Annotated in this window: 68 protein-coding genes and 1 tRNA gene (1 of these 69 only partly in view); 16 read left to right on the forward strand and 53 right to left on the reverse strand. The window is 62.5% G+C overall.

Annotated elements, in window-relative coordinates:
• Positions 1-343 (reverse strand): IS110 family transposase (locus tag HMPREF9452_RS11965; RefSeq protein WP_009141303.1); only part of this gene is annotated, 343 nt, incomplete at its 3' end.
• 213 nt (positions 344-556) lie between these two features.
• Between HMPREF9452_RS11965 and HMPREF9452_RS06350 the strand changes: the two genes are divergently transcribed.
• Complete coding sequence (locus HMPREF9452_RS06350) at positions 557-1,090, forward strand: biotin transporter BioY (protein WP_009141304.1); 534 nt, start codon at positions 557-559, stop codon at positions 1,088-1,090.
• 92 nt (positions 1,091-1,182) lie between these two features.
• Here HMPREF9452_RS06350 and HMPREF9452_RS06355 read toward each other — a convergent pair whose 3' ends face one another.
• From HMPREF9452_RS06355 to HMPREF9452_RS06375, 5 genes are all read right to left on the reverse strand, one after another.
• The gene (locus tag HMPREF9452_RS06355) at positions 1,183-1,974 is read right to left on the reverse strand and encodes a hypothetical protein (RefSeq protein ID WP_009141305.1); all 792 of its coding nucleotides are present in this window, start codon (positions 1,972-1,974) and stop codon (positions 1,183-1,185) included.
• The gene (locus tag HMPREF9452_RS06360) at positions 1,967-2,449 is read right to left on the reverse strand and encodes an FKBP-type peptidyl-prolyl cis-trans isomerase (protein ID WP_009141306.1); all 483 of its coding nucleotides are present in this window, start codon (positions 2,447-2,449) and stop codon (positions 1,967-1,969) included. The genes HMPREF9452_RS06355 and HMPREF9452_RS06360 overlap by 8 nt, the downstream gene beginning before the upstream one ends.
• Before the next feature lie 141 nt (positions 2,450-2,590).
• Complete coding sequence (locus HMPREF9452_RS06365) at positions 2,591-3,742, reverse strand: hypothetical protein (protein WP_009141307.1); 1,152 nt, start codon at positions 3,740-3,742, stop codon at positions 2,591-2,593.
• On the reverse strand, positions 3,742-4,821 hold the full coding sequence (locus HMPREF9452_RS06370; RefSeq protein WP_009141308.1) for a SirB1 family protein: 1,080 nt from the start codon (positions 4,819-4,821) through the stop codon (positions 3,742-3,744). The genes HMPREF9452_RS06365 and HMPREF9452_RS06370 overlap by 1 nt, the downstream gene beginning before the upstream one ends.
• Positions 4,822-4,912: 91 nt before the next feature.
• On the reverse strand, positions 4,913-5,341 hold the full coding sequence (locus HMPREF9452_RS06375; protein WP_009141309.1) for a NusG domain II-containing protein: 429 nt from the start codon (positions 5,339-5,341) through the stop codon (positions 4,913-4,915).
• A 217-nt stretch (positions 5,342-5,558) separates the two neighbouring features.
• Between HMPREF9452_RS06375 and HMPREF9452_RS06380 the strand changes: the two genes are divergently transcribed.
• From HMPREF9452_RS06380 to HMPREF9452_RS11820, 7 genes are all read left to right on the forward strand, one after another.
• On the forward strand, positions 5,559-6,773 hold the full coding sequence (locus HMPREF9452_RS06380; protein WP_009141310.1) for an iron-containing alcohol dehydrogenase: 1,215 nt from the start codon (positions 5,559-5,561) through the stop codon (positions 6,771-6,773).
• 148 nt (positions 6,774-6,921) lie between these two features.
• Positions 6,922-8,664, forward strand: a complete 1,743-nt coding sequence (locus HMPREF9452_RS06385; protein ID WP_147568245.1) for a DUF6020 family protein — start codon at positions 6,922-6,924, stop codon at positions 8,662-8,664.
• Positions 8,665-8,901: 237 nt separating this feature from the next.
• On the forward strand, positions 8,902-9,978 hold the full coding sequence (argC, locus tag HMPREF9452_RS06390; protein WP_009141312.1) for an N-acetyl-gamma-glutamyl-phosphate reductase: 1,077 nt from the start codon (positions 8,902-8,904) through the stop codon (positions 9,976-9,978).
• 108 nt (positions 9,979-10,086) lie between these two features.
• A complete protein-coding gene (gene argJ / locus HMPREF9452_RS06395; RefSeq protein WP_009141313.1) occupies positions 10,087-11,358 on the forward strand; it encodes a bifunctional glutamate N-acetyltransferase/amino-acid acetyltransferase ArgJ in 1,272 nt (423 codons plus the stop codon).
• A 67-nt stretch (positions 11,359-11,425) separates the two neighbouring features.
• Positions 11,426-12,385, forward strand: coding sequence for an acetylglutamate kinase (gene argB / locus HMPREF9452_RS06400; RefSeq protein ID WP_009141314.1), 960 nt, complete (start codon positions 11,426-11,428; stop codon positions 12,383-12,385).
• 12 nt (positions 12,386-12,397) lie between these two features.
• A complete protein-coding gene (locus HMPREF9452_RS06405; protein ID WP_009141315.1) occupies positions 12,398-13,681 on the forward strand; it encodes an aminotransferase class III-fold pyridoxal phosphate-dependent enzyme in 1,284 nt (427 codons plus the stop codon).
• A 923-nt stretch (positions 13,682-14,604) separates the two neighbouring features.
• A complete protein-coding gene (locus HMPREF9452_RS11820; RefSeq protein ID WP_009141316.1) occupies positions 14,605-14,772 on the forward strand; it encodes a hypothetical protein in 168 nt (55 codons plus the stop codon).
• 310 nt (positions 14,773-15,082) lie between these two features.
• On the opposite strand, the gene HMPREF9452_RS11325 is transcribed toward HMPREF9452_RS11820, so the two are convergent.
• The 46 genes from HMPREF9452_RS11325 to HMPREF9452_RS06645 form a co-directional block, all read right to left on the reverse strand.
• Complete coding sequence (locus HMPREF9452_RS11325; RefSeq protein ID WP_009141317.1) at positions 15,083-16,144, reverse strand: S-layer homology domain-containing protein; 1,062 nt, start codon at positions 16,142-16,144, stop codon at positions 15,083-15,085.
• 8 nt (positions 16,145-16,152) lie between these two features.
• Positions 16,153-16,410, reverse strand: coding sequence for a phage holin (locus HMPREF9452_RS06425; RefSeq protein WP_009141318.1), 258 nt, complete (start codon positions 16,408-16,410; stop codon positions 16,153-16,155).
• A gap of 11 nt (positions 16,411-16,421) precedes the next feature.
• Positions 16,422-16,742, reverse strand: coding sequence for a hypothetical protein (locus HMPREF9452_RS06430; protein ID WP_009141319.1), 321 nt, complete (start codon positions 16,740-16,742; stop codon positions 16,422-16,424).
• A gap of 12 nt (positions 16,743-16,754) precedes the next feature.
• Positions 16,755-16,892, reverse strand: a complete 138-nt coding sequence (locus HMPREF9452_RS11970) for a CD1375 family protein (RefSeq protein ID WP_009141320.1) — start codon at positions 16,890-16,892, stop codon at positions 16,755-16,757.
• Positions 16,893-16,896: 4 nt separating this feature from the next.
• Entirely contained in the window at positions 16,897-17,364 is a 468-nt protein-coding gene (locus HMPREF9452_RS06435; protein WP_009141321.1) for a hypothetical protein, read from the reverse strand.
• A gap of 12 nt (positions 17,365-17,376) precedes the next feature.
• Complete coding sequence (locus HMPREF9452_RS11330; protein ID WP_187116503.1) at positions 17,377-18,015, reverse strand: phage baseplate protein; 639 nt, start codon at positions 18,013-18,015, stop codon at positions 17,377-17,379.
• Positions 18,016-18,031: 16 nt separating this feature from the next.
• Positions 18,032-18,721, reverse strand: coding sequence for a hypothetical protein (locus HMPREF9452_RS11335; protein WP_009141323.1), 690 nt, complete (start codon positions 18,719-18,721; stop codon positions 18,032-18,034).
• A 13-nt stretch (positions 18,722-18,734) separates the two neighbouring features.
• The gene (locus tag HMPREF9452_RS11340) at positions 18,735-19,976 is read right to left on the reverse strand and encodes a collagen-like protein (protein WP_009141324.1); all 1,242 of its coding nucleotides are present in this window, start codon (positions 19,974-19,976) and stop codon (positions 18,735-18,737) included.
• A 2-nt stretch (positions 19,977-19,978) separates the two neighbouring features.
• Positions 19,979-20,233: a hypothetical protein gene (locus HMPREF9452_RS06455; protein WP_009141325.1), complete on the reverse strand. Its 255-nt coding sequence runs from the start codon at positions 20,231-20,233 to the stop codon at positions 19,979-19,981.
• On the reverse strand, positions 20,233-21,411 hold the full coding sequence (locus tag HMPREF9452_RS06460; protein WP_009141326.1) for a hypothetical protein: 1,179 nt from the start codon (positions 21,409-21,411) through the stop codon (positions 20,233-20,235). The genes HMPREF9452_RS06455 and HMPREF9452_RS06460 overlap by 1 nt, the downstream gene beginning before the upstream one ends.
• A 1-nt stretch (position 21,412) precedes the next feature.
• Entirely contained in the window at positions 21,413-22,519 is a 1,107-nt protein-coding gene (locus HMPREF9452_RS06465; protein ID WP_009141327.1) for a hypothetical protein, read from the reverse strand.
• Entirely contained in the window at positions 22,519-23,970 is a 1,452-nt protein-coding gene (locus HMPREF9452_RS06470; protein ID WP_009141328.1) for a hypothetical protein, read from the reverse strand. Before HMPREF9452_RS06470 ends, HMPREF9452_RS06465 begins: the two co-directional genes overlap by 1 nt.
• On the reverse strand, positions 23,971-26,403 hold the full coding sequence (locus HMPREF9452_RS11345; RefSeq protein WP_009141329.1) for a tape measure protein: 2,433 nt from the start codon (positions 26,401-26,403) through the stop codon (positions 23,971-23,973).
• The gene (locus HMPREF9452_RS06485) at positions 26,403-26,789 is read right to left on the reverse strand and encodes a DUF5361 domain-containing protein (protein ID WP_009141330.1); all 387 of its coding nucleotides are present in this window, start codon (positions 26,787-26,789) and stop codon (positions 26,403-26,405) included. The genes HMPREF9452_RS11345 and HMPREF9452_RS06485 overlap by 1 nt, the downstream gene beginning before the upstream one ends.
• Positions 26,790-26,791: 2 nt before the next feature.
• Positions 26,792-27,049 carry a hypothetical protein gene (locus HMPREF9452_RS06490; protein WP_009141331.1) on the reverse strand — a complete coding sequence of 86 codons (258 nt, stop codon included), beginning with the start codon at positions 27,047-27,049 and terminating at the stop codon, positions 26,792-26,794.
• Positions 27,049-27,630 (reverse strand): phage tail tube protein, encoded by a 582-nt coding sequence (locus tag HMPREF9452_RS11350; protein WP_009141332.1) that lies wholly within the window; start codon positions 27,628-27,630, stop codon positions 27,049-27,051. The genes HMPREF9452_RS06490 and HMPREF9452_RS11350 overlap by 1 nt, the downstream gene beginning before the upstream one ends.
• Positions 27,631-27,640: 10 nt before the next feature.
• Complete coding sequence (locus HMPREF9452_RS06500) at positions 27,641-27,985, reverse strand: hypothetical protein (RefSeq protein WP_009141333.1); 345 nt, start codon at positions 27,983-27,985, stop codon at positions 27,641-27,643.
• An 8-nt stretch (positions 27,986-27,993) separates the two neighbouring features.
• Positions 27,994-28,260 (reverse strand): hypothetical protein, encoded by a 267-nt coding sequence (locus tag HMPREF9452_RS06505; protein WP_009141334.1) that lies wholly within the window; start codon positions 28,258-28,260, stop codon positions 27,994-27,996.
• Complete coding sequence (locus HMPREF9452_RS06510) at positions 28,250-28,585, reverse strand: hypothetical protein (RefSeq protein WP_198003585.1); 336 nt, start codon at positions 28,583-28,585, stop codon at positions 28,250-28,252. The genes HMPREF9452_RS06505 and HMPREF9452_RS06510 overlap by 11 nt, the downstream gene beginning before the upstream one ends.
• Complete coding sequence (locus HMPREF9452_RS11355) at positions 28,582-28,995, reverse strand: Gp19/Gp15/Gp42 family protein (RefSeq protein ID WP_009141336.1); 414 nt, start codon at positions 28,993-28,995, stop codon at positions 28,582-28,584. Before HMPREF9452_RS11355 ends, HMPREF9452_RS06510 begins: the two co-directional genes overlap by 4 nt.
• The gene (locus tag HMPREF9452_RS06520; protein ID WP_040362489.1) at positions 28,996-29,295 is read right to left on the reverse strand and encodes a hypothetical protein; all 300 of its coding nucleotides are present in this window, start codon (positions 29,293-29,295) and stop codon (positions 28,996-28,998) included.
• A 4-nt stretch (positions 29,296-29,299) separates the two neighbouring features.
• The gene (locus HMPREF9452_RS11360) at positions 29,300-30,196 is read right to left on the reverse strand and encodes a phage major capsid protein (RefSeq protein ID WP_009141338.1); all 897 of its coding nucleotides are present in this window, start codon (positions 30,194-30,196) and stop codon (positions 29,300-29,302) included.
• Between the two features lie 23 nt (positions 30,197-30,219).
• Entirely contained in the window at positions 30,220-30,720 is a 501-nt protein-coding gene (locus tag HMPREF9452_RS11365; protein WP_050797638.1) for a hypothetical protein, read from the reverse strand.
• A gap of 247 nt (positions 30,721-30,967) precedes the next feature.
• On the reverse strand, positions 30,968-31,186 hold the full coding sequence (locus tag HMPREF9452_RS06535; protein ID WP_009141340.1) for a hypothetical protein: 219 nt from the start codon (positions 31,184-31,186) through the stop codon (positions 30,968-30,970).
• Between the two features lie 35 nt (positions 31,187-31,221).
• Positions 31,222-31,452 carry a hypothetical protein gene (locus HMPREF9452_RS06540; RefSeq protein ID WP_009141341.1) on the reverse strand — a complete coding sequence of 77 codons (231 nt, stop codon included), beginning with the start codon at positions 31,450-31,452 and terminating at the stop codon, positions 31,222-31,224.
• 114 nt (positions 31,453-31,566) lie between these two features.
• Entirely contained in the window at positions 31,567-31,941 is a 375-nt protein-coding gene (locus tag HMPREF9452_RS06545) for a DUF2513 domain-containing protein (RefSeq protein ID WP_009141342.1), read from the reverse strand.
• A 1-nt stretch (position 31,942) separates the two neighbouring features.
• Entirely contained in the window at positions 31,943-32,173 is a 231-nt protein-coding gene (locus HMPREF9452_RS06550; RefSeq protein ID WP_009141343.1) for a hypothetical protein, read from the reverse strand.
• Positions 32,163-33,353 carry a VG15 protein gene (locus HMPREF9452_RS06555; protein ID WP_009141344.1) on the reverse strand — a complete coding sequence of 397 codons (1,191 nt, stop codon included), beginning with the start codon at positions 33,351-33,353 and terminating at the stop codon, positions 32,163-32,165. The genes HMPREF9452_RS06550 and HMPREF9452_RS06555 overlap by 11 nt, the downstream gene beginning before the upstream one ends.
• A 3-nt stretch (positions 33,354-33,356) precedes the next feature.
• The gene (locus HMPREF9452_RS06560) at positions 33,357-34,802 is read right to left on the reverse strand and encodes a phage portal protein (protein WP_009141345.1); all 1,446 of its coding nucleotides are present in this window, start codon (positions 34,800-34,802) and stop codon (positions 33,357-33,359) included.
• The gene (locus tag HMPREF9452_RS06565) at positions 34,799-36,307 is read right to left on the reverse strand and encodes a terminase family protein (RefSeq protein WP_009141346.1); all 1,509 of its coding nucleotides are present in this window, start codon (positions 36,305-36,307) and stop codon (positions 34,799-34,801) included. Before HMPREF9452_RS06565 ends, HMPREF9452_RS06560 begins: the two co-directional genes overlap by 4 nt.
• Positions 36,255-36,674, reverse strand: a complete 420-nt coding sequence (locus HMPREF9452_RS06570) for a winged helix-turn-helix domain-containing protein (RefSeq protein WP_009141347.1) — start codon at positions 36,672-36,674, stop codon at positions 36,255-36,257. The genes HMPREF9452_RS06565 and HMPREF9452_RS06570 overlap by 53 nt, the downstream gene beginning before the upstream one ends.
• A 95-nt stretch (positions 36,675-36,769) precedes the next feature.
• On the reverse strand, positions 36,770-37,066 hold the full coding sequence (locus tag HMPREF9452_RS06575) for an HNH endonuclease (protein WP_009141348.1): 297 nt from the start codon (positions 37,064-37,066) through the stop codon (positions 36,770-36,772).
• Positions 37,067-37,274: 208 nt separating this feature from the next.
• On the reverse strand, positions 37,275-37,745 hold the full coding sequence (locus tag HMPREF9452_RS06580) for a hypothetical protein (RefSeq protein ID WP_009141349.1): 471 nt from the start codon (positions 37,743-37,745) through the stop codon (positions 37,275-37,277).
• A 116-nt stretch (positions 37,746-37,861) separates the two neighbouring features.
• Positions 37,862-38,371, reverse strand: a complete 510-nt coding sequence (locus HMPREF9452_RS06585; protein WP_232205033.1) for an NYN domain-containing protein — start codon at positions 38,369-38,371, stop codon at positions 37,862-37,864.
• A 458-nt stretch (positions 38,372-38,829) separates the two neighbouring features.
• Positions 38,830-38,982 carry a hypothetical protein gene (locus tag HMPREF9452_RS11825; RefSeq protein WP_009141351.1) on the reverse strand — a complete coding sequence of 51 codons (153 nt, stop codon included), beginning with the start codon at positions 38,980-38,982 and terminating at the stop codon, positions 38,830-38,832.
• Entirely contained in the window at positions 38,983-39,273 is a 291-nt protein-coding gene (locus HMPREF9452_RS06590; protein ID WP_009141352.1) for a hypothetical protein, read from the reverse strand. It abuts the gene before it with no gap.
• Positions 39,270-39,563, reverse strand: a complete 294-nt coding sequence (locus HMPREF9452_RS06595; RefSeq protein WP_009141353.1) for a hypothetical protein — start codon at positions 39,561-39,563, stop codon at positions 39,270-39,272. The genes HMPREF9452_RS06590 and HMPREF9452_RS06595 overlap by 4 nt, the downstream gene beginning before the upstream one ends.
• Positions 39,560-39,823, reverse strand: coding sequence for a hypothetical protein (locus tag HMPREF9452_RS06600; protein ID WP_009141354.1), 264 nt, complete (start codon positions 39,821-39,823; stop codon positions 39,560-39,562). The genes HMPREF9452_RS06595 and HMPREF9452_RS06600 overlap by 4 nt, the downstream gene beginning before the upstream one ends.
• Before the next feature lie 31 nt (positions 39,824-39,854).
• On the reverse strand, positions 39,855-40,379 hold the full coding sequence (locus tag HMPREF9452_RS06605) for a hypothetical protein (protein WP_009141355.1): 525 nt from the start codon (positions 40,377-40,379) through the stop codon (positions 39,855-39,857).
• Positions 40,376-41,338: a DUF4373 domain-containing protein gene (locus HMPREF9452_RS06610; RefSeq protein ID WP_009141356.1), complete on the reverse strand. Its 963-nt coding sequence runs from the start codon at positions 41,336-41,338 to the stop codon at positions 40,376-40,378. Before HMPREF9452_RS06610 ends, HMPREF9452_RS06605 begins: the two co-directional genes overlap by 4 nt.
• A gap of 2 nt (positions 41,339-41,340) precedes the next feature.
• Entirely contained in the window at positions 41,341-42,516 is a 1,176-nt protein-coding gene (locus tag HMPREF9452_RS06615) for a tyrosine-type recombinase/integrase (protein WP_009141357.1), read from the reverse strand.
• A gap of 3 nt (positions 42,517-42,519) precedes the next feature.
• Positions 42,520-43,755 (reverse strand): ParB/RepB/Spo0J family partition protein, encoded by a 1,236-nt coding sequence (locus tag HMPREF9452_RS06620; RefSeq protein WP_009141358.1) that lies wholly within the window; start codon positions 43,753-43,755, stop codon positions 42,520-42,522.
• A gap of 4 nt (positions 43,756-43,759) precedes the next feature.
• Positions 43,760-44,011 carry a hypothetical protein gene (locus tag HMPREF9452_RS06625; RefSeq protein ID WP_009141359.1) on the reverse strand — a complete coding sequence of 84 codons (252 nt, stop codon included), beginning with the start codon at positions 44,009-44,011 and terminating at the stop codon, positions 43,760-43,762.
• Between the two features lie 305 nt (positions 44,012-44,316).
• Complete coding sequence (locus HMPREF9452_RS11370) at positions 44,317-44,667, reverse strand: hypothetical protein (protein ID WP_009141360.1); 351 nt, start codon at positions 44,665-44,667, stop codon at positions 44,317-44,319.
• 335 nt (positions 44,668-45,002) lie between these two features.
• On the reverse strand, positions 45,003-45,128 hold the full coding sequence (locus HMPREF9452_RS12275; protein WP_259298180.1) for a hypothetical protein: 126 nt from the start codon (positions 45,126-45,128) through the stop codon (positions 45,003-45,005).
• Positions 45,129-45,222: 94 nt separating this feature from the next.
• Positions 45,223-45,447: a helix-turn-helix domain-containing protein gene (locus HMPREF9452_RS06645; RefSeq protein ID WP_009141363.1), complete on the reverse strand. Its 225-nt coding sequence runs from the start codon at positions 45,445-45,447 to the stop codon at positions 45,223-45,225.
• Positions 45,448-45,710: 263 nt separating this feature from the next.
• Here HMPREF9452_RS06645 and HMPREF9452_RS06650 point away from each other — a divergent pair, with 263 nt between their 5' ends.
• The 4 genes from HMPREF9452_RS06650 (at position 45,711) to HMPREF9452_RS06665 (ending at position 48,317) form a co-directional block, all read left to right on the forward strand.
• Complete coding sequence (locus HMPREF9452_RS06650; RefSeq protein WP_187116504.1) at positions 45,711-46,085, forward strand: helix-turn-helix domain-containing protein; 375 nt, start codon at positions 45,711-45,713, stop codon at positions 46,083-46,085.
• 215 nt (positions 46,086-46,300) lie between these two features.
• Positions 46,301-46,489 carry a type II toxin-antitoxin system HicA family toxin gene (locus tag HMPREF9452_RS06655; RefSeq protein ID WP_009141365.1) on the forward strand — a complete coding sequence of 63 codons (189 nt, stop codon included), beginning with the start codon at positions 46,301-46,303 and terminating at the stop codon, positions 46,487-46,489.
• 30 nt (positions 46,490-46,519) lie between these two features.
• Positions 46,520-46,972 carry a type II toxin-antitoxin system HicB family antitoxin gene (locus tag HMPREF9452_RS06660; RefSeq protein WP_009141366.1) on the forward strand — a complete coding sequence of 151 codons (453 nt, stop codon included), beginning with the start codon at positions 46,520-46,522 and terminating at the stop codon, positions 46,970-46,972.
• Between the two features lie 202 nt (positions 46,973-47,174).
• Positions 47,175-48,317: a site-specific integrase gene (locus tag HMPREF9452_RS06665; protein WP_009141367.1), complete on the forward strand. Its 1,143-nt coding sequence runs from the start codon at positions 47,175-47,177 to the stop codon at positions 48,315-48,317.
• 79 nt (positions 48,318-48,396) lie between these two features.
• Here the strand turns inward: HMPREF9452_RS06665 and HMPREF9452_RS06670 are convergent.
• Positions 48,397-48,472 (reverse strand) — tRNA-Val (locus HMPREF9452_RS06670).
• A gap of 163 nt (positions 48,473-48,635) precedes the next feature.
• On the opposite strand from HMPREF9452_RS06670, the gene HMPREF9452_RS06675 reads away from it, so the two are divergent.
• The 4 genes from HMPREF9452_RS06675 to rph all read left to right on the forward strand — a co-directional run.
• Complete coding sequence (locus HMPREF9452_RS06675) at positions 48,636-50,207, forward strand: Mur ligase family protein (RefSeq protein WP_009141368.1); 1,572 nt, start codon at positions 48,636-48,638, stop codon at positions 50,205-50,207.
• Between the two features lie 191 nt (positions 50,208-50,398).
• Positions 50,399-51,304: an HAD family hydrolase gene (locus HMPREF9452_RS06680; protein ID WP_009141369.1), complete on the forward strand. Its 906-nt coding sequence runs from the start codon at positions 50,399-50,401 to the stop codon at positions 51,302-51,304.
• A gap of 86 nt (positions 51,305-51,390) precedes the next feature.
• Positions 51,391-52,329 (forward strand): glutamate racemase, encoded by a 939-nt coding sequence (murI, locus tag HMPREF9452_RS06685; protein ID WP_009141370.1) that lies wholly within the window; start codon positions 51,391-51,393, stop codon positions 52,327-52,329.
• A gap of 85 nt (positions 52,330-52,414) precedes the next feature.
• On the forward strand, positions 52,415-53,093 hold the 5' portion of the coding sequence (rph, locus tag HMPREF9452_RS06690) for a ribonuclease PH (RefSeq protein WP_009141371.1). The gene runs 59 nt beyond the window's last position; the window shows 679 of its 738 coding nt (coding positions 1-679); the start codon lies at positions 52,415-52,417; the stop codon falls past the right edge of the window.

A 53,093-nucleotide genomic window follows, 5' to 3' on the forward strand; every position in this document is an offset into this window, starting at 1 on the left:
ACACCTCGACGACGTTGCGGCAGGCGAGGAGCCTGGCGAGCCACTCGGCGTCGCGCCGGTCGTTCTTGCGCCCGCGGTCGGCGGCCGGCCGGTGCATCTTGGAACGGCGCCTACGGGCGCAGTCGACGCCGAGCGCCCTCAGGGCGCGGCAGAGGTGGAAGCCGGTCGGGCCGCTCTCGTACACCGCCTTGGGCGACTCGAACCCCAGTGCCCACTCGGCGACCGACGCGGGGTCGTATCCGAACCTTGCGCGGGACACCTCGCCGGTCATGGGGTCGAAGGCGCATGCGGAGATGCTCCTCGCGTGGACGTCGAGACCGATGGCTGTGACATAATTGGACATGGCGGGCCCCTCTCCGTCGCATGTGGCGCGCGGCCACGGTTGGCGCTACGACCATTGTCGCCCGACCCACGATAGAGCTGCAAGGGGAGGGGCTCCCAATGTTCAACTCATATCGTCTCGTAATTAGAGGCGGCTTTTCAGGACGTATTGCAGCATGCTTGCCATGCAGGTGGACTAGAGACTTTATAAGAATTGAAGGGGGCATTCTCCACAATGAACGTTCGTCAGATTGCGCGCGCCGGCGTATTCGTCGCGCTTCTTACCGTTGCTTCCTGGGTGAGTATTCCGCTAGGTCCCGTCCCCTTTACCTTGCAGACAATGGCGTTGGCGCTGTTGCCGGCGGTGCTCGACGGTGCTACCGCGTGCGCGGCGGTGGGGGTGTACCTGTTGCTTGGAACGCTGGGCTTGCCGGTGTTTGCCGGTTTTGGCAGCGGCATCGCTTCTATTGTTGGCCCTACGGGCGGCTTTCTGTGGGGCTTTTTGCTGGGCACCGCGGTAGCGGGCGCGCTTGCCAAGGCGCTTGCGGGCAAGGTCTCGCGTTTTGCCGGGGTTCTTATCGCTGATGTCGCGATGCTGCTTGTTGCCTATGCATGCGGTACGGTGCAATTGATGATTGTCGCCCAGCTGGACGTGGCGCCGGCGCTGACGCTTGCGGTGATCCCCTTTATTGTTCCCGACGCCATCAAGCTTGCCGTGGGGGCACGCATTGGTTGCGTGGTCGAAAAGTCTCGAGCGATGGCTGCTTAGATTTTGCATAAGAGCGATATGCAAAGCGCCCCGTTGGATTGTTGAAGTCCAGCGGGGCGCGGTTGGTTGGATGATGAGGACCGCGGCAATGCCTACGAATGGCTGGTTGCGGCTTGATAGCGCATCTCGCAGCGCTCTGCCGGGGCGATACGAACGCGGGGCGAATAAATCACGTGCGTGCGGCAAAACGAGGTGCACAGGTCGCATCCGGCGCAGGCGTCCGCATCGACGGTATAAGCGGGCGGAGCAAAGACAAGGGCGGGACACCCGGTAATCTGCTTGCAGCGGTGGCAGCCCACGCAGGCGATGCGGTCGATATCCACCGGCTCGGGAGCGCGGTCGCCTTGCAGCTGGACGCAGGGCGAGCAGAAGGCGACGGCGTGGACGCCGGGGCGCGCGAGCATGTCGCGCAAGATATCGGTGCAGGCCAGCGTGTCGAGCGGATCGACGGCGACCACGTCATCGATGCGAAGGTCTTCGACTATATGCTGGCACAACCCCTCGATGGCCTCTGCGCCAAGGAAGGCGCGGCTGGAAACCATAACAGCGAGGATCGTGACGGCGCCCTCCGCGGCAAGCCCGGCGAAGCGTCGGGGCGCATCGTCCGCGGCAACCTCGGTATCCAGGGCGAAATGGATGCAAGCCTCGACGGCGGGTTGGTCTACGGCGCCGCCACTGGGAACCTCTTGCTTGTAGCGGGGCAGCAAGGCGTCTTCGCCGCCGGTGCAGGTGGTTGCCGCCGGGTGCATGTATCCCGTCGCGGCGCAACCGGCGTTACCGCAGATCACCTTGTTCTTGCCTCGACCAAGGGCTTCCTTGCAGGCGATGTAGGCGGCGCGATGCGGGCAGCCCGCGCACGATACGCCGCGTTCGACCTTATGCATGGGAGGCACCCTCGTCCTGGGATGCGGCGTCGTCGGGGTTATACGGCTCGCGGCTCAAGAGCTCAAGCTCAAAGTTGAGGCTGCAGCCTGCCATGGGGTGATTGAAGTCAAACACGGTCATGCCGTCGTCCTCAACCTTGACCACGCGGGCTAGCTGCTGGTGGCCTGTCTCGTTCATTAGGTAGATCATCTCGCCCACAACAAGGTCGTCGTAGTTGGGGATCTCGATGGTGGGCATTTGGTATAGCAGCTCCATGCGACGCTCGCCATATGCGTCGCGCGGTTCAAGGTGGACCTTTTTGGTCTCGCCCGGCTTCATGGAGAGCACGGCCATCTCAAACCCGGGAACAACCTCATGGTTGCCCTCTATATAGGTAAGCGGCGTGCGACCGCGCGTGGTGTCGAACACCTCGCCATCGTCGAAGCTGCCGGTGTAGTGGACGCAAACCTTGTGCTTAAGAGAGAAGTCTGACAATGCAAGACCCTTTCAATTGCGAATAACGGTGCTGGGGGCGCGTGCACGCCCACCCTAGTACTGTAGCCGCTTGCGCCCCGCGTGCGCAACCATATGTGAGAGGCGTCCGCTTGCGTGGGGCGCGTGGGACCGGAAAGGCGCTTAGAAGCCGTAGCGGCGCGCGAAGGTCTCGGATTCCTCTTGGATGCCGTCGATAGACATGGCCCAACCGGTGAAGTCCGGCGTGTCCGCAATGATGCCATCAGCCTCCCAAACGGCTTGGTGCGTGAGGTTCCATGCTTCTTTAACGGGCGGGCGCACCGGCAGGTACGGTGCGAGGTACGTGGGGTTTAGTAAGAAGAACGCACCGCCTTCGCAGCGGAAGGCAAAATCCTTGAGCGCACGGCGGGCATTTTTGCGGCGGCCCAGCTTGTAGAGCAGCAAAGCGCGCCCTAGCAGGTACCAGGGCGAGTCTTGCAAGGCGGCGGCAGGGTTTGACTGCGCGGCGGCAAAGAACCCTTCCTCGTCCTCAAGGCGGGCGAGTGCGAGCATAAGGGTGCCCACGGCAAAGTTGGGGTAGCCCTGCGTGCGCATAATTATGCGGGCATAGCGGGCGGCAGCCTTGTAGCGTGCGGTCACCATGCAGCCCTGCGCAAGGCATTCAACGGTGTGCAGCCATCCAACCACCTCGGGGTCGGTGCCGGTGAGGTAGGCTGCGGCAAGCGCGCGGTCGTCTGCATTGGCTGCGGATTCGGCTGCGTGGTTGGGCGCGCCCGAGAAACCGGGCGCAGAGTTTGCAGCTAGCAGCAGGTTGTTGCCAACGGTGGAGAGTAGGGGGTCGTTCTGCGCGGCATCAAGGGCGGCGTCGCTCCAAAACATGGGGGCTGTGGATAAGAACCCTCGTCCGCTTTCTTCAAGGGTGCCGCGTGCCTCTAGCTCGAGGCGCATAAGGTCGTTGATGCAGTCATCCAAGGGCACGTTGGCGAGCAGGATGTCGACCAAGCGCGCATCGATGCAGGTGGGATCCGTTTTGGCGATTTTGAAAAGGTTCAGGCGCGTTTGCTCAAACAACCGGGAGCGCTGGCTCTCATACTCCTCGTCCGACAACTCTTCCATGCGCGAGAGGCCGGAATGCAGGTTGGCATGGACGCGAGCGTAAGACAGGCATGCCTGCGCATGGACCTCTGTGGCATAGGTCTCGGGGTGCAGGGCAATTTCATCGCGCACCAGCTCAATTGCCGCGGGCGTTAGGTCTGGATGCTCGCGGGCGTAGGTGCGGGCCAGAAATGCGGGAACATACAGGGAGGGCTCCATTAGTTCTCACCCCCGGTGGCGCCGCCAAAATGGGGCGCAAGCTGAGCGTCCTGTTGGTCAAGCGCGTCTTGAACGGCATCGTTTTGCGAGATCCATGTAGAGAACGAGGAAGCCTCCGGTGCCCCCATGCCCTCTTGGAGCAGCGGCGTGGCCTCGCTGATGGCCAGCACCAGTTCGTCCTCGCTGCCGGGCATCACGTTGACGCGGCCAAACACGCCCTCCGGGAACTCCGCTTGGTAGAACAGGGCGTGCGCTGCATGGGGGCTTCGCTTGAGCAGTAGCCGCAGCAGGCGCGAGGCGCCGTCATAGTCAAGCTCGCGGTACGCGACGCTCATCTGCGCTAAAAGAGACCAGGGGTCCAGGTCCTTCTCAGCGGGGTGGGAGCGACGGTTGCGGGGAGAGGGCAGCGCGTAGCTTACCGCGTGGCGGCGGCGGTAGTCGGCGAGCTCTTTGCGGGTTGCCTCGAGTTTTGCCAGGGCGAACATGCCGGTGTGCCGGACATCGCCGGGGTCGTCCGGGGCGTAGGAGAGGCTCTCTTCCGCCGCGCGCAAAGCAAGACGGTATTGCCCGCAGATAAGCGCCTGGGATGAGATGGCCGCCAGCCAGCGCAGGTACGGGTTGCGCCCTATGCCCGCGGCGAACTCGCGGCTGTAGGGGTCTTGGGCGGAGGCGACCATAAGGGCGCAATCATGCTCGACCTCTTCACGCGCGTCGAGCAGGTAGCTCACGTACTCGTCGTTTGATTGCGCAACCAGGGCGCTCAGCATGCGCCGGGCGTCCCAGTTGGAAGGGTCGAGCTCCGCCGCCTCGCGCAACATGCCCTCGGCCTCGTCGCTCATGCGATCGATTTCCGCCTCGTCCGTTACGAAGGGAATGCGGTAATCGACCATCTCGGCGGCGCGCGTAGTTAGATGAAACGAGCGGTCCTCGTCCGTTTTAATGAGGCGTGCGGGGTCTTGGCTGTATACGTCCATGTCGCGTTCGATGAACGCGGGGTTCTCAAGGGGAAAGACGCGCTTGCGGCGCATGTCTTGGAGTATGAGGCGCAGGCAGTCTTCCTGTATGGGATCGAATGACACGGGCGCCTCCTTTCTAATAGCTGGTAATTGCAACAGTGTAACGTTGTTTACCGGCGTGCAAGGTGCGTGAAGGCCCTAAAAACCCGCGCATCTACACCAGTTTGGAGGCCATGTCCTCGTCCTGCACAATTTCGACTACCAAACCATGCGGCAGGCAGACAATCTGCTCGCCCGCCCGGCTAATGGGATCGTGGTTGACGCAGACTTGGTTGGAGCAGTTGGACGAGATCACGTCGACTTCACCGTTTTTTATACGGATGGTGTTCTTGCCGTCCTCGGCGCTGCTCTTTATGGCGTCGGCGGTGGTGTCGACCGTGTATTCGGCGTTGGACGAGAGCGGGTCGGCGCGGTAGAAACCGCTTTTGGTTTGGCAGACCACCATGGCGCCGGAGCCTCTTTGGGACTGCTGGCCGTCCCGTCCTCCAAGGGTGCGCGCGCCGAACGCGAGAGCGCATATTATGACCGTTACGGCGAGAATAGCAAGCAGAATTCGGTCACCGGTTTTAAGGGTTTTGCCCATGGGAAAGACCTCGCAGGTACGTGGTGTGAGCGCGCGATTGTTCGCGAAAGATGAAGCATGTTCACCTAATTATATGGAATGAAAAAATAGCAGGACGGTAAAATAACGTTGAGCCGTGCAGATCGCATGCACGACCCCCGGGAAGCAACGGGGCCGTTTGGGTGCCCCGTTATTTTGGGCAGATCCACGCCTGGATCTGTAGAGTGGAGGCAATCCTATGGGACGTTTTACCAATCCTCGCGACCTGTATTTTGGTGAGGGCGCTCGTCATGAGGTGAAGAACCTCAAGGGCTCCCGCGCCATGATCGTCACCGGTGGCGGCTCCATGCGCCGCGGCGGCTTCCTGCAGGACGTCGAGGCGGACCTCAAGGAGGCCGGCTTCGAGGTAGAGATCTTCGAGGGCGTCGAGTCCGATCCTTCCGTTGACACCGTCATGAAGGGTGCCAAGGCCATGGAGGACTTCCAGCCCGACTGGATCATCGGCATCGGCGGCGGCTCGCCCATCGACGCCGCTAAGGCCATGTGGCTGTTCTACGAGTATCCCGAGGAGACCTTCGAGCAGGCCGTCGTGCCCTTCTCCTTCCCGGAGCTCCGCACCAAGGCCAAGTTCTGCGCCATCGCCTCTACGTCCGGCACCGCTACCGAGGTCACCGCATTCTCCGTCATCACCGACTACGAGAAGGGCATCAAGTACCCGCTGGCAGACTTCAACATCACCCCTGATGTCGCCATCGTCGACCCCGAGCTCACCTACACCATGCCCGCCAAGCTGTGCGCCCACACCGGCATGGATGCCCTGACCCACGCCATCGAGGCGTACGTCTCCACCGCCGGCTCCATGTACACCGACGGCAACGCCCTGCATGCCATCCGCGAGATCGTCGAGTGGCTGCCCAAGTCCTATCAGGGCGACCATGAGGCGCGCGCCCATATGCACGACGCCCAGTGCATCGCCGGCATCGCCTTCTCGTCCGGCCTGCTGGGCATCGTCCACTCCATGGCCCACAAGACCGGCGCCGCATTTACCGGCGACCACATCATCCACGGCTGCGCCAACGCCATGTATTTGGGCAAGGTCATCCAGTTCAACGCCAAGGACGAGCGCGCCAAGAGCCGTTACGCCTTCATCGCCAAGGACATCCTGCATCTTGAGGGCGAGACCGAGGACGAGCTGGTTGCCGCTCTGGTCCAGAAGATCCGCGACCTCAACGACGCTCTGGACATCCCGCAGGGCATCAAGAACTACGGCAAGGGCGGCGTGAAGGCCGACGAGTCCATCATCGACTACGAGGAGTTCGAGGCCAAGAAGCACGACGTCGCCGCGAACGCCATCCTGGACGCCTGCACCGGCTCCAACCCGCGCCAGCCCTCTCAGGAGGAGATGGAGCAGCTGCTGGAGTGCGTCTACAACGACACCCCGGTTGAGTTCTAATTCATCTTGCAGATGATTGCGAGGGGCCAGGTGGCAAGAAGCTGCCTGGCCCTTCTTTTTGCGTTCAACCGCATATGCGTCGCGTTCATGGGGCTGGTGCCTTATTATGGCTTGCTAGGTCATGCGGACGATGATGCGGGGGATGCAGGTGGCAAGAAAAGATGTTATGGGTGTTGTCCTCGCGGTCGCCCACGTGCTTTTGCTTCTTGCAATCTCCTGGCCCGTTGCGGTTTTGCTTGTGTATGGCACTTCTATGTTCGATACCGGGTGGGTGCGAGCCCAGCCCGCAGAGCTCTTTACCAATGCCGGCGCGTTGACGTTTGCCATAGCGGCAATCATCCTTCTTTGCGAATGGGCGCTGCGCCGTCTCTGTCGCCATCGCGATCGCTTTCCGCGCCTGCTCGATATCCTGGCGCCCCAGCTTAGCGTTAAAAGCGTGATTGCCCATGCCCTGGTGCTCTTTGCGCTGTGGAGTTTTTGGCTTGTGGCGTTTTGCCCGGGTTCTATGCTCTACGACACGTATTACCAGATATGCCAGTCCTATCCAGAGGATAGCTCGGTGTATTTTGGCGTGTGGAATGTGCCCGGGGTAGAGCTTGACGCACACTTCTCCGATCATCATCCCATTCTCGATACGCTGATCTACGGCTTCGCCGCGCAGACAAGCGAGGCGCAGACGGGATCATGGAATACCGGCCTGTTCACGCTCGCCACGGTGCAGTCGCTTGTAACGGCGATCTGCTTTTCGTACGCCTTGGCAACGGCGCGCGATATGGGCGCGCCGCGGACGCTTTGCGCCGTGGTCTTTATCTTGGTGGGCTTGGTTCCCGTGTTTGGGCACTATGCGTCGCTCAACATGAAGGACTCCATCTTCTCGCCCATCTATCTTCTATGGTTCACCCTTATCGCGCGTTTGGTTAATAGCAAGGGGGCGCTTGCGCGCTCGCCGGGGTTCTTCATCGTCTTGCTGGTCTTCGGAGTTCTGTGCGCGCTGACTAAGAAGACGGGCGTGTACGTGGTCGTGCCAACCTTGGCAGCTTTGGCCCTTATCTATTGGCGCGCGTGGTGGAGGCTTGGCATGCAGGCCCTTGCCGTGGGCGGCGTGATGTGGGTTGTGCTGCCCCAGGCGGTGTTTCCCGCGCTCGACGTGGCGCCGGGCGGCAAGCAGGAGATGCTGGGCCCTATATTTCAGCAGACCGCGCGCTACGTGGTCGAGCATGGGGACGAGATCGACGAGGACCAGCGCGAGGCCATCGATGACGTGCTTCGCTATGACACGCTCGCGGAGCGCTACGAGCCCGCATGGGCGGACCCCGTGAAGTACAAGTATGTATACAACGCGACCCAAAAGGCATGGGATGCGTATTTTGCCGTGTGGGCCCAGCAGGGGATGGATGACCCGCAGGTCTATTTTGAAGCCCTGGTTGCACCCATTGCAGGGTTTGTATCGCCCAAGGGTGCGGCGCAGCTCAAAGACGCGCTGTGGGATAAGCAGCGCGGCGGAACAGAGCTGCTGACCCGTCCCGCCAACCTAAGGGGCATGCGCCAGGCGGCAACGGAGGTGTTCGAGGCGGCGACTGAGACTCCCGTCATCAACGTGCTCATGATGAGCGCGCTCTACGCGATTTGGATTCCCGCATTGTGTCTTTGGGTATGCGTGAGAAGGTCGCCTCGCTGGATCCCGTTGTTTATCCCCGTGGCCCTCACCGTGGGGGCGGTGCTGATGTCGCCCATGTACGATACGCGCTACGCGCTGCCCATGATTTACACCGCCCCCGTTCTTCTATGTTTCTGTGCGGCCGGCGTCGCATCAAAGGCAAAGGTAGGGCATGAGGGCGTGGACGATGAAGCCGTGGACGATAGCGTCGTGAGTGCCGGTGTGCCCTGCTAGCGGGTTTAACCCGGGAGGGACCCCAAGCCTTTCCTCGTCCAAATGTGAATCTGTATTAACAGTCATTAAATTTGCGTCCAATCAGGTATTAGAGTGCTAATCTCTCGAACTACTAAATATTCAAGCGCGTTGCATGCGATTTAGTGCATACAAGGCGTGTCCGATGGCTGCCAAAAGGATGGGGCTGCGGGCGCGCCGGGCGATAGGGAGACGTTAGCGTCGGGAGGGCGAAAGACGATGGGTATTCAAGTTGGCGTTATGGGGGCTGCCGGTTACGCGGGGGCAGAGCTGGTGCGATTGGTGCTTGGCCACCCCGATATGGAGCTTGCTGCCGTGACGTCCAACGCGGACGCCGGCGTTGCGCTCGCCGATGTATACCCCGCCTTTGCCGGCGCCACGGATCTGGCGTTTACCACGCATGATGACCCGATCCTGCTTGATTTGGATGCCGTGTTCTTGGCGGTCCCGCATACAGCTGCCATGGCGGTGGTGCCTAAGCTGCTTGAGCACGGCGTCTCCGTATTCGACCTGTCCGCGGACTATCGCCTTAAGGACGCCGGTGTGTACCAGGCGTGGTACGACATCGAGCACACATCGCCCGAATTGCTTGAAACGCGCGCCTTTGGCCTACCCGAGCTGTTTGCGGGCGATCTTGCAAGCGCTGCCGCGACACATGCTGCGGGCGACCCCGTGCTGGTTGCATGCGCGGGCTGCTATCCCACCGCTACGTCGCTGGCCGCGCTGCCGGCTATCAAGCAGGGCTGGGTTGCCGATGCCGGCGCCATTGTGGTCGATGCCATTTCCGGTGTGACCGGCGCCGGCAAGGGCGCCAACCAGCGCACGCACTTCTGCAGCGCGGACGAGAACCTGGAGGCCTACGGCGTGGGCAAGCATCGTCATACGCCTGAGATCGAACAGATTCTGGACGCGAAGGACCGCGTGGTGTTTACCCCGCATCTGGCTCCGCTTAAGCGCGGCCTGCTTTCCACCGTCACGCTGCCGCTCGCTGCGGACTTTGCGGGCGATGACGGGTTGAATGCGGATGAGGTTGTGGCCGCGTATCGCGAGTTTTACAAGGATTCACCTATGGTGCGCGTGCTCGATGCGGGGCAGATGCCCAAGACCTCGAGCGTGGTTGGAACCTGCGGATGCCATATCGGCCTTGCGCTCAACCGGCGTGCGGGCGTGCTTGTAGCGGTCGCCGCCATCGACAACCTGTGCAAGGGCGCCGCCGGCCAAGCGGTACAGTGCGCGAATATTGTGTACGGCTGGGACCAGCGACGAGGACTCCCCATGGTCGCGATGCCCGTTTAGCCAGCGGGCGAGCTTGCGCCGCGATGTGTCGCGGCCAACGGCTACACTGAGAACAACGAACCACCGCCCGTCTTCGCGTGGGCGGTTCTTGTGGGGAGACAGCTGATTATGAATATCGACCACTTTGAAACATGCATTCGCACCGTGCCGGCGGGAGGCGTTACCAGTCCCAAGGGCTTTAAGGCCGCGGGCATCCATGCGGGCTTTCGCAAGAACCCGCAGCGCCTCGATATGGCCTGCGTGACGGCTGACGAGCTCGCCTCGTGCGCGGGCGTCTTCACCACCAACCGCTTCTGCGCGGCGCCCGTGCAGGTGAGCCGCCAGAACCTGGGCGGTGCGGAAAAGGGCTACGGTCTGGTAAAGGGCATTGTCATCAACTCCGGCAACGCCAACGCCGCTACGGGCGAGCAGGGTCGCGCGGTCGCTGCCGAGACGTGCGAGATAGCCTCGCAGATCTTGGGCTGCGAGAGCGAACAGGTGCTGGTTGCCTCTACCGGCGTGATTGGCCAGACGCTGGGCATCGAGTTGTTCGAGACGGGGCTGCCCGCGGCGATCGATGCGCTCTGCGTTTCCGGCGGTGCGGACGCAGCGCGCGCAATCATGACCACGGACACGCATTCCAAGGAATATGCGATTTCCTATACCAGCCAGACGCTGCAGTATGCCGACTGCACCTTTACCGTAGGCGGTATGTGCAAGGGCTCCGGCATGATCATGCCCAACATGGCGACCATGATCGCCGTGATCACCACCGACGCCCCGGTGGAGCCGCGAGTGCTGCATTCGATCTTGAAGCAGACGGTGGACGTGACCTTCAACAAGGTGACCGTCGACTCGGATTCCTCGACCAACGATACCTGCATCATGCTCGCCTCCGGTGCCGCCGGCGCGGACGCCGCCCCCATCGAGGAAGGCAGCGATGCCTACAACGAGTTGCTCTATGCCGTGCACGAGGTGTGCGAGACGCTCGCCCGCACCATCGCGTCCGACGGCGAGGGCGCGTCGCGACTGGTGACCGTCAACGTGACCGGCGCCGCAACGGACGAGGATGCCGACACGGCGGCGCGCGCCGTGGCCAACTCGCCGCTGGTCAAGACCGCCATCGCCGGCCATGACTGCAACTGGGGCCGCATCGCCATGGCATTGGGTAAGTGCGGCGTCGTCTTTAACCAAGAGGATGTCTCAATCGATATCATGGGCATGCCCGTATGCCGCGGAGGCCTTACCGTTGCGTTTGATGAGGACGAGGCGCTGCGACGCTTCGAGGCGCCCGAGATCGTGATTTCGTGCGATTTGGGCGCGGGCGAGCATACCACCACGGTATGGACCTGCGACCTCACCCATGACTACGTCACCATCAACGGAGACTACCGCACGTAGGCCTGGGCCTGCGGGTCCGTCAGGGACCCCGGTTCGCACGATGGGCGACGCTCGTAAGGGGAGAGCTATGAAGTACGCAAGGGATTCTCGTCCCGGAATATCGCATGAAAAGACTGCGCAGCTGCTGTTTGAGGCGCTGCCGTGGATTAAAAACCTAACCGGCAAGACCATTGTTATCAAGTACGGCGGGGCGGCCATGGTCGATTCCAAGCTGCGCGATGACGTGATGAGCGACATCGTCCTGCTCAAGATCATCGGCGTGAACCCGGTGATCGTGCACGGCGGCGGCGCGGACATCAACGCGGCGCTTAAGCACTACGACATTCCCGTCGAGTTCAAGGACGGTCAGCGCGTCACCTCGCCGGAGGCCATGGAGATTGTGCGCGAGGTGTTGGTGGGCAAGGTGAACCAGGAACTGGTCGCCGCCATCAACCAGCACGGCAACCTGGCGGTGGGCGTGTCCGGTGCGGACGCGGGCACCATTATCGCCGAGCAGCTCGACCCGGATTTGGGCCGCGTGGGAAACATCGTACGCGTAAACTCCGGCTACCTTGAGAGCATCATGGCCAACGATTACATCCCCGTGGTCGCAACGGTTGCCGCGGGCGAGGACGGCGGGTTCTTCAACATCAACGCCGACGTCGCCGCCGGCCATATCGCCGCGGCGGTTCACGCGCACAAGGCGATCTTCCTTACCGATGTCGACGGCCTGTACGAGGACTTCTCTGACAAGGACTCGCTCATCTCCAACCTCACTTTGGCGGAAACCCAGGATATGCTGGACAAAGGCGAAATCGACCGCGGTATGATTCCAAAGCTGCAAAGCTGCATCCACGCGCTGCGCGGCGGCGTGTTCCGCGCCCATATCATCAACGGCACCACGCCGCACTCGCTGCTGTTGGAGCTTTTGACCGACGCCGGCGTGGGCACCGTGATGCACTCGACCGAGGCGGCATATGAGAACGACACCCATCCCCATCCGCTTGGCGTCTTCGCCTCGCGCTTGGTGGAGAATCTGGACGAATAAGGAGGCGGCGATATGTCGCTAGGTTTGCAAAAAGCTCTGGAATCCAGCTATGTAATGAATACGTTCGCGCGCATGCCCGTGGAGTTTGTCGAAGGGCATGGCATGACGTTGGTGGGCGATGACGGAACGGAGTATCAGGACTTCCTCGCCGGTATCGGCGTGTGCTCCCTGGGCCACTGCCATCCCGTGCTGGTCGAGGCTATCCAGCGTCAGGCGGAGCGCCTGCTGCACGTCTCCAACTACTACTACATCGAGCGGCGCGGCGAGCTGGCTGCGATTCTGTCCAAGTTGGCATCCGGCGATATGGACGGCGCCTTGATGATCGCTGACGCGGTGCGCGCCGGCGACGAGGCCGCCGCGGTCGCCTTGGGTTCGCCTACTGAGAGCGACCAGATATGGAAGACGTTCTTCGCCAATTCCGGCGCGGAGGCGAACGAGGGCGCAATGAAGCTCGCCCGCCTCTACGCCAAGCGCTCCGGCAACGGCGGCAACACCATAGTGGCCCTGCGCGGCAGCTTCCACGGCCGCACGCTGGAGACTATCGCCGCCACCATGCAAGACCGCCTGCAAGATGCCTTTAAGCCGCTGCCGCAAGATTTTCTTGCCTGCACGCCTAACGACGTGGACGAGCTCACCGCGCTCTTCGAGGAGCACGGCAGCGAGATCTGCGCCGTTATGGTCGAGCCCATCCAGGGTGAGAGCGGTGTTCATCCGTTGACGCCCGAGTTCTTCAAGGCGGCTCATGACCTTGCCCACGCCCACGGCGCGCTGCTTATCGCGGACGAGGTCCAAACGGGCGTCTTCCGTTCCGGCAAGCCCTTTGCGTTCCAGACCTACGGCATCGAGCCGGATATCATGAGTCTTGCCAAGGGCATCGCCGGCGGCGTCCCCATGGGCGCGGTGATGGCGAAGGCATCCGTTGCCGACGCCTTCAACCCCGGTGACCACGGCACCACGTTTGGTGGCAGCGCCCTGGCCGTGGCGGCATCTTGCGCCGTGCTGTGCGAGCTTGTCCGCGGCGAGTACGATAAGCATGCCCGGGAGGTCGGCGATTACATGGCCGCGCGCCTGGCTGGTCTGCCCCATGTGATCGACGTACGCGGATGCGGGCTCATGCTTGGCTGCGATTTGGACGATGCCGCCGGCGACGCGCATGACGTGGTCAGCGCTGCTCTGGCAAGTGGTTTCGTCATCAATGCGACGGGTGCCCACACCCTGCGCTTCCTGCCACCGCTAATTTGCGAACGCCAGGACGTCGACGCGCTTATCGATGCGCTCTCCGCGATTCTCGCGTAGCGTATCTTGACGTAGCGTTTGCGGCAAGCGCCGTTCGCGACAAAGCAGCGTTTACGAGTAACGTTTAGATCGCATATCGCGCGGCGTCTTACGGGACGCCGCGCGTTTTTTGCAGTCCCCGCACGATCACGAGGGCTGTCCGCGCGGGGCATGCGCTCCATCGTCATGCTGTGACAAAAAACGCCTTAGTGCGAGAAGGGAGGGGTGTCAAATAAAGGCTTAGTGCGGAGGTTTGGTCAAATAGTGCGTTAGTGCGGATTGGAGGCGGTCCGAATCGATGATTTTATACATCGAGCGATGTCGACCAATCTCTCTAACTCGTAATATAAGAATGCGTTATTCATAAGGTGCCCCGTCTATCTCTCGACCGGACCGCGCTAAGCGACTATTTGTCCCAACCTCCGCACTAAGCGATTATTTGGCACATCCTGCATCTCGCGGCAACGCGCTATTTGGTCCCGACGCCCCCGCAAGTCAGGAAGCCCCCGCAAGTCGGGTCGCCCCTTAACACCGCGCCTCTCGACAGCAGCCATTTCAAATAAAAACGGCGCCTTCATGGCGCCGCTGACAAATCGATGGTGGGCGATGAGGGATTCGAAAACTCGCTGCATGGATAAAAAGGGCTTCCTATCTGGCGTTATACATTTCACTCAGTTTGAAAATGCGCCATTGTGCGCCGTTTTGCACTGCTCTCGTTCTATTCGGTTCCACAAACAAGTTTGCTATCTCAATCGCGAGCCCGGCGATTAGTTGGTAGCGCTATATTGTTTCTCTATATACTTATTAGCTGGCTCAATTTGTATTATTGACATTCTATGTAATGGCGTTATAGTAGGCGGTGTGAAGAGGTGCGGAGCCGGTTTATCCGATCGCACTCGGGATTTGCCGCCTTACTGGCGGCTTTTCTCGTTTAAGGGGTGCAAATGGACAAACCCTTTAAGACCATCGAACAGCAGATGGCAATCCTTCGATCTAGAAATATGGATGTCGATCCGGCGTACGCGGGCGTACTTAAGCGCGAGGGCTACTACTCCGTTGTGAACGGATACAAAGCCCTATTTCTGGAATTTCCGGAATATATGCGCGCATGATGAACGGCTCTACTGTGCCAGGGTGTCTCCGGGGCGCGACGTGACATTCGCGAGCATGCTTGGCGACCTCGAGCTGGTACTGTCGAAGGACGAGCATGCCCGCATGCAAGGCGAGATAATACATCTCCTTCATGAAATGATGAATGACCTCGGAGGCGAAACGGCGATGATCGTTCTCGACGGTATGGGCGTCACTGACCTTAGCCGCACGTTCTTTTCTTTCGCATAAGAAGGAGTTCGACCTTGTTTTAGTTTCATTTGGTAAAAATGCCCCGTCTCCGCCGGGGCGGCGGAGACGGGGCTGAAAGTGCTAGTTCAGTAGGCTTGCCACCATCGCGGCGGCCTCGGCGCGCGTGCACGCCTTGTTTGGCATGAGCTTGCCGGCGCCGCCCACGACGCCCTGCTCGACCGCCCACGCCATGGACTCCTGAGCCCATGCGGGGACCTCGCTCCAGTCTGGGTAACCCGCGGGCTCGCCCTTCGGCGCGGGGTTGCCCCGCCAGTTGTGGAGCATCGCGACGACCTCCGCGCGCGTGGCGGCGTCGTCCGGGCGGAACTTGTCGGCCTTGGTGACGACGCCCTCGTCCGCCGCCCAGCACAGAGCCTCGTAGTACCAGGGGTTCGGGGCGACGTCCTCGTACGGCTCGAGGTAGTCGGACAGGTCTGCTCGCGCCGCGTTGGCGACCATGGCAACGGCCTGGGCGCGGGTGAGCGCGTCGTCCGGGCCGAAGCGGTCGGCGCCGTAGCCCTTGAGGTAGCCCTCCCGCACGCATTCCTCGACCGCGCCGATGTACCAGGCGTCGGGATCGAGGTCGCCGAAGCGCGCGAGCACCTCTGGCAGGGGCGTCTCTGGGGCCTCGGGCTCCGCCGCCGCCCCGGTCATCACGTCGTACCAGTGTTGGGCACGCGCCTCGAACTCCCCGCGCTGCGACCCGTACAGCTGCCCCGGGCAGCTCGTGGCCATGAAGTGCTTGTGGGGCTGCATGTTGACGCCCCATTGGGGTCGGCCGAGCCCGTACTCCCTGCAGATCGCCGCCGCGAGGTGCGCGCCGGAGTCCAGGCACGCCTCGGTAACGGTGCCGTCGGCCAGGTTGGCGTGCTCGATGTTGATCGAGCGGCAGTTCGCGTCGAAATCGCCGAGCGCCCACCCGGTGTCGCGGTCCCATACGAGCTGTCCGACCTCGCCTCGTGACGCGACCGCGTAGTGGGCGGACGCCTCGCGGCTCTGCCACGTCGCGTAGCAGGTGTCCGTGTCGCCGTTGCTCGCCATGTAGTGGATCCCGACGAACTCGACCCTGCGGCCGCTGCGGCCGCTCGTGAAGTGCTTGGTCAGGATCTTGGTGACGTCCGGCTCAAGCTTCTCGAAGTCCATGTTTCCTCCTATCTCCGCGCCAGGCTGCTGATCTCGCTCACGCCGATGGTCACGCCGATGGCAACGCCGACGATTTGCAGCGTTGCCGCTATCTCGTTCGCGCCGCCCCATCCCCAGACGCCGGCGAGCGCGGTGTAGATCACGCTTGCCAGCGGCATGAGCACCAGCGCCGTCCACTTGAGCACCTGATAGACAGGCTCTGGAAGCCAGTAGCGCGGATAATCGCTTACCTCGACATCATCGGGGATGTCTACAAGGTCGTTCATCCTATACCTCCTTAAACGCCTACGTTACCGAGCACGTAGCCCAAGACGGCGGCGATGACGCCGCTTATCACTATCCAGACGGCCTTGTCCCATTTCTCGGCGCTGTCCTTTGCCGGCTGGATGCTTATCAGGTCTATCTTGCCGTCCATGCGGTCGATTTTCGAGCCAAGGCTGGATAGCTGCTCGTCTCGGTGCTTGTCGCGTTCCTCGGTGCGGACGAGCTTCTCCTGCAGGTTGTCGATCTCGGTGCCGTGCGTGGTGACTCGCGTCTCAAGCGTCTCCACGCGGCGCTCGATCATCTTGACTTGCACCTCAGGTGGCTGAGAATCCATAAATCACCAGCCTTAGACGGTCTCCATGGACTTGAACCCGCCCTCGCCGTCGGCTGCTAGAAGCTGCTCGACCTGGGATTTCCAAAGGCCGGGGACCTTCTCAATCGTCCAAGAACCCGCCTTGATGAGGTTGTAGTACAGTTTCGCCATTTTCCTACTCCTTAACAGTCTCTAGAGCAGCCAGCCGCTGCTCCAATTCGGCTACCTTAACTCCGAGTTCGCCAGCTGCAAGAGCCGTCTCGTCACCAGCCGCCTTGATGCCGTCCGCCGTGGCCCCGAGTTCCGCCACGGCGATGGCGGTGGAAGCGCCGCCGGCTACGGCCTGCGCTGCCTGCTCGAGGGCCGCGCGAGCGGACTCCTCCGCGCCCCTGATGGCCTGCGCCGTGGAATCGGGCAGCTCCCGCGCGAAGCTCGCCTTGACGCCGCCGTCCTTGTCCGCGATGATTCCCACGAGCGCGTAACCATCGAAGACGGCAACCTGCGTTGTGCCGTCATCGTAGGTGGTCACAAGCTTCTTGCCGTCAAGGGCGATAGCGCCGTTGAAATCCGTCTCAAGCCCGAACTCCACAGAGTCCTTGCCCGTGACGTCATACCAATTGCAGGTGATGCCGTTCAGCTTCATGTTCTCTTCTCCTTACGCCGTACGCTGCCACGCGTTGACGGTGATGTACTTCGGCATGTTCTTGTCCGTGCCGCTCTGTCCCGCGCTGTCGATGGTCAGGTTGTGGTAGTGGCCGCCCGCGCTCGACATGGTGTGGCTGTGGCTGCCGGACGCGTTGACCGTCACGCTGTGGGTGTGGACGCCAGAACCTGCGGTGTTCGTGACCTTCGATGACGGCGCAGGAGCTGACGCGCCGCCTGAGCCGTACTTGAAGGTTCCGTTGGTCGTGACGAACGAATAGCCGCTCTGGGAAGTGCCGTGCGTGTGGCTGCCCGCGCTCGACGTCGAGCCGCTGTGGCTGTGGCCGCCGCCGCTGATGCTGTGCGTGTGGCTGCCGTCCGTGTCGCTCTCGCCGCTGTGGGTGTGGGACACCACCACGGCGTCGTTGCTGCCGCCTGTGGTGCCCGCCGCGTAGGAGGAGTCGGAGCACATGAGGAAGCGGCCCTCGAGCTTAGTCCACGTGCCGCCGAAAAGCGCCTGCGGGCTTGTCGCGGACATGCTGAGGTAGATAGCGCCGACAGGGTAGGCATCGAGCGGGGATGCCGCCTGAGATTGCGAGGAAACGTAATCCTTGATCTTGCCCCACAGGTGGGCGAGTCCTACGTCATCCAAGTACTTCGCCATAGGCCTACACCGTCACGTTGTCGATCTCGCCGTTCGTGAGCGCCACCATGTCGGTCTTCTTCATATAGCCGCTCAGGTCTACCGCTCCGCCCATGGGTTCCCATTTGGTGCCGTCCCAAGCGTACTCGTTGGCGTCTGCGGTCACGTGCCACATATCGCCCGTCTTGTTGCCCTCGACCGGCAGCTCGGCCTTGGTGGCCTTGACGCCCTTGTAGGTCAGCGCGGACGATACAGCTTCGGTGATCTTGCCCTGCAACTCGGCTTTAGCGGCGTTGACCTTGCTGTCAACGCTGTCCGCGGTCGCGTAGCCCTTGGCGGTGATTGCGGACTCCACCTGAGTGGAGGTCTGGTAGCCGAGCGTCTTCACCGCAGCGACGGCAGCGGTCTTGGCGGCGTCCGCCTTGGCCTGCGCGCCGCCGGGCGTCTCAAGCCCGAGCGACGCCGCCGTCTGGTTACCGGTCGCGACCTCGTGCCCCTCGATGGACGGCTTGCCCGTAAGCGCAGAATAATCTCCACTGAAGCTGGAAGAACCAGCGTTGTTGATCTTCTCCACCAGCGCGTCCGTCAGGTTGTTGTCCGAAAGCACCTTGTAGGTGTCCTCCGAACCCGTCTTTAGCTCCTTCCGGACGAACTTCTCTTTTATCTTCGCCCAGAAGTGGATAAGCCCGTCCTTGTCTAGGAAGTTGGTTGCCATTCTCGGCCCCTTTCTATTTACAGATATCTTCAATCTCAGCGTTGGTTATCTTGTCCACGTTGGACGTGCCGGGTTCGCCACGGTCTCCCTTATCGCCCTTGGGGCCTTGCGGGCCGGTTTCGCCAGCGGGGCCAGCGGGGCCAGCGGGGCCGGTCGCGCCCGTGGCTCCCGTCTCGCCGCGCTCTCCTTTGGGGCCTTGGATGCCTTGGGGGCCTTGCTCGCCTTGAGCGCCCGTGTCTCCCTTGGGGCCTTGCGGGCCGGTTTCGCCAGCGGGGCCAGCGGGGCCAGCGGGGCCGGTCGCGCCGTTGAAGTCCCCGCGTTCCGCCGCAGCCTTGATATTGTCGGCGATTTTCTGCGCGGCGGTGCCCTTTTGCTCAGCAGTTGCCGCCGCGCTGGTTGCTGTTGATGCCGCGCTATTCGCCGCGCTGGTCGCTTTGTTGGCGTTGCCGATCGCGGTAGACGTGTCCTGTTGTCGCTTGTTTTCCGCTTCAACTCGCGCGGCTTCAGCTCTCAAACGCGCCGTTTCGGCATTTTGACGCTCGTTTTCGTGCGAAACGCGCAAATTCTCGGCTTGAATTCGCAAATTCTCGGACGAATCTCGCCCGTTCTCGGCTTCCACGCGCTGCGTCTCCGCGCCAGCTCGCGCTTGCTCGGCTGCGTCTGCCTTCGCAATGGCTGCGTCCGTGTCATCCTTGGCTTTCTCAGCCGCCTTGCTCGCGGCACCCGCCGCACTGTTCGCCGACTTGACAGCCGCCGCGCTGTCTTTCTCGCGCTCTGTTTCGGCTGCGGCACGCGCCGTCTCAGCCGCAACGCGCAGGGCTTCGGCTGCTTCGCGTCCGTTTTCCGCTTCGACACGCGCGGCTTCAGCCGCGAGAAGCTGACCCCACAAGTCGGGATTGTCATCGCTCGGGTCAATGCTGCCTGTCTCGCCTGACTTGACAACCACCAACGGCATTCGTTCTTGTTTTGTCACGATGCGGACGGCACCGCCAACGTAGCCGATTAGGCACACGCTGAGCGCTCCCGCTTGCTCCATGAGCGCGGACGGGATGCGGACGGTAAGCGTCTCGTCTACCATGTAGCGCATAGGCTTGGGATTGCTCGCGTTGCACAGTATGAGCGCTAGCGTATCGCAGCTTGTAAACTCGCTGTCAGCGTCAACGCGGATGGTGTCGGAATTAAGTCCGTGCTGCACTACCTCGCGCTCGTCCCACGTTATCGCGCGGTCGCGCACCGTTGCCGTGTGTATCAGCATGTTTAATCACCTCCATCCATATAAGCCGCCTGCTCCGCTTCAAGCTCCCTCACGCGCTCCCTGAGCCGCGCCCGTCTCTCGCGGATGGTCGCGTATTCCTCGGCGGTCAGCTCGCCGTCGATGAATTTGAGCGCGTAGTAGTCCGTTGCCGCCAACTCGGCCATGGCCTCGTTCAGCTTGTCGCATACGGTCGGCTCCGGCGCGTCAACGTACGTGTAATAGGGCCTGCCGTCTTCGTCAAATTCAGATTCATCCATCACAAGCGCCTTTCAACAGCCATTATCTCGATTCGCACCGATGGGATGGTGCCGCCGACCTTGTACGGGCGCGTGACCACGATGGGGCCGATTCCGTCAGTGTCGCGGTTGTAGGACGTGGAGAAGCACCATTCGCCGAAGCCCGATGCTCCCATGATCACGATTGGCAGGTTGCTGTACGTGATGTTGTCGAACGTCGATGGCCACCTGACCGTCCAAGACCAGTCCGAAAGCGTCCACTCGCCCATGCCGCCGAAGTATTTCGGTGTCGCGACGTTGGCGAGCGGAATCGAGCAGTACGCCACCGTCGGCGCGTTCCTGGCATTTGACGGCTTGAAAGACCACCAATAGGCCGTTCCGGTCGTCGGTTGCGCGCTGTTGCCCCTCGTGATGCTTACGTACGCCCTCTCCTGCGTCATCGAAAACGACTTGATCAACTCGTTGACGGTCGTGTCGTCCGTGTAGCTAGTTGCGAGGACCCAGTCGCTCGCGTAGAACGCGCCCGCCCTGCTCTCGGCGGTCTTGCAGACTTTAAGAGCGCCGGGGTTGGAGACGTTGACCCAAAGGTCGCCGCGGTCATAGGGGCCTGTGGGCTGAGACGTGAACACGCGCCGCTTGCTGTCTGCCGTGTCCTCGGCCCTGCTCGCCGCGTTGAGCGCGTCCTGTATCCGGCTGTCGGTTATCTGCTGCCACGCGCTGCCGGTCCAGCGGTAGACGTAGCCGTTGCTGGTGTTGTAAAAAAGGTCGCCAGCGTGGGCTTGCTTCTCGTCCGCGCTCCATTGGCTCGCGGGGATGTTGCCGGTTGTCGGCGTGTAAGAGTAGAAATGCGTCTCCACCTTGCCATCGATTTGCGTACCCAAATCGCCCAGCGCGCCCGCGAAGTCGATCAGCTCCTGCTCCTGCTTGCTGATTTGCTCGGACAGCGCGTCAAGCGCGTAGACGACGTAGACGCCGCCCTGCTTGATGATACTGACCGTATCGCCGACCTTGACGGGCGTCGAGGTGCGCAGGTAGACCGTCTCGCCGGTGTCGGCGAGACGAACGGAGATGGAGCCATCGGCGTTGACCTGCGTGACGGTGCCGATTCTCACGGATGTTGCATCATCGCCGCTCACGGCGCTGCCCATGCCCGCGAAGCTGAAGAGCTTCTTAGCAAGGTCTAATTCGGTGCTAATCATTTTACAGGCACCTCAATTTCGTCTTGCACATGCAACCGCGCCCAAGCTCCATCTGTATCTCCTCCACTATCGCGTAAACGCTGTAGAGCGGAACCATCTGCGGGTCGGTCGAGTTGATGTACTGCACAAGATTGCCCTCGCGCAATCCCGGCACGGATACGTGCTCTATTACTAGAATCGGCTCGCTGCTCGACACCTCGTTTAGCTTGCGCTGAGCCATCGCGGTGAGAGATGCGTGGTCGCACGGGTCGCTCACCTTGAGGTCATACGCCTTGCGCCTGCCAAGCCGCTCGTAGCTGTATGGATGCGTTGCTGGTAGGTCAACGTAAACGGAATCGCTGAGCGGGTACGGGTCGTAGTTATCCTTGGACGGGTCGTCTTGCTTGCTTTGCCGCGCGAAATGCGCGACAACGCGGTTGTAGGTATCGTCCGCGCCGTAATCGAGCTGGTAGCCCGACTTGTAGACGCAGTTCTCGCCGTCCTCGAACACGTAGGCGAGCGGTCTGTTGATGGGGTCTATGTACCTGCCCCACGTTATGTAGCCGTCCTCGTCCACGCCGTACTCGCAACCAGTCCACATGGCCAGATCGTCAAGCACCTTGCTGCGCTTGGTGCCGACCTCCCACCAGACGGGGACCGTGTGCGTCCTGTTGGCGTCAACGCCTTGCAGCACCCGCAGCTTGCCGCCGTCCGTCTCCAACAAATCGCGTATCTCGCCGATGATGTTGGTGCCAGCCGGCCTTGCAAAGTCCCTCGCGCACACGTCCGCTGTCGCTCTGAGCAATGACGAATAGAGCGACACGTCGCGCGTGGAGTGGTGGTACTGGGCTTGCGCGCTCTCGCCGTCCACGAAAAGCGTTGCCAGCGTCTCGCCGTGCTGGTATCCGCCGGGCAACGTGATCGTGTGCTTAATCCTGATCATGCGGTCGGTCGATGCGTTGTGCAGCCCCAGGCTCGCCGTCACGCGGTTGTCCGCAGACGTGGCGAAGGTGATCGTGCCGCCCTCCACCACGTCCACGGTCTCGCCGGTCTCGACAAGGCTCACGGGGTCTACAAGATAAAAGCCGTAATCGTCCCGCCTGCCAGATGCAGCCCAGTTCATGCCCATCAGCCGCCCACCTCGCTACCGCTTATATCGACCGTATACAGCTCCGGCGTTTTGGATGTGATGTCAACGCTGGGCACTATCTTGTAGCGATGACCCAGCGGGTCGCGCAGCGTCATATCTCCTTGCTCGCACATCGCGAGCAGCACGTCGTACTCGTCTGGCTCGATGACAGCCGAAAGCGACAGCTTGGCAGTCCTGCCCTTGCCGTAATAGGCTGACTGCCTAGACTTGCCAGCGATCTTGACCACGTCCGCGACAGGCTCGGCTGATATGGATACGCCGCGATCGCTTCCGCTCAAGAACTTGGTTAGCGCAACGCTCGCGCTTTCGGTGCTCACGATGATCGCGTCATTTCGCCCGCTCGAATAAGCGGACACGCGATTGGAGACGCCTGAGACAGCGCCGGCAGCCGTGTAGCCTATGGCTTCGAAGTAGAGCGTCTTACCGAACGGTGCGCTGCGGAAAACCGCCGTGCCGCCGTTGGATACGGTGATGGTGTCGTTGCTGTACTCGCTATCGACCATCTTCACAACGGCGTACTCGAAGGAAACTTCCTTGTCATTGGTGTCGCTTACCTTGATGCTGATTTCCTCGCCCTGCCCCGTGACGGTCAGCTTTGGCGTGGAGCACTTGCGCTCGTCCTTCACGGTGACCGTGCCGGACATGCTCGCGAACTCCATCGCTATAGGGCGGTAGACCGCGTTGAGAGCGATGTTGAGGTAGATGCTCTTGCCTATGACGTGCTGCGTCAGGTAGCTATCGTCAATCTCGATTCGACCGTTGGCGGTCACCGTGCCGGTCGGGGCCTGGTTGAAGAGCGGCTGACCGTCCACGGTGCAAGCGCCTCCGCTGACGCTGTTCAGCGTCTGGCAGTAGTAGCGGTCATCCGTGCGCGTCCAGTTGGTCGTGTAGGTGATGGCCAGCTTGCCGTCCGCCGTGTACTCCGCGCCCGTCAGGTTGTACACGGGACAGTAGCCTATGGAGCAATCGAGCGTTGCCAAGTCGCTATGCGTGTTGCCCTCGTAAACCATTCCCGCGCGGTATTTCGATTGGCACGTGACGCGTAGGTCGATGCTGTCGTACCTGCGCCTGCTAAAAAGCCAAGAGCCGCCGGCGAAGTCGGTCAGGAAAGAGTCGATGTCTAAGCTGTGGTTCCACCAAGTGCGCGAACCGCTGTAGGGTTTGTTCTCGTTGCACTGAGACGCCATGAAAGTGCCCTTGTAGTCATGCCATGCGCCGGCACCGGCGGGGGCACCCTTGATGGTGCCCCTCGCGCTGACCGTGATGGTCCACGATTCGTTCCAGTCGTTTCCGAATTCGGTTGACCATACGAGGCGGATGTCTCGGACGCCGTAGCCGCCGTCCATGTCCTCGTGTATCAGGATGCCGTCCGTGCGGCCCTGCGTGGAGTAGTTCGGCCCGATGTTAAGGGAAAAGTTTTGGACGCCCATTTAAGCCCTCGCCAGCCTTTCCCAACCGCTGATGATGTTGTAAACGCGCTCGGCTTCGGCCTTATCGCCAGCGGTCAACTGCAGCTTGTCGATGTAGTAGTTGGTCACCGTGCCGCCGCCGCCGATGCTGTCGGCAATGGCGGTCGCGAATGGCAGCATCCTACGAGACGTGAGCGGCACAACCGCTTCAGCGCCGCGCTCGCCGACGCCGACGATCGACGCGCCGTCGAAAACGCCGCCCTTCGCGTACCAGTTGACCCCGACCTTTGGGACTCTGCCGCTCTTCGCGTCGAATTTGCCGCTCATATAGAAGTGCGGTAGAGCGCCCACCTGTATGCGCGGCAGCCTGAGCCTGCAAGATGCGACCTCGGATGCCATGCGCCTGCATGCGCTCGCAATCGTCGCCGTTGCTTTGGATGCGGCGGCGGTCGCGCTCGTCGCAAGAAGGTTGAAGGACGCTGCGGATGCGTTCGCTACAGCGGGCAGAGCGCTTATTGCGGCTGCGAGAACCATCGAGGAAGAAGCGGAGGTTTTGAGCGAACCAGCCATGTTATTCGCGCTGTTGCCGGCAGCGTCAAGCGCACCCTGCGCGAGTCCGCAAGCAGCGCCGAAAGCGCCGATTCCAGCCGCCGCCGCAGGTGCCGCGCTGCCGACTGCGGGCAGGTACCTGCCCATGTTTTTAACGCCATTGCCGCACGTCTTTATGCCGCCAGCTATCGCGTTGACGGCAACGGAAAAAAGCCCGAACGCCGCCGCCGCAACGGTCACGCCAGCGCCGACAGCGATCAATCCGACCGACAGCACCGTCAGGCCAGCCGCGAGCACCAAAGCGCCGGCGCCGGCCACGATCAAGCCGGGGCCGAGAACCAGCGCAGCCGCGCCGACAGCGGCGAAAGCAGCCGCCGCGCTCATGCCGTACGCGCTCACCGTTGGCAGCTGCGTCGCGAGCAGCGACACGCCAGCGGTCGCGAGCATGATGCCGGCGCCGACCATTAGGACGGCAGCGCCGAACGCCGCCATGCCGACGGCGCCAGCGGTCAGGGCCGGTGCAAGCGCAGCGGCACCTACGGCAAGCAGCGCTACGGCCCCGACAAGGGCCGTGAGCGCGACAGCCGCCATGGGGCCAGCGTTTACAATCTGTATCGCAGCGTTTGCAAGCAGCCACAAGCCAGCGGATGCCAAGGCAACGCCGGCTCCAAGCGCGATCACCGCTGCGGCAGCCGCGAGAATCTGCGTTGCAGACGTTGAGCCGGCAGCGCCGGCGGCAGTTTCTCCAGCAGCTGTTTCGAGCAAGCCGGCAGCGGCTTGGGAACCCTTGCCAGCGATGTTCGAAATCGCGCCGCCGATAGTCTTGAACGCGCCAGCCACCTTAGCGCCGGTGCTGACGAGCTTCGCGGTCGCGAACGCCGTACCGATCAGGCCGATCGCGGTCGCAACGCCCTTTGCCTCCGGCGTGAACGTCTCGAAAGCCGCTTGCAGGCCAGCCAGCGGGTCACCCGTCGATTCGCATACGCTAACGAACGTTGAAATAGCCGTGTTCATGCCGTCAAGGACGGGCGCGAGCGCGTCATTGGCCATGTTGACGAGTCCGGTGAGCGATGGCTGCAGCGTCGCGAACGCCTCTCCAAGGCCTCCGACAACGGTAGCCTTGAGGTTCCCGAACGCGCCCTCGAACGTCTTCGTTGACTTAGCGGCTTCAACGGCAGCGTCCTCGAAACCGAGCTGCATAATCGCCTGGTTGAACTCCTCGGCTGTAATCTCGCCCTTCGCCATAGCATCGCGGAAGTTGCCAGTGTAGGCACCGTTTTTCAGCATGGCTTCTTGGAGCTTGCCGGATGCACCGGGTATCGCGTCCGCCAGCTGGTTCCAGTTCTCCGTGGTCAGCTTGCCCGCGCCCGCCGTCTGGGTGAGCACCATGCCGACGCTCTTGAACGTCTCCTTGTTGCCGCCCGCGACCGCGTTGAGGTTTCCCGCGGCTTCCGCCAGCTTGTCGTAGTTCGGAACCGCGTTCGCCGCGAGCTGAGCGGTGGTGTTCTGGATGTCGGAGAGGTCGTAGACCGTTTGGTCCGCGTACTTCTTGGTGCTCTTCGTGAGCGCCTCGATCTGGCTGCCGTCGACGTCCGCGAAGTCAAGCGTCTGCTTGAACTTGAGCGTCGCGTCTGCCGCTTCGCCAGCTTCGCTGATGATGCCGCCGAACCCGACGGCGGCTGCGATGCCGCTCGCGACTCCGAGCACGGACTTTAGGCTCGTCCCTATGCCCTGTATCGGTTTGTCGGCGGCGGCTGCGATGTTGCTGCCGTATGCCTTTCCGACCTTCTTGCCAGCGGATGCCGCGTTCACGCCCGCCAGCTCCTTCGATACGACGCTTTTAACAGATTCGCTGAGTTTGGGGTAGATTACTAGGGTGCCGCTCGCCACTTGGTTAACTGCCATTAATCAGCCCCCTTATTCATATTTAAAATTCTGTCTACAAACTCTTTGTCCGTGGCTTCCGCCTTGCGTAGCGCCGCCGATTGCTCGCCCGGTCTTTGCAAAGGCTCCGGCGGCTCCGCGCCCTTCTTCTGCGCTTCTTTAGACTTTGACCAGCAAATCCATTCAATGCCGTCAACTACCCTCGCAAGTAGGTAGTCCGTTGTGCCCCATTGGAGCTGTTCGCAATCTGCTTTAGCGCAACGCGATTCAAGTGGTAGGTTGGCCGCGAGACAGGCGGCATGGGCATAGCTGTAATCGATGCCCATGCCGTCAAGATTGAGGTTGTAGAACTGCTGAAAATCAGCCCTCAGCTTATCAGGCTCGGTTTCCTCAAGCCTGATAAGCACCGCTAGTTTTTTGCGGTCGTGCTGTCCCTAACGCAGGCTTCGTAAAGCTGCACCAGCTTTGCAGCGCTGCCGCCAAGCTTCTCGGCGTACTCGTCATCTTTGCCGCAAAAGATGATGCTCATAGCATCGAAGTAGCCCACGGGGTCTTTCTCAACGTTCGTGATAGCCTTGGTGAGCTTGTAACTCACGATCGCGTCTGCATCGTATTCGAACTCGATGCCTTCGAACTCGGCGGTCTTGATGTTCCTCTTCTCAGGCATTACACACCACTCGCAGTGGTCTCGGTGGACTCGTAGATAAAGCGCTTGTAGCAGCCAAGGGTCGCGTCCTTGTAAAGGTTGTAGGTGCATTCGCGCGCGAACAGCTCGCCGCCGCCGACCTGCAAATCGCCAAGCTCGCTGAGCTGGCAGTCGGGAACGACGATCATCATCTTGCGACCGTTCTTCAAAACGCCCTTGAACACGCCGCAGCGGTGCGGTAAGTCCTCGCCGGTGTCCTTGACATCAAGGACGCCGTTAGCGTCGGTTACGTTCGCTTCGCCGTACTGCTCGGCTTGGGCGCTCTTCTTGACCTCGAGATAGGTGAGCGTCATGCCCTTGCTGATCTCGGTTGTGGCGCTGTCCACCTTCTCGCCGTTGAGGTCGGTCTTGTCCTCGGTATCCTTTTCATCCGAAAAGTTGATGCCGTCCTCTGACAAGAAACCTTGATTGACGAATTTGGTATCAAGTGCCCCGTCAATCGTAGTGGGCAACGTGGTACCAAGCGGCGCGGTGAACCAGTAACCGCCGGCGATGCCCTTGGCAGAAGAGACGTTCTTGGTCTCGTTCTTAACCTCTGCCATGTACTACCTCCTAATCATTTGTTTGGAGCACGCAGAAAAGGCTCACGCGCGGTGAGCCTGTGTCTGGGTCTGGGTTTTCGTAAAATGAATTGATCTCGCAGGTGAAGACGTTGTCGATGCCATCCGGCATCTCGGCCAGCAGGCGCTCCACCTTGCCGCCGAGCGTGTTCGCCTCGAGCTGCGTCGCGGCCCAGCAGTCGACGGCCGCGGTCGGGCTGCACACGACGCCGGTCCTGCCGCCTCCGGTCCTCTGCACGACGCAGAACTCGCGCGGCCTGTCCGGCGGGACCTCGCAGTAGGCGTCGACCCCGTTATCGATGAGCCATGAGATGACGGTCTTGGTAACGTCCAACATCCATCACCTCACAGGCACCTTTGCAGGATGTGGCGCTTCGCTTCCGCCCTGTCTCCGTGCGGCGTGGCGCTGTCGACGTAGCCGATCGCGGTGACGCCGTCGGTCTTGACCTTGGCGATGAACGGGTCGCCCATGTCGTCGGCGCTTACCATGGAGCACGCCTTGCTCGCCGCCGCGTCGGCCAGGCGCCTCAGCTCCCCCACGACGCCGCTCGATTTCAGGCATGCCTGGATGCCCCTCTGGTTTCCCTTGATGCCGGCAAGCTTAACCCTCACAGGCGCTCACCTCCACGTTCCGGTTCCATGGGGTCGGGCAGTTGTCCAGGCACGGGCGCGGGTCGCCGATAACCTCGTACCCGCGCCCGTCGATGATGACCGATGCGCCGCGAAGGCTTCGCTCGTAGGTTTTCGGGAAGCAGAGCGTATAGCCGACGAATGAGCCGTTCGTCCGGGTGCCCTCGCCCAGGTCGCTGGTCGCCCCGGGGTGGACGAGGACGTTCTCAACGGTCTCGGCATCCTCCCGCGTCTCCGGGTAGCCGTCGACGTATGTTTTCGACCTCCGGACGACGGTCACCGTCTCCCCTTTGAATAGCTGCATCATCGGCCTCCCGCCAACTGGTCCTCCGCCGGCTCCGCATACGGGGATACGCTTCCGATCCTCGGGCCGGAGAGGCCCAGGCGCCTGCGCTCCGACCTCGTCATGTACATGTCTCCCGACGGGTTCGCCAGGGTGACGGACGCCGAGTACGAGCCCGCCGTCTGCGTGTACTGGGACGCCCCCGCGAAGTCGCATTGGGATCCGGCAGCCCGGTTGACGATGCCGCAGCAGACCGCGACGACGTTGTCGTCGAACACCGGGCGCTCGCCCTTGGCGTACGGATGGCCGGTCTTTCTCTGCCACTCGGACGCGATGAGGGCCGAGGCGTCATCGAGGAGGACGGTGAGCCTGCGGTGCTCGATGCCCTCGCCGTATCGCGCCTCGTAGTCGGACGGCATGGCGAAGGACTCCATCTACGCCTCCTCGCCGAGTACAATCTTGAGCAGCTCGTCTCGCTTCGCGCGCTTGGGGAGCTCGATACCGTGCTCGATCGCGTACGCCCTGATCTCGGCTACCGAGCTGTCCTCGTCGATAACGGAAGTCTCTTCGGGCTCATCGGATTCCTGCTCTTCTTCCGGTTCCTCTTGGTCGGCGGCGGAAAGCGGCGGCGTCAGATGCCCTGCTGGAGCGTATCCGCGGTCGATGTAGCGCTCCGCCGCCTCGTCGGGAACCTCGATGTGTATGCCCGTGTAGGGCGCGATCATCTCGACCATCGCTCTAACCCGAGTAGGTGTCGGTGAGGCGGTTGAAGTAGTCGGTGCTGGTGACGACGAAGCCCACCTCGAGCTCGGCGCGGACGGCGAACATTCCGCGCTGCCAGAGGTTGATCTGGTTGCTGCCGTCGTTGATGGTCGCCTCGGTGGAGATCTCCACGTTCACGTCGTTCACCATGCCGGTCACTGCCTGGTTCCAGTCTCCGACGATGCCGATCACGTTCGCGGCGGAGCTGCCCTTCTTGTATGCCGCCTGGCGCTTGATGGCGTTTACGCCGAGGATGGCGGACACGCTGCCCTGCGTGGCGGCGTTGTCGATGAAGATCGGTCGGCCGTTTTGGTCCTTGGCGCCCAAAAGCACCGGCTCGGCCTGCGGGGCGAAGACGAAGCCGTTGGCCTCGCCGCCGGCGATGGCGATGTTGGTCTTGGCGGTCACGAGCCCGTCGTAGGCGGCTTTCTGGATATCCACGGCGGTGCAGTCAGCGAGGACGTCGAACCCGGTGCCGGGGGCGGCGCCGTGGAAGACGGTCTTGTCGTACGCCTTGCCCAGCGCGGAGGGGATGCGCTCGACGATCGCGTCGTAGAGCGTGGACTTATCGCGCTTGAACTGGTTGGAGAAGGGGACGATGACCGCCAGGGTGAAGGGAATCATCTTCTTGTTGCCGACCTCGGGGGCGTCGACCTTCTGCTCGGCGGTCTCGGCGGTCACCCACGCTGCCTCGGGGTCGCCGGTGATCACGTCGAGGGCCACGCCGGGGCCGGGGATGGTCATGCGGCGCGAGAGCTGCATAACCGCGGAGGACTCCGTCACTCCCTGCAGCACCTCGGCGGCGACGCTCTGGGGGAGGGCAACGCCGGTGCTGGAGCGGTTGAGGTCGATTTTGGTGGTGGAGAGGGCCATAGTGGCTTCCTTTCTTCAGTGTTCTAGATCTGCGAATCGAACCATTCGTCGAATTCGTCCTTAGGGGTCTTGCGGTGCCTGGTCGCCGGCTTGGCGCCGTCTCGCCCGAATACCGGCGCGGCAGGGACGCCACCGGCGTACTCGCGGATCGCCTTGGCCTGCTCGACCATCGCCTCTCGGTCGGGCTGCGTGAGAAGGTTCGCGGGGATGCCGAATTCGGCCGCGACCTCGGCCGCGTCCGATGCTCGCTTGGCGTCCGCGCGCATGCGCTCAAGCTCCGCCTCTGCGGCCTCGGCGCGGGCGGTGGCGTCCTTGGCCTCCGCAGCCATGCGCTCGGTCTCGGTCATGCGCTCGCGCTTGATCTCGTCGAGCTCCTTGCGCGCCGCCGAGTTCTCCTTGGCGCGCTGCTCCCATTTCCGCGCTTCCGCCTTCCAGTCGGTATGCGGTCCTGGAGCCTGCGGCTCCGGGTCCGCGGCGCCGTGCGGCTCCGTCTCCTGGGTCTGCGGATCTTCCTGTGCGGTCATAAAGACCCCTTTCCCGCGCCGTGCGGCGCGTCGTTCTGCCCGTGCGGGCATGAAAAAACCGCCTCGGTCGAGACGGCTCGTTATGAAAAGCCCGCCGTGCGGCAAGCGGTTTTCCCGTATTTTGCTTGATGGCGCCCGCTCGGGCCCGTCTTGGGCCGGTCAGAGATCGACCTCGGTCGTCTTTATCCCGGCGAGCATCTTGCGGATGATCGACATCGCGCTATCTCCTTGTCCGAACGCTGGATTGTCAAAGCCTTCCGTTCAGGTAGTCGTCGATCTCGACCCTATGCCGTGCGAGGATGAGTTCGTATCGCTCGCGGCAACGGGGGCACAGCGCCCTTCCGCCTTCCAGCCGAATCCAGTCGGGGAGGGACCTCGCCAGCTCGAACTCCGCGGCGTCACCGTCGACCTCGACGGACTCGCCGCAGCGGTCGCATACGAGGATCTTCTTGGTTTCCAGGCCCATTTACCCATCCTTTCGTATTCGTGGTCTTTCTTTAGCTAGGCGCGCTTCCTCGGCACGTAGTACTTGCGATCGGTCGACACGCTCGATACGCCATTGACGTCGATGTCGATATGCAGGCGGGGCATTTCGGCGACCACCATCCTCCCCATGTCCGCCGCAAGGTCCTCGGCGTGCGCGTCCATCCACGCCGCGATGACGTGGATCTCGTGCGCGGCGGCGGCGGCGATTTCGGGACGATACTCGTTGATTGTGCATTGCGATGCCATTCAAGGACCTCCTTCGTAATTGGATCCGTGGGCGCCCTGCGTTTCCCGCGCGCGGGTCCGCCATGAAAAAGGCCCCTTGCGGGGCCATATGAGAGCACCAATTAGATTGCGCTGCTATAAGCCGAGATTGCTCATTATGAGCCCGGTTGCAACGGTGGTGCACGTCTGCTTCACGATGGAAAGAGACGTATCGCCGACGGCCCTGGATATTGCGTCTTTCGCCCTGTTCCATACCTGGGGCGAGCGGATAGCATCGAGGTAATCGTAGCCCTCCCACGTGAGCCCGCCGACCTCGAGCGACAACGGGTCTCCGCACGCGTCCCGCTTGACGCTTGCGGTCAGGAGCCCGTGGGCCTGCATAAGCTCGACGTGAAACGCGAGCCTGCTGATGTCCTCGCAACACTTGGCGAGCATGGCGTCGCCGATGGGGCCGTCGGACTTCTCGACGCTTATGAGGATGCAGCGGACAAGGTCTAGATCTCGCTTCACGTTAATCTGCCGCCTCTTCTTTATTCCGGAAGCATCCTTCTATCGATATAACGTCTTCAAGCGGAATGGAGAGGTCCTCTCCGTTATCTAGAGACAGGCATAGCTCATCGACGCCGGACGGGGTGTCTATATCCCAATCGATTCCGGTGAATAGGCCTATGTATACCTTTGAATCCGCGCACGTCACCCTTGTTCGAGAACCTGTCGACGCGGTGACTTCGTTAAACCTCATCTCCTCGCCTCCCGTATGTCGGCACGGCGTGAGTGCCAGTATTCGAATAATGGATTTTGAAGCTGCTCGTTTCGATTCTACCATGGTCAGTTTCGACGAATCCGATAACCCTTCCGGCGTCGACTGTTTCCTTGCGTGACCAGCTGCCGTCTCTGCTTGTCTCGGCCTTTCCGGTGCCGGATAGCTCGGTTACAAGGTCTTGGATCTCATCTAGTCCAATTGTGAAGCAGCTCGGGGCGATACCTCTGTCCATAGCGACCTTGGCGCTTTCCCTGGTGCCTGCGATATGGTTGAGTTGCTTTTGCCGCTTGATCTTCAGCGTTGCCGTTTTCAGGAACTCGTCGCGTTCTGCCGCACCTGCCGGTGTCCCCGTTCTGAACCAAGCGGCGCCTCGTCTTTCTATCTCGCTGCTGACTCGGTTGTTCAGGAACGCGTCGAAGGCCTCGCCCTGCTTGCCTCCGTGCCTCGCGATGTAGGCATCGCGCTCCTCCTCGGGCAGGGCGTCCCATTCGTCGCGGATGCCGCTTCTGCCGCCTATGGAGTCCAAGACCTTGTTGTACCGCTCGTACATGCCGTCCGGGTCGTAGCCCTCCGCGCCGTCATCGTCCCATGAGCACACGATGCGGCAGTCGCAGTTGTCATGCGTGTGGGATGCGCTCCGGCGGCTGTTGTAGTTGTACCCGAACGACGCGAGCATAAGGCAGAACCCGCACGTCTCGCCGCCGCCCGGGACTCGGGCGAACTTGGGCTTGAGCGGGTCTTTCGCTCCGTTCTCCGCGATGCACTCGTTGGCGTCTCGCCTTATCTCGTAGCCGATGCGCGAGCAGACCGCCTTGTTGAATCCGTCTACGTCGCCGTCCTTGACGATTCTGGACGCGAACGCGCGAATCGCCCATTCCGTTGCCCTCGGGTCGTGCGCCGTGTACGCCTTGGCGCCCAGCTTCTCGCCAACGCAAAGCTCGCGGGACGCGTCGTAGAAGTCTGCCGCCGCCTGGGCGGATGCGAGCCCGTATTCCCTTACAAGGATGTTAACCGCTTCCACAACGGCCTCTCTCGCCGCCGCGACATCCGACCAGTCAATCTTCTCAAGCAGTTTGAGCGCCTTCGCCTGCGCGTCCGCGCTGCAGGCGCTTATCTGCCTCGTGAGGTAATCGATGGCGGCGCGCGGGATCTGGGCCATTCGCTACCCCCTCGGGCTCTCGTCGGCGCCCGCCTGCCCGCCGCCCATGATGGCGATTAGGGCCTCGCGGTTGTCGCCAGCCTCCATCTCTGATTTTGTCCGGTTCCTCATGTCCTCGCTGAACCCGAGCATCTCCCAGAACACGGATGTTCCGGGGAACTTCGGCACCACGGCGGCGATCTTGACCATCGCGTCGGCCTGGCTTACGACGCTGGGCATCGCGGGCGACTTGAAGTGCGGCAGGATGTCGAGCTCTTCCTCGGTCAGCTCGGACAGCGCGACCCCGCGGTACGTCGCGAGCGCCATCTGGGCAACGAGAACCATCGCGTCGCTGTTGTCGTCGATGAGGGTCTGCGCCTCGATGATGAGCGGCTCGTTCGCGGCGTAGATCGCCTCCGCCGAGCTTGGGTTGTCGTGGATGACGCCCAATTGGGACACAGGCACGTTGGTCTCCCCGGAGAACCGCATCGCCAGCGCGCGCATGTAGTCGGTATGCGGCTGCATGCTGCCCTGGGAGAGCTGGCCGAACTGAGGAACGGATCCGTCGTCGTTCATGTCGATGTTGAAGATGTTGCCTATATAGGCTTCCCACTTCGTCTTCTGCTCGAACGGGTCCCCGTCGGTGCCCAGGAGGTACTTCTGCGGCGAGGTGAAGAACTCGGCGGAGATCTCGGTGCGCAGGGATTCCCTGACCGCCGAGTCGGTGAGCGACCGGACGGCCTTGCTGATGCGCGACTGGCCGAGCGGCTCCGCCTCGGTGGGGTTGTACGCCAGGGCGACCATCATGGGCTGCCCCATCTTGTGGGGCATCGACTCGTAGCCGACCGCGCCCTCCTCGTCCACGTAGGCGTGGACGGTCCTCGTCGCGGTGTAGAGCGCCAGCTCGACCGGCGCGCCCGAGGTCTCGTCGTAGTCCATGATCACCAGCCCGCGCGCGATCCGGCCCAGGCGCTGGTCCCAGACCGCGGCGCTGTCCTCGGCTGAGTGGGTCGTGATGATGACCGGAGGCTCTCCGGCCCGGCCGCGCGAGAGCGTGACGAAGTCGCATCCGCTGATCAGCTCGGATTCAACGGCCTGCCGGTGCTTGCGCTTGAGGCAGGACGTCTTGACCACGCGGGCGAGCTCCTTCGAAACCTCCTCGTCCTTCGCCGTGAAGCCGTCGAAGCGGATGCGGGAGGACAGCGCGCTCACCGCCTTCTTCGGCCAGCCCACCACGGTCTCGATGGAGCGGAGCGCCGGCGGGATCGAGATGCCGAGGTCCTTGAGCATGTTCTCGCCCTCGTAGTAACGGCGCCTCAGCTTGTTCTTCGCCAGGTGCTCCCACCATGTCTCGAGCAGCTCGTCCATGAGCTCCATGGCCTCGTCGTCGAGGCCGCCATCGATGGCGAGCGCCGAGACGAGCGCTCGGCTGTAGCTCTTCTTGCGCCACATCTTGTCATCGCGCATCATCGCACCACCGCCTTCCTGCCTGGTTTCCTTCTCGTGGTCATCGCCGCTCTGTGCGCCAGCGCGCACGATTCTATGAGCGTCGCGTCGCAGGTCTGGGTGCTGTCGAACCCGAACCCGTCCTTGCCTATGGTTCTCTTGGCGCTCAAAGTCGCGGAATCGGCCAGCGCCTCTTGGTCGTAATGCTCGATCGCGCCGCTCGACACGGCGTCTACGAGCATCGAGTTGGCGGCCACCACGTCCGCCGTCGACGGGAGCTTCACCGCCCGGCTACTCACTCCGGAGGACGACAGCCTCTCGGCGAGCGCCGCCGCGTAGGTTTTGCCATCGACCCAGACCTCCGAGATCTTGTCCTTGCGCGCGACCACCCACCGTTCGAACCATGATGCGCCGCCCGACATCGACCGGTTGTCTATGCACTCTATGTACGGTTTGCCGCCCTGCGGCCTTATGCAGATGGACAGGGACCCGCTGGAGCCGTCCGGCGCGAACTTGATGCCGACCGTCATCACCCCGACCGCCGGAGGGTCGTACGTGGTGCACGACTCCCAGTCGGCTGCGGAGATGAGGTGCTCGACCTCAATCTCGAGCATGAAGAAGCAGAGCCTCTCCTGCGCGAAGCTGAGCGGCTCGGTGTACGTGTCCCGCTCGGACCTGACGGTCTCGATGGAGATGCGGGTGCCGAGGGCGGGGTTGGTCCTCCACCACCACTCCTCGTCATCGATCTGCTCCTCGAGCCGGCGCGGGTCGTCGAGGACGAGGGACCACTCTGCCCAGCAGAGGTCGTCCGGCTGCTTCTCGTGGACGGTCTTGCGCAGGTGCTGGAAGAAGGTACCCGTCGACTCGGGGGTCGGTGGGGTGCCGCAGTAGATGTACTGGGGGTTGTGCCTCGGACCTGCGGAAGCCGTCGACAGCATCGCCTTGAGGTGCGAGTCGTTGAGCTCCTGGGCCTCGTCTGCGATGACGACGTCCACCGTGAATCCGCGCTTGGCGGACTTGGTGCGCGTGGAGAAGTAGATCGCCGCGCCGTTCGAGAAGAAGATGGCCTCCTTGCCCGTGCCCTTGCGCACGGAGCGGACCTTCTTGTTGAGTTCCGGGTACTTCGCCTCCGGGTCGCGCGCCTTCTCGCCGTAGAAGCCCTTCATCCTGTCGAAGAGCTGCGTGACGGTCGAGTAGTCGTGCGCGGTGTAGAGGATCATCTCGCCGAGGGCGATGCCGATGTGGATGCGCATCTCGATCAGGAGCGTCTTGCCGTTCTGGCGCGGGACCGCCAGGCCGCATCTCCTGTGGACGTAGCGCTTCGTCTCCGGGTCGACGGCGAGCCAGTCGCGGATGGCGTCGCGCTGCCACTCGTCCAGCGGCGACCCGAGCGCGGTCGAGAGCTTGACCGCGGTGTCCCCCAGGGACTTCTTATAGGGGAGCGACCGGTGAAACGTCGGTTGCTGGCATCCCCGCCTAGTAGCCTGAGAGGTCCAGGAAGATGCCTTCGATGGTCGATGGGCCGCCATCGGCATCCTTCCCTTCTAACTCATCGATCGCCATGACCGTGGCCCTGTACTCGGACGAGATCCTCGTGAGGCCCTGCCCCTCCGATGCCACCAGGTGCCCGTGCAGGATGTCGCGCAGCTCCCGCAGGCGCCCGGCGGTATCCTGGGCGCCGTCCTCGTCGCCGACGCGCGAGTCCCTGGCCTCCTCGGATTCCACCGGTTTCGGGACGAGGCGCCCCTCCTGCCTCAACTCGGCGAGCCTGCGGTTGACCGTTGACGTGCCGACGCCGCATCTAGCTGCGAGTTCGCGCTGGCTCATCCTGCCCGCGTGGTTGATGAGGTACTCGTCTACGGCGGGGCTGACCTTGCCCCTGGCCTTGGCCTTCATGGAACATCACCGCCCCCTGGGAGAAAAAATAGCCCTAGGCCCCCGGGAGGGCTTCGCTGTCGGGGGAGGGGATGCCCCCCCCTGGTCCGATCGGCTCACCATTCCCGCGAATGGGGCAAGGGTTTGTTCTTCGTCTTGATGACTGATGTCTTGTTGCTCTTGCGCTGGTTGCAGATGCGATGGGCGGGTTGCACGTTCTCGATGTCGTAGGGAGACCCGCCCTTCGACACCGGCACTATCTCGTCGAGCTCGTAGCTCATCGGGTGGCCGGCGGGCAGGCTGTAGTCTATCGGCCTACCGCATAGAGCGCACGGCAAGCCCATCGCCCGCACCCGCTTCCTCAGCGCGTTGCGCCTGGATCCGTTCGAGCGCCTCGGGTTTCCCTTGGCCATGGCTGGCTCCTATCTGATCGCGGGCCGGCGCACAGCTTGCGGAAGCGTCCGGCCCGCCCCTTGCGGGCGGTAGCAAAAGGGCTCCGTCTCCGGAGCCCCATCCTCAGCGCGAGTGCGCACTATATCTAATAGCACTTTTAGGGTGCTCACTTAGTGCTCAAAACTGCTCACTAAGTGCTAAAAAGTGCTCAGTTTGCGCTATATTGCGCTATATAACCTGCGTATCTTTGTAAATTCTGTGAAGAAGCCCCTCAATTCCTGGTCCCGAATCTATCCAGTCGAGGGCGTCGGACACGGCGCGCCGCACCGACGCAAACGACCGCCCCCTCTTCTCCGCGATCTCCGAGTAGGTCATGGCTAAGACGTAGCGGTCCAAGAGTACGTCTCGCCACAAGGACGTGGATGCGCGCCCTGCGTCGCCGACCATCCCTATCACCGCGATCGCCTCGTCCTGCAGTTCGACCATTCCGTCGAGCTTGCGCTCAGCCCGGTCCCTCGCATCCCATAGCGCCGACAGCTTGCCGGTCATCCTGTCTGGGTCCCTGTACCCGCAGCATGATCCGGTCGACCCGCCGCCGAGGGAATCGATCCTCGATTCCCAGTAATCTAGGGTCTCCTCTGCCCGGCGCACGTCGGCCACCGCCGTGCGCACTTGATCGAAATACTCGCGCGAGGTCATTCGGTCTCCTTCTCGTGGTAGGATATCCGGTGCGACTCGGATGCCACGCTAGGGGGTTCCGAATGACGGGGGCGGGGTAAGATTGACCTGCGCCCCCGTCATTTTCTATGCCGGTTTTATCTTTTCCCGGTCTTGTGTTTGGTTGGCTTATCGCTGTTCTCCGTCTGATAGTCGACGTGCAGCTTTTCCGTCTTCGGATCGGGACACCTGTCGGTGCAGCTTCTCAGGCCATCGATATGCTCGTTGAGTTCTGGCTTTATATCCTGCCACATCGGATCGAGGACGAAGTCGATTCCCTCTCTCCTCGCATGTTTTGCGGCTGGCACAAAATCACTGTCTCCTGCAATAAGAATAATCTGGTCGACCTGATGCTTGCTCGCCAGCGTCGCTATATCGATGCCGATTCGCATGTCAACGCCTTTTTGGACAAAATCTGGCTCGAAGTCGGAATCTTTAAGATCTGCAACAGATATTTCGTTGCGGCATAGCTTGTTGACCGTTCTCTGCTTGATTCGATAACCGCTTTCTTGCTCCTGAATCTTGCCCATTCGCAGAGCTACCTTACGTTTGTTGGCGAGTTCTGCATAGAAGTCGTTGGACCATTTGTAGGTCTCGGTCTTCTTCATGTCAATTGCGCGTTTGTGCAGTGGGTGATATAGGTTGGTCGATAGCGGTGGGCAATCATAGTAGAAAATGCGGTAAAGCCTGCTCCTATAGCCCGAGACCGTTAGGTGACGAGTGCAGTAGGCTACAAGTTCCTCGGCCCTGTCCTTCGGGGGCTTATCTCCGAATAGATGATATGCGCGGCGGCGATAGAACGCCCCGTCAACCAGGATTGCAACTTTGTCATCGAGGAGCACTGCTCCTGACTTTCTGCCGTGGGCGCACATTACCCCTCCAAACGAAAAATCCCCTGGTTTCGAAACATCCCTGATAATGGGAGATCTACTTCCAGAGGACTGCTATAGGCGACGACCAGACAAGGACGTTTGTCGTCTTGCTTAATAGTACATGGGCTCAGGCCCGTAATTGTGGCGACGGGGTGATTTTCGATGAATGGGGCAGCCTATTCGAGCGCCCTCCGTCACTTCCTCGCCACCTGGTCCTCGATCAGCAGCAGCTGGATGAAGCAGGCGTTGAGCATCATGTAGCAGGCGCCGCGGACGTCGCCGCAATACGACGAGGCGCAGGCGGCGACGAGCGCCAGGACGACCCCGGCGTGCAGGACGAACCTCATCTAGCGCCGCCCCCTTTCCATGGCAGCGGCGACGCGCGCCGCCGAGTTCGCCGGGACCCACGACGTCCTCCCGTGCTCGCCAGCCACCTGCACGCGGTGCCTCTCGAAGTCCAGCGCGACGACCTTGAAGGCTCCGCCATCGCCCTCGCCGTCGATGGTTACCAGGTCTCCCCGGTGCGCGGCCTGCCCGGATCCGTAGCGCGGAGCCTTCTGGGCCTTGCTCTCCGCGCAGGAGTACATGCGCTCGTGTCTCGGGAGCGTCGAGGTGCCCCCTTCCGATTCCAGGCTCATCGCGCGCCCCCTTCCACCGGCATGGTCTCCTCGATCTCGAGCATGGCCACCCTGACCGCGGCGCCGTGCGAGGCCACCTCCGCCTCGGCGAGCAAGCGGGTCGCGGTGGAGTACTCGACCATCCCTCGCGGCTTGGAGATCGCCTCCATGGCGCCCGCCAGCGCACCACGCGCCTCAGAGATCTTCTCCTGCGCCGCCTCCACGTGCGGCGAGACGTCTCTAGTCAGCGCCTCGCCCATGGGCTCCGCCTCGTACAGCTCCGTCCTTCGGAGCGCGTTATCGTCCGTCATTTGAGCTCCTCATCGTCCATCGACCCCTCCAGGTACTCGTTCCGCCGCAGGAGCAGGTCGATGGTGTCCTGGGCGTCCGAGAGCTCCTGCCGGAGCTTCGAGTTGACCTTCTGCATCTTGCCGACCTTCTGCCGGAGCTTCCGCACCTGCTCCCTCAGGGCGCTGGTCTCCTTGCGCTCCCTCTCCACCCTCTTCGTGGCCAGGAAGGCGGTCGGATCGAAGGCGCCCGACGCGTTGCGGCGCGGGTCCGAATCAGTCATCTTCATCCTCCTCATCATCTGTTTCAGAGAATTAGTTGTTCTCTGCAACGGGCTTACGGGGTATGGTCGCGGCGCGGGCGTCTACCTGCCGCGCGTCTCCCAGCGGCAGCTCGTCCTGGACGGCCGGCGCTGGCATGGTTCTGGCAGGGTTGCGGGCGTCCTCCGCGCGGGCCTTGGCGGACCTCTTCAGGTTGTCGAGGATCTTGGAGAACATGAGGGCGCGGTACTCCGGGGAGTCGGGCACGTCGCGCAGCAGGAAGTCGCTCGGCAGCTCGGAGTCCCTGAACTCCCTCCTCTTGGCCTGCGCCGGGGAGAAGGGCCTGCCGCATCTGGGGCAGGACAGGGTGGCGACGTGCAGCCATCCGCGGGACACCGACCGGCTCTTGAAGCCGTCGTCCTCCCATGACTCGACCTCCCGGTCGTCCGAAGCGATGGGGCCCTTGCGGGACACCACCCGCAGCGGCACGTCCATCTTGATCAGCATCGCGCCGCATACCGGGCACGCCATGTCGCGAGCGTAGCGGTCGTTCACGCGGTATCCGTCCGGCACCCTCATCGCGCGTCGCCCCTCTCGTCCCTGATGATCTTGGCCACGAGCGGGTAGGGGTTGGCGCCCTTTGACGGGTCGAACTTGTCGAGCCCGCGCCTGATCATGCGGGCGCACTCCTCGACGCGCTCGAGCGAGCAGTCGCAGCCCTTGGGGCAGAGCTTGGCCACCTGCCTGGCGAACCCGTCTATGGGCTGCCCGCCGGTCTTGTGGGCGTGGGTCGAGACGAGCGCGTCCCATGGGGTGTCGTAGGCCTCGCCGGCGTCGTCCATGTAGCCCCCGTGGGGGTCCGCGACCGTGCTCATGCATGCGAGCGGGTACGCGGTCGCGGCGAGGGACCTGAGAGAGGGGAGATCTGAATCAGATGATGAGCGGCGCGCGGAGCGCGCCGAGGCTTCTCTTATCTTCTCTTTACTTATCTTCTCTTCTCTTATCTTCTCTTCTGAAGGCTCGGCGTTTTTCGGAGCGTTCTTCTCCCTCTTCGGCGCTTCTCGGCGCTTCTCGGAACTTCTCGGCGATTCTCGGCGGTTCTCGGCGTTTTTCGGGGCGCTCTGAGAAGGGGCCGCGCGCAGCTCTATGAGCACGTACGGCGCGTCCTCGTCCGAGACCGACGCCTTGCCGGTCTTCTTGGCCTTGAAGTAGCGGCGCTGGATGCCGCGGCTGGTGAGCGCCGAGAGCTGCCTGTAGGCTCCCTCGTCGAAGATCTCGCACGAGATGCAGGACTCGATGAAAGAGTCCAGCTCCTCGCCGGTCATGCCCAGGTCGCGCGCCATCTTGCGGCGTTCGAACCTCCCGTAGACCAGGTAGAAGCCCTCGTGGTATATGCGCTGCATGAGCGCGAGCAGGCGCCCGTAGGACGCCCAGCGGGCGCACTCGTCGTCACCGCCAAGCTCCTCCATGAGCGCGAACACCTTCGGATCGTCGGCCATGTCGATGTCGACCGGCACGAAGTCGAGCGAACTTGCCATCTCTAACCTTCCTTCCTTGCGGCGTGCGCCTCCGCGAATCCCGAGGCGGCCGCGCTGTCTCGGCCCGGCATGACGGAGGCGTACAGCCTGAGGGTCGTGGCCACGTCCCTGTGGCGCAGCCTCTCCTGGATGGTCCTCATGTCGTAGCCGTTCATAAGCAGCCACGTGGCGTGCGTGTGCCTGAGCGTGTGCATGGTGGTCCCCGCCGGCATGCCGAGGTCGCGCGCCATCTCGCTGAAGTAGCGGGAGAGCGTCGACGGCCTCATGACGCCGCCGTTCGGCCTGTCCGTGACCAGGCACGAGTACTGGTCCGGCTTGGCCATCCACCTGTCCTGCCAGGCGATGTGCTCGGCGATGGCCCTCTCTACGTCCGGCGCCGCCGACACCGCGCCCACGCTCTCCCGTTTCGGCGACGGCTGGCGCCTCAGCACCGGCTTCTCGGAGACCGTCGCCTCGACGTAGACGTCGTGCACGGCGCGGCGCCAGCTGCGGCGCTGCAGGGCGCAGACCTCTCCGCACCTCAGCGCCTGGTTGAGGGCGATGAAGCCGGCGAACGCCGTCGTGCGCCTCTTGATGGACTCGCGGTCCGTGCCCCCGATCGCCATGTCGTCGGCGAGCGCGGCGACCAGCTTGTCCTGGTCCCAGTCGTCCAGCGCGAACGGCCTCAGCCTGTCGGGCGCCGGGGCGGGCACGTTGAGCATCGGGTTGACGCCCAGCTGCCTCTGCCAGACCCTGTAGGCGCCGGAGAGGAGCGCGTGCGCCTTGCGCAGCGTGTTGCGCCCTATGGGCTTCCTCCCCGGTCCCTCGGACAGCAGGATCCTGTAGGCCGCCGTGACCTCGTAGGGCTTCAGCTCGTCATAGGGGATGTCGCCTATGGTCGGGGCGATGTGGTTGCGCACCACCCCGTCGTAGGTCGACACGGTCGCCTGCGAGAAGCCCCTCTGGGGGTCGTGCACGTAAGACGAGAGCATCGAGGACAGGCGCTTGGACGATGACGAGGACGATGCCGGCGCGTACCCGGCGATCCACTCGTCCGCGAGCGCCTGCGCCCGCTTCTCGTCAAGGTCCGCCGGCCAGCTCTTGTAGGGCCTGATCGGCTTGCCCGTGAGCCTGTCGGTGCCAAGGTACGGCCTGGCCTCCCAGACGTTCCCCGCTCCTCGCGTCACCTTGAACTCCATGGCCTACTTCTCGCCCGCGTCGCATACGTCCATGCAGCGGCCCTTGAGCCATTCGTCGTCTTCCGTCATCGGCGCGTTGAAGCCCGAGGCGACGATGACGTTCACCGCGTCGTCCCACTCTCTCGCGCGCTCGGCGCGCTCCTTCGGCGAGAGCCATGACATGCCCATGAAGCCGCGCTCGACCTTGCTTATGAGCGCGAGCAGCGCGGTCACCCTCTCGTAGATCCCTACTCCCAGTTGGAGGATCCATTCGAAGTCGGCGTCCTCGCCGCCCGGCAGGTAGGGGACCGAGCGCCTATCGAGGGCCGCGTCATCGAGCTCCGGGCACGGGGTTATGTCTCCGGTCGCCGCCCATGCGACCATCCTGCCCGCGAGGTCCTTGCATGCCGAGTCGCCCCTGCGCCTGTCGATCTGCTCCTGGGAGAGCTCCTCCTTCTTGATGGCCTTGATCCCCTCCGGGACGTAGAACCGGACCTCGCCGTCCTCGTCGGCCACCGCGAAGCATCCCTCTCCGTATCCCTCGGTGATGTTCCGGAGTTCGTCGGGGGCCATCCAGCTGTAGAGCGTCCCGCCGGACTCGAGGCCGATCGGGGCCTCGTCCACCATCTGGACCCCGATACCGGCGAGGTACTCCGCGACCTCCTCCATGCGCTTCTCGCGCTTTATGCGCGACTTGATGCTCGTGACCTCCGAGTACCAGAGGTTTCCGGATGCGAGGACGCTGTCGCGGTCCTCGTCCCTCTCGAACTGCATGGCGGCGACCATCTGGTCGAGCGTGACCTGGGCGCCCTCCGGGACGCGCCGCGCGAGTTTCTTCGCCACCTTTACCTGCTCCCTGGTGGCGCGGCTCGCGCGGGAGACGGTCTGCTCATCGACTCCCAGGATGAGCATCTGCTGCACGCCCGCGGCGCGCTCCTCGTCGCTGAGGCGCAGCTTGTCGTCCGTCGCGAGCATCGCCACCATCTCGTTGGCGGCATCCATGTCGCATGCGACCAGGACGGGCACCATGACCTCGGCCTCGTGCCCCCTGTACATCTTCGACAGGGCACGGTAGCGCCTCTCGCCGTCGATGATCCTGTAGACGTTTCCGTCCCTCACCACCACGGGAGGGTTGACGGGTTCGCCGCCGGTGGCCCTGATGGCCTCTGCCAGCTCGTCTATCCCCTCGAAGTTCTTCCTCGGATTGGTGCCGCTCGGCCTTATGTCTGCCAGGGCGACTGATTCCTTGACGAAGTCCATTCCTTTATTCCTTTCGTCGCGGGTCGTTCGTCTCTTTCTCCCAGGCCCATCCCTGCCGCCCGGTCCGCCAGATCTCGTCGGCGGCCATCTGGGCCTGCTCCCTCGTCGCGCCCTCCGCCAAGTCGAGCGAGACGAGGACCCGCGCTCCGTGCGCGGGCAGGTAGGGGTCTCCCGGTAGCGGTACCGGCATGCGCCAGACGCCGCGCTTGTCGCGCTCGACGAGAGGCGCGCCCCGTCCTGCCGAGAGGCTCCCCATATCCCTCCTTCATCGTTGCGGGTCGACGCTGCCGTCCACGTGACCGCCGGATCGCCTTTCCCGGGATTCGCCGTGGAGAGGAGTTCTCCGAGTTCCTGCTTCGGGTCACTGTCACGGCCCGACCATCGCCGAGTCGATTTATGATCGTCCCCGGTACCCCGGCGGCCACGTGGGCGGCAGCTTCGGGAGGCGCGTTGAAAGCGGTCTCCCGTGCGGGAGCGTCTGGCGGAAGGCTTTAGCTCCAGACGCCCCCGCACGGGGGAACGATGGGCCGGACCGCATCTGGCCTAGCCCGCCCCTCGTGCCTACGATGCGCGAGCGATCGCCGCGCACGCGCATCCGGCGAGAAGGCCCGCGACCAGGACGGCGAAGAACGCCGCGGCGACGTCCGGGCGGGCGCCGGCGCCGAGCCTCGGGAGCGGAACCGCGGGGTCGTCCCCCGAGGCCGGCAGGCACTCGTCCGGGCCGTAGTAGTCATCGCAAGCGAACCAGTCGTCGGAGCCGGCACCAAGCGCGTAGAGCACGGTGCAGCCCTCCGGGTCCTTATCGCTCCAGAAACGCCCCTTGGCGCGCTCGAACGATCCGTCGATGAGCGTCTCGACCATGTGCGCGACGACGTGGTCGGCCTTGCGCGTGTAATGGAACTCGTATCTCATGTCCGTCCTTAATCCATGAAGTCGATGAAGCAGATGAGCGCGAGCATGATTGTCACCACGATCGCGATTAGGAGCAGCGGTAGCGGAGGCATCATGCCCCCTTCTGCATGAGCACGGCGGCGACCGGCATCCTGAGCACTTCGCTCTCGATGAGCCTGTCGAGGTCCCGCGCCGAGACGAGCATCCCGCGCGCCGTCCCAAGTCGCGGATGCGCGGCGATCTCGCCGCACGCTATGGCGGACCTTATGCGCTCTTCGCTGCAGCGCGAATAAACTGCCGCCTCCCTGGGAGTGAGCCAGGGGCTTCCGTAACGGTCTTCTCTCATCTCGGACCTCCTAGAACGGCCAGGGGAACGACTCGATGAATCCCGGCAGGGCCATGACGCCCAGGAAGCCTATGCCGCCGATGAATTGCAGCACGAGCTCACGCTGGGAATCAGTGAGCACATGGGCGGTTCTCACGTGAATTGTCTCGGTGAGCGTTCCTTCATATGAATAGACCTTTGCTTTGCGGGCTTTTATAGTTGGCTGCGCCATCGATCTTTCAGCTCCCATCTCACTGCTCGCTTATTTTTCGCCCGCCGAGATCGTCGAGGGTTACGCCGAATAAATCGGCCAGAGCCCATGCGTTTTCGAATGACATCCCGGAAACGGCGTTCTCGTAGTTGCTGATGGTTATCTGGTCAACACCAATTGCATCAGCGACTGACTGTTGGGACATCCGGCGCTTCGCTCGAAATGCGCGAAGGTTTCCAGCAAGCTCCTCCTTATCGAATGGCATAGGGCTCCTTCCTGGTTGGCTGACTGCTGAATCACTTATCTATATGTGTCAATAAGTGATTCAAAATCCTATGCTTACGCATAGGATTTAAGGGTCTCTTCCCTAAACAATTATTGATAATAGGGGCACAGCCCATAAATAGCAATGGGATTTCCCTAATTTATTGACTTTTTTGGGTATAGCCCCTAATTTCTTTAATAAAGAGTAAGGAGGTTTTAATGAAAGGTCGCTCCTCAGATCTTCGCAAGTGCATAGGAGCTCACTTGCAGAAGTCGCGCAAAGCGGCTGGTTTTAAATCAGCCAATGCTTTCGCGGATTACGTTGGGATAAATAGAAATACGTACACCGATTACGAGCAGGGACGGGGAAGCCTGTCTTACGAACGTGCTTGGCAGTTTGCAGACGTCTTGGGGGTGACGCTCGATGCCCTAGGTGGCAGAATTTCGCCCGGCGAAGAGTCGGGCGGAGGTTCGACGGATCCTTACGAGCATGAGTTGATCGAGTGCTATAGGGAGAGCACCTCGGAGGGCAGGGTCGTGATCCTCGGCAACGCTCGCGGGCAGCGCGAGCTGGCTTTAAAGACAGCCGAGGGTCCTGCATCTGAACCCGAGGGGCTGAGGGCCGTCGGGATGCCGTAGGCATAAGAGCCCCGCGCCGAGGGTCTTGGCGGACCGGTGCGGGGCGTACCGACCCACAACGATGGAGGAGAGCGATATCCGGTGCCGGCGATCGATTTATATCTAGGAAGTTCCGGAGCGCTCGAAGACAAATAAAACGGCTTATATATAAATACTTTACAATTACTGGACTATAAAATAGCAATACTTTATAATATAAAGAGAAAGGAGGCGCGATGCCCACTGAACAGGAGGTAAAGCAGGTGCTCAAGCGCCTGCGCAAGGAGGGGTGGGAGCTTGAGAGCGGCAAGGGGAGCCACGTCGTCGCCCGAAAATGCGGGAGGATGGTTACGGTTCCCACCGCCAAGAAGGAGATTCCGCTCGGCACGTACAGAAACATCGCGAAAGGGGCGGGCTGGCTGTAGCCCGTCCCCGAAAGGGGCATCGCGAGAGATATGGAGAAGTTCATTTACCAGATCGTCCTCACGCCCGAGGATGGCGGTGGGTACAGCGTGGAGGTGCCCGACCTGCCGGGCTGCTTCACCTACGGCGACACGGTGGAGGACGCGGCGTCGATGGCCGCGGACGCGGCCAAGACGTATGTGGCGTCCCTCATGGCCAATGGCGAGGACGTTCCCTCGCCGACCGTGCGCGAGGTCGACGGGACGGCCCTCATGGTGTTCTTCGAGGTCGACTCGTCCTACATCGTGAGCGGCGAGGTCGTGTCCGCCGCGGAGGCCGCGCGCATGCTCGGCGTGAGCGCCGGCCGCGTGACGCATATGATCGATTCCGGAGTGCTCCAGGGCTACCGCCGGGGGCGCAGGACCTACGTGACGGTCGAATCGGTGGAGGAACGTATCGCCAGCAACCCGGGGGCGGGACGGCCGAAGGCCGCGGCGTTGGCGTAGGAGGGGAAGAAAAAAACAGGCGGGCGCCTTCCGGACGGCGCCCGCCTGCGACCTCTCGATCTATCCCGAAGGGAAGAGCCCGGGGGTTCGTGTCGAAGGAGGGGGACCTTTAGACGATTATATGGAAAGCCCCGCACCGAGAGTCTTGGCGGACCGGTGCGGGGCGTGCCGACCCACAACGATGAAGGAGGGCCATTAGATTATGGCACAAGCAAAGATGCCCGGCAGCATAACTTTAGTGTGCGACGGCGTGTATCGGGTAAGGGTGTCCAAGGGCTTCCGATCGGACGGTAAGCGAAGGACCGTGAACAGGACGGTGCACGGGACGAGGGAGGACGCGGAGCGGGAGTGCATCCGCATCGCCTACGAGATGGGCAGGTCCTCGGCGGTGGGCGACTCGCTCACGCTGTCCCAGTACTACTACGCCATATTCCGCGAGGGCGAGAGCAACAGGGGGAAGCCCAGGTCCGCCGCCACGCTGCGCGGTTACGACTCCCAGATGGAGCGCAGCGTGCTACCCAAGATAGGGGACAGGCCGATATCGGCGATAACGCACGACGAGATCCGCTCCGTGGTGAAGTCGGCGAGCGCTCCTAGGAAGTGCAAGGAGACGCTGCGCACGGTGCTGCGCTGCGCCTACGACGACGGCTTCATCGACGAGCCGCCCATGCAGAGGCGCATCGCCACGGCGAGGGAGCGCAGGCCGCAGGAGGTGCCGTGGGATCCCATGGAGGCCGCCGGCGCCCTGGCGGCGTTCCGCGATTCCGGCCAGCCGATGCTCGAGGCCTATCTCATTCTCGGCCTGTCCGGCCTCCGCACAGAGGAGGCGCTCGCGGTGTCGCCGGCGGACGTGGCCAGGCAGGAGACGCTGGATTTCGAGACGGGGGAGACGGTCGCCACGCTGACGGTGGCGATCAGGAACACCTACACGTACGATGACGGGTTCCGCGAGGGGACCAAGACCGACTTCTCGGCGCGCATGATGCCGGTCATCGTCGCCGGACGAGACCGCCTCATGCAGATCATCGCCCAATCCCGCCCGGAGAGGCGCGAGGACATCCCGTCATGGGTCTCCGGCAGGATCGTCGACCTCACCTACAACCAGCTCCTCAACAGATGGAGGAGGGCCTTGCCGAAACTCGGCCTGAGGTACATCCCGCCCGACATGCTGAGGCACACGAGCGAGACCATGATGCAGGCGAGCATGCTCCCGGATACCCTGGTGAGCAGGCTCCACGGCCATACGGACCTCCGAACCGACTACGCGCACTATATGCGCCCGGGACTCGCCCAAGCGGAGATGGCGGCGCGCGAGGTGCATAAAATCATGCCGGTTGAAGGATAGTTAGGTACCTTCGTCCCACGATGTCCTAACTTTTTCTTTATGCAAAAAGCCCCCGAGCAGGTCGGGGGCTAAAACTCGATGGTGGGCGATGAGGGATTCGAACCCCCAGCCTTGTGCGTGTAAAGCACCTGCGCTAACCGTTGCGCCAATCGCCCATGGGCATCTAGTATATCCACAGCAAAGCAGTTCGGCAAGGCTACAATAGTAATAGTTTTTGGACGATGAGTTCCCGGTACGCGCCGCATCGCGCTGGCCGGGCGTTTTCCCCTCGGTCGCATCGGGTTCGCCGGGCCGCCCGCGGGGGCTTTCGGAGGCATCATGGCTACAACAGACGCCGCATCGCTCGATCCCGCATCGCTGCGGATACCGGGTACGCTTGAGCAATACATCGACGCGCTCGAGAGCGCGGGGGTCCTGGCGGGCGTTGCGGGCTCCACGTCTATCGAGGACGTGGCGGGCATTCCCATATCGCTGGTCAGCTATGATTCGCGAGCCGTGGGGCCGGACACGCTGTTCATCTGCAAAGGCGCTGCGTTCAAAGAGGATTACCTGGTGCAGGCGCAGCATGCCGGCGCCGTCGCCTACGTGTCAGAGTCAAACTATACGGATATCGATCTTCCATGCCTGCTTGTGGATGATATCCGCGCCGCTTTGGGCCCGTTGGCATCCCTTGCCTACGGGCAGCCTGCCAAGCACCTTCGCATCAGCACGTTTACGGGAACAAAGGGTAAGACTACCAGCGCGTTCTACCTCAAGGGAATTTTGGACAAGGAGGCGCGCGCGGACGAGTGCGAGCCGTGCGCCCTCATCTCCACCATCCTTATCGACAACGGTCGCCACCGCATCATGTCCAAGCTCACGTCGCCGGAGCCCCTGGAGCTCAACCTCTATCTGGCGAGCGCGTGGAAGCTTGGCTCCCGTGACGTGGTGATGGAATCATCTAGCCAAGCGCTTAAATATGGACGAGTGGCGGGCGTCGAGTTCGAGGTCGGTGCGTTCACCAATATCAGCGAAGACCACATCTCGCCCATCGAGCACCCCACCTTTGAGGATTACTTCTCCAGCAAGCTCACCTTGTTCCGCCAGTGCCGCCACGCCGTGGTCAATCTGGATATGGACATGGTCGACCGCGTGCTCGACGCGGCTTCCGTCTGCGAGAGCACGCTGACGTACTCCATGACCAACCCCGTAGCAGATGTTCACGCAGTGTCGTGGGAGCAGCGCGGTCACAAGACGGTTCTAACGGTTAAGACGCCGCGCTTCACCATAGACGTCATCGTCCCTACCATCGCGGACTTCAACCTGTCCAACGCGCTGGGCGCTATCGCCTGCGCGGAGGTCCTTGGGTGTAGCCGTGCCGCCATCGAGCACGGGCTTGAGGACGTGCGCGTGCCCGGCCGTATGGAGCGCATCGAGTCGCGCGATCCCAATATTGTGGGCTTGGTTGATTACGCTCACAACGAGGTCAGCATGCGCGCTTTGCTTGAGAACGTGCGTCGAAGCTATCCCGATCGAGAACTGTGCTGCGTCTTTGGATCAACGGGAGACAAGGGCGTCGAACGTCGCGAGGGCATGGGCCGCGTGGCGGGCGAGCTGGCGGACCGCATCATCATCACGGAGGATGACGCCGGCACCCAAAACGTGATGGATATATGTAAGACCATAGAGTCCTTCGCTCGCGATGCCGGGGCAACCAATATCCAAATCGAGCCAGACCGCGAGCAGGCGGCGCGCTTGGCGGTACGCGGTTGCACCGGTCCTGCCATTATCGTGATGGCGGGCAAGGGGCATGAGCGCCATATGATCCGCGCCCACGGCAGAGATCCCTACGAGGGCGATTCGTCCATGCTCGCCCGCGTCTTCGACCAAGAGGTGAAGGCGGTCGAATAGCCTGCTTGCATCCTCCATCCACGGTGCAGGGCGGCCCGCGTCCCAAGCGGATGGCGGGCCGCCCTGTTTGTATTGGGCTTTAATTGCGCAGGCGCGCCGACGCGTTTGGCAGCCCTTTGGGCATGCGGGTATGATAGGTTCGTTAATCGCCCGCCGCCCTGCGGCGACAAGCTACGCGGAAGGACCTCCTCATGCCCAACACCGTTTTGCCCGCGAATCCCGCAGGCGAGCTCAAAGAGCGCCTCGCGCGCGTTCGCTACGTGTTCACAGACCTGGACGGCACCATGCTCGCTCCGGGTTCGTGCGTGCTGGCGGATAACGACGGCAATCCCAGCCTTGATTTGGTCGCCACGCTGCTGGACCTTAAGCGCGCCGGCGTGGAAGTCATCCCGTGCTCGGGCCGCAACCGCTCCATGCTGCATGAGGACGTGCGCGTGCTGGGCCTAAACTCCTACATTGGCGAGATGGGCGGCTTGCTCATGCTCGACCATAAACGCAATGATTGGCGTTACTTTACCGCTGACATGCCGTTTGACGAGGGGTCGGGCAAGACACCGCACGAGTGCATCGAGGAAACCGGCGTTTTGGACGAGTTCATGAGTCGCTGGCCGGGTCTGCTCGAGTTCCATAACGACATGGCAAACGGCTACAAGTACCGCGAGGTCACGGTGGGCATGCGAGGCGAGGTGCCGGACGAGGAGGCGCTGGCCATCATCGAGGCTGCGGGCGCCCAACTCTCTTGGGGCGACAACGGCTTTCTCAACTACATCTCCGCACCCACCACGCTCAAGCTGCCGGAGGGCGTGCGAGGCCGCGCCTTCAACCTTATGCCGCTGGGCCTCAACAAGCGTCGCGGCGTGGAGCGCTTCTGCGAGCTGCGCGGCATCGATAGGGAGGAGACCCTGTCCATTGGCGACGCGTCTTCCGATTTCCTCATGGCGGACGCCACGGGGCTGTTCTTCTTGGTCGAGAACGGCTTGAAGGACCCCGGCGCGCAGGCGTTCCTGGAGAGCCACGAGAACGCGTACGTGACGGACGGCCGCATCGTTACCGGCTGGATCAACGCTATGAGGGCGCTGCTCGCCGCCAAACAATAGGGGGTGCACGCTGGATGAGAATCGCCGGCGCAGGCCCGTTCATCCGGCAGGGTCTTTAAGCTAATGGAAAGGTCGTGCAAGAACAGATGCATACATTGGATGTGAAGGACATCTCGCTCAACGCGTTGCCCATCGGCGTGTTCGACTCGGGCCTGGGCGGACTTACCGTTGCTCGCGCCATAGCTCAGGCGCTGCCGCACGAGTCTATCTACTACGTGGGCGATACCAAGCGCTGTCCGTATGGTACGCGTTCGGAAGACCAGGTGCGCGCCTTCGCTATCCAGGCGGGGCGCTGGCTTGAGGCTCATGCGGTCAAGATCATGGTGATCGCCTGCAACACGGCGACCGCCGCCGCCCTGCCCCTTGCCCAGCAGCTGTTCAGCGTTCCGGTAATCGGCGTCATCGCGCCTGGCGCCCGCGCGGCCATCCATTCAACCCGCACGCGCAAGGTGGGCGTGCTGGCAACCGAGCTTACAGTGCGCTCCGGTGCCTACACCAGGGCGATTCACGCATTGGACGCCGGCGTGGACGTGTACGGCTGCCCCGCTTCCAGCTTTGTCAACATTGTCGAGCACGAGCTCGCCACGGGGGCGCACCTGCAAGAGCAGTGGCTTGAGAACGGCGATATCTTCGATACGCCAGAGACCCGAGCTGAGGTGGCTCGTACCATCAAGCCGCTGGAAGACGCCGCTATCGATACCGTGGTGCTTGGCTGCACGCATTTTCCTCTGCTTGCCGGTCCCATTCGCAATGCGCTGGGCCCCGGGGTGCGCGTGGTGTCCTCGGCCGAGGAGACCACCTACGAGCTGGCGGACATCCTACGTCGCCGCGATCAGCTGGCAACGGACGATGTGGTTCCAGAGCATCGCTTCGCCACCACGTCTGACAACATCGCGGAGTTCGCCGCCGCGGGCAGCTTCATCTTTGGTCAGCCCCTTCGCAGCATCGAGCATATTCCGCTGGAAGAACTCGAGAGCCTGCCGGTTACCGCAGGCGCCGCCGGGAGGTCCTGCCAGGTGGGTTAGAAAAAACCGTCCCACGGTGTCCTGCGAGCGGGCGCACCGCGTCGGCCCCGTCATCAACCACGTCTACGGCTATTGGAGCTATACCATGGAACATATCGAAGTCGTTCGATCCGGCGGCCGCGCCGCCAACCAAATGCGCCCGGTTCGCCTGGAGCGCGACGTTATGAAGAACGCGCTGGGCTCGTGCATGGTCGAGTTTGGAGACACACGCGTGCTGTGCGCCGCCACCATCGAGGAGGGCCTGCCTGCGTGGCGTCGTGCCAGCCGTGCGGGCTGGGTGACCGCCGAGTACGCCATGCTGCCCGCCTCCACTAATCGCCGCACGCGTCGCGAGACCTCCGCGCGCAAGGGCCGCTCCATGGAGATCGAGCGCCTCATCGGGCGCAGCCTGCGCACCGTGGTGAACCTGCGCGCCCTGGGCGAGTACACGGTCACCGTGGACTGCGATGTCATCCAGGCAGATGGCGGCACTCGCACCGCCAGCATCACCGGCGCCTGGGTCGCCTTGCATGACGCCCTTATGGCGTGGGTCGACGCCGGTAAGATCGCCCGTCTGCCGCTTACCGGCCAGGTCGCCGCGGTGTCCATGGGCGTGGTCGATGGTGCCGAACTGCTCGACCTCGATTATTCCGAGGATTCCAATGCAGAGGTCGATATGAACCTGGTCGCCACGGACTCCGGCGAGATTGTGGAACTGCAGGGAACCGGTGAGCGCACCCCGTTCGACCGTACGCGTCTTAACAACCTGCTCGACTTGGGCGATC

The organism is Collinsella tanakaei YIT 12063 (assembly GCF_000225705.1).
In the GTDB taxonomy this organism is placed as follows: domain Bacteria; phylum Actinomycetota; class Coriobacteriia; order Coriobacteriales; family Coriobacteriaceae; genus Collinsella; species Collinsella tanakaei.

Coding starts and splice junctions, on each gene's coding strand:
- HMPREF9452_RS06350 (WP_009141304.1), top strand. CDS start 557: ATGAACGTTCGTCAGATTGCGCGCGCCGGCGTATTCGTCGCGCTTCTT.
- HMPREF9452_RS06355 (WP_009141305.1), bottom strand. CDS start 1,974: ATGCATAAGGTCGAACGCGGCGTATCGTGCGCGGGCTGCCCGCATCGC.
- HMPREF9452_RS06365 (WP_009141307.1), bottom strand. CDS start 3,742: ATGGAGCCCTCCCTGTATGTTCCCGCATTTCTGGCCCGCACCTACGCC.
- HMPREF9452_RS06375 (WP_009141309.1), bottom strand. CDS start 5,341: ATGGGCAAAACCCTTAAAACCGGTGACCGAATTCTGCTTGCTATTCTC.
- HMPREF9452_RS06380 (WP_009141310.1), top strand. CDS start 5,559: ATGGGACGTTTTACCAATCCTCGCGACCTGTATTTTGGTGAGGGCGCT.
- argC (WP_009141312.1), top strand. CDS start 8,902: ATGGGTATTCAAGTTGGCGTTATGGGGGCTGCCGGTTACGCGGGGGCA.
- argJ (WP_009141313.1), top strand. CDS start 10,087: ATGAATATCGACCACTTTGAAACATGCATTCGCACCGTGCCGGCGGGA.
- argB (WP_009141314.1), top strand. CDS start 11,426: ATGAAGTACGCAAGGGATTCTCGTCCCGGAATATCGCATGAAAAGACT.
- HMPREF9452_RS06405 (WP_009141315.1), top strand. CDS start 12,398: ATGTCGCTAGGTTTGCAAAAAGCTCTGGAATCCAGCTATGTAATGAAT.
- HMPREF9452_RS11820 (WP_009141316.1), top strand. CDS start 14,605: ATGGACAAACCCTTTAAGACCATCGAACAGCAGATGGCAATCCTTCGA.
- HMPREF9452_RS11325 (WP_009141317.1), bottom strand. CDS start 16,144: ATGGACTTCGAGAAGCTTGAGCCGGACGTCACCAAGATCCTGACCAAG.
- HMPREF9452_RS06425 (WP_009141318.1), bottom strand. CDS start 16,410: ATGAACGACCTTGTAGACATCCCCGATGATGTCGAGGTAAGCGATTAT.
- HMPREF9452_RS06430 (WP_009141319.1), bottom strand. CDS start 16,742: ATGGATTCTCAGCCACCTGAGGTGCAAGTCAAGATGATCGAGCGCCGC.
- HMPREF9452_RS11970 (WP_009141320.1), bottom strand. CDS start 16,892: ATGGCGAAACTGTACTACAACCTCATCAAGGCGGGTTCTTGGACGATT.
- HMPREF9452_RS06435 (WP_009141321.1), bottom strand. CDS start 17,364: ATGAAGCTGAACGGCATCACCTGCAATTGGTATGACGTCACGGGCAAG.
- HMPREF9452_RS11335 (WP_009141323.1), bottom strand. CDS start 18,721: ATGGCAACCAACTTCCTAGACAAGGACGGGCTTATCCACTTCTGGGCG.
- HMPREF9452_RS11340 (WP_009141324.1), bottom strand. CDS start 19,976: ATGCTGATACACACGGCAACGGTGCGCGACCGCGCGATAACGTGGGAC.
- HMPREF9452_RS06455 (WP_009141325.1), bottom strand. CDS start 20,233: ATGGATGAATCTGAATTTGACGAAGACGGCAGGCCCTATTACACGTAC.
- HMPREF9452_RS06460 (WP_009141326.1), bottom strand. CDS start 21,411: ATGATTAGCACCGAATTAGACCTTGCTAAGAAGCTCTTCAGCTTCGCG.
- HMPREF9452_RS06465 (WP_009141327.1), bottom strand. CDS start 22,519: ATGGGCATGAACTGGGCTGCATCTGGCAGGCGGGACGATTACGGCTTT.
- HMPREF9452_RS06470 (WP_009141328.1), bottom strand. CDS start 23,970: ATGGGCGTCCAAAACTTTTCCCTTAACATCGGGCCGAACTACTCCACG.
- HMPREF9452_RS11345 (WP_009141329.1), bottom strand. CDS start 26,403: ATGGCAGTTAACCAAGTGGCGAGCGGCACCCTAGTAATCTACCCCAAA.
- HMPREF9452_RS06490 (WP_009141331.1), bottom strand. CDS start 27,049: ATGCCTGAGAAGAGGAACATCAAGACCGCCGAGTTCGAAGGCATCGAG.
- HMPREF9452_RS11350 (WP_009141332.1), bottom strand. CDS start 27,630: ATGGCAGAGGTTAAGAACGAGACCAAGAACGTCTCTTCTGCCAAGGGC.
- HMPREF9452_RS06500 (WP_009141333.1), bottom strand. CDS start 27,985: ATGTTGGACGTTACCAAGACCGTCATCTCATGGCTCATCGATAACGGG.
- HMPREF9452_RS06510 (WP_198003585.1), bottom strand. CDS start 28,585: ATGATGCAGCTATTCAAAGGGGAGACGGTGACCGTCGTCCGGAGGTCG.
- HMPREF9452_RS11355 (WP_009141336.1), bottom strand. CDS start 28,995: ATGGAGTCCTTCGCCATGCCGTCCGACTACGAGGCGCGATACGGCGAG.
- HMPREF9452_RS06520 (WP_040362489.1), bottom strand. CDS start 29,295: ATGGTCGAGATGATCGCGCCCTACACGGGCATACACATCGAGGTTCCC.
- HMPREF9452_RS11360 (WP_009141338.1), bottom strand. CDS start 30,196: ATGGCCCTCTCCACCACCAAAATCGACCTCAACCGCTCCAGCACCGGC.
- HMPREF9452_RS11365 (WP_050797638.1), bottom strand. CDS start 30,720: ATGACCGCACAGGAAGATCCGCAGACCCAGGAGACGGAGCCGCACGGC.
- HMPREF9452_RS06535 (WP_009141340.1), bottom strand. CDS start 31,186: ATGGGCCTGGAAACCAAGAAGATCCTCGTATGCGACCGCTGCGGCGAG.
- HMPREF9452_RS06540 (WP_009141341.1), bottom strand. CDS start 31,452: ATGGCATCGCAATGCACAATCAACGAGTATCGTCCCGAAATCGCCGCC.
- HMPREF9452_RS06550 (WP_009141343.1), bottom strand. CDS start 32,173: ATGAGGTTTAACGAAGTCACCGCGTCGACAGGTTCTCGAACAAGGGTG.
- HMPREF9452_RS06555 (WP_009141344.1), bottom strand. CDS start 33,353: ATGGCCCAGATCCCGCGCGCCGCCATCGATTACCTCACGAGGCAGATA.
- HMPREF9452_RS06560 (WP_009141345.1), bottom strand. CDS start 34,802: ATGATGCGCGATGACAAGATGTGGCGCAAGAAGAGCTACAGCCGAGCG.
- HMPREF9452_RS06565 (WP_009141346.1), bottom strand. CDS start 36,307: ATGGCGGCCCATCGACCATCGAAGGCATCTTCCTGGACCTCTCAGGCT.
- HMPREF9452_RS06570 (WP_009141347.1), bottom strand. CDS start 36,674: ATGAAGGCCAAGGCCAGGGGCAAGGTCAGCCCCGCCGTAGACGAGTAC.
- HMPREF9452_RS06575 (WP_009141348.1), bottom strand. CDS start 37,066: ATGGCCAAGGGAAACCCGAGGCGCTCGAACGGATCCAGGCGCAACGCG.
- HMPREF9452_RS06580 (WP_009141349.1), bottom strand. CDS start 37,745: ATGACCTCGCGCGAGTATTTCGATCAAGTGCGCACGGCGGTGGCCGAC.
- HMPREF9452_RS06585 (WP_232205033.1), bottom strand. CDS start 38,371: ATGAAGAAGACCGAGACCTACAAATGGTCCAACGACTTCTATGCAGAA.
- HMPREF9452_RS11825 (WP_009141351.1), bottom strand. CDS start 38,982: ATGAGGTTCGTCCTGCACGCCGGGGTCGTCCTGGCGCTCGTCGCCGCC.
- HMPREF9452_RS06590 (WP_009141352.1), bottom strand. CDS start 39,273: ATGAGCCTGGAATCGGAAGGGGGCACCTCGACGCTCCCGAGACACGAG.
- HMPREF9452_RS06595 (WP_009141353.1), bottom strand. CDS start 39,563: ATGACGGACGATAACGCGCTCCGAAGGACGGAGCTGTACGAGGCGGAG.
- HMPREF9452_RS06600 (WP_009141354.1), bottom strand. CDS start 39,823: ATGACTGATTCGGACCCGCGCCGCAACGCGTCGGGCGCCTTCGATCCG.
- HMPREF9452_RS06605 (WP_009141355.1), bottom strand. CDS start 40,379: ATGAGGGTGCCGGACGGATACCGCGTGAACGACCGCTACGCTCGCGAC.
- HMPREF9452_RS06610 (WP_009141356.1), bottom strand. CDS start 41,338: ATGGCAAGTTCGCTCGACTTCGTGCCGGTCGACATCGACATGGCCGAC.
- HMPREF9452_RS06615 (WP_009141357.1), bottom strand. CDS start 42,516: ATGGAGTTCAAGGTGACGCGAGGAGCGGGGAACGTCTGGGAGGCCAGG.
- HMPREF9452_RS06620 (WP_009141358.1), bottom strand. CDS start 43,755: ATGGACTTCGTCAAGGAATCAGTCGCCCTGGCAGACATAAGGCCGAGC.
- HMPREF9452_RS06625 (WP_009141359.1), bottom strand. CDS start 44,011: ATGGGGAGCCTCTCGGCAGGACGGGGCGCGCCTCTCGTCGAGCGCGAC.
- HMPREF9452_RS11370 (WP_009141360.1), bottom strand. CDS start 44,667: ATGAGATACGAGTTCCATTACACGCGCAAGGCCGACCACGTCGTCGCG.
- HMPREF9452_RS06645 (WP_009141363.1), bottom strand. CDS start 45,447: ATGCCATTCGATAAGGAGGAGCTTGCTGGAAACCTTCGCGCATTTCGA.
- HMPREF9452_RS06655 (WP_009141365.1), top strand. CDS start 46,301: ATGCCCACTGAACAGGAGGTAAAGCAGGTGCTCAAGCGCCTGCGCAAG.
- HMPREF9452_RS06660 (WP_009141366.1), top strand. CDS start 46,520: ATGGAGAAGTTCATTTACCAGATCGTCCTCACGCCCGAGGATGGCGGT.
- HMPREF9452_RS06665 (WP_009141367.1), top strand. CDS start 47,175: ATGGCACAAGCAAAGATGCCCGGCAGCATAACTTTAGTGTGCGACGGC.
- HMPREF9452_RS06675 (WP_009141368.1), top strand. CDS start 48,636: ATGGCTACAACAGACGCCGCATCGCTCGATCCCGCATCGCTGCGGATA.
- HMPREF9452_RS06680 (WP_009141369.1), top strand. CDS start 50,399: ATGCCCAACACCGTTTTGCCCGCGAATCCCGCAGGCGAGCTCAAAGAG.
- murI (WP_009141370.1), top strand. CDS start 51,391: ATGCATACATTGGATGTGAAGGACATCTCGCTCAACGCGTTGCCCATC.